Raw genomic sequence first — 54,529 nt, 5'->3', positions numbered from 1 at the left:
AACACGGTAGTTAAGCTTCTCTGCGCCGATGGTAGTTGGGGGCTTCCCCCTGTGAGAGTAGGTCGCTGCCGGGCAATTTGGAAGCACTTGGAATTATTTTCCAAGTGCTTTTTGTTTGTAAACTTATCTGGGGCGTGGAGCTTGCTAGAAGGGGCATTTTTCGTGTATAATTAAAGTCAATTATAGTCAAAGTCAATTTGGATGGCTGGGAAGGAGTATTCGGATGAGAAATATTTCTGATATTATTGAGGCCTATTTAAAACAAGTTTTGGAATCGAATGAAGCTGTAGAAATTAAGCGGAGCGAGATTGCGAGTAAGTTTGAATGTGTTCCTTCGCAAATTAATTATGTCATAAATACTCGTTTTACAATGGAACGTGGATATATTGTGGAAAGTAAACGCGGTGGGGGCGGATATATTCGGATTATTAAGGTTCGGATGAATGATAAGGTGCAGCTTTTGGATGCGATTATTGGAATGCTTCGGGATAAGAAGGTATCGCAAGCTTTTGCGGAGGATGTCATTTTGCGGCTTTTGGAAGAGGATGTTGTGACGAAAAAAGAAGCGCGTATGATGGTTGCTGCTCTTGATCGTGAAGTTTTAATCATCCCACTGCCAGATCGGGATATTTTACGGAGTCGTATTTTGGAGGCAATGTTAGTAGCGTTAAAATACGATTGATTGGGGTGGATGTTGAATGCTTTGTGAAAAGTGTGGGAAGAATGAGGCGGTTACGCGTATTCAGGAGTTGCATGCTGATGGGACAATGAGTCTTTATTATTTGTGTGAGGACTGTGCGATTGAGAGTGAAATGGGGCAGTTAGATGCAATTAATGGTCTTGCGTTAGAGTTTTTATCCTTATTGGAAGAAGTTTCTTCAAAAAATAATTTGCGTTGTGCGCATTGTGGTTTGGAGTATGTGACTTTTCAGAAGACACAGCGGCTTGGATGTGCGGAATGTTATGTGAGCTTTTTGGAGCAATTAGGACCAACTTTGAAGCGGGTACAAAATGGGCATGTGCGGCATATTGGAAAGGTTCCGAAGGCTTTTCAGGAGAAAATGGACACGGAGCTTGTGCTGTCTGACCTTTCTTTACAGCTAAAAAAGATGGTTGAGATGGAACGTTTTGAGGAGGCTGCTAGGCTCAGGGATCAAATTCGAGATTTGAAGTCTGGAAGGGAGAATTTGGATGGGGAAAGCGAATAAGTTGTTTTTGCCGGTTCTTTCTTCGTGGCTTGACTTGGATGGGGATGATTCGGATGTTGTGATAAGTTCAAGAATTAGGATTGCTCGCAATTTGGCGGAAGAGAAATTTCCTGCTGCTTTTGAGAGCGAGGCGCTTATTGGGCAGGTTGTTGATGTTCTGGATGATAGCTATATGCTATTGAAAATGGTAGACTTGTCGCTATTAGAACGTGCGCTACTTGTTGAGAAACATTTGATTAGTCCATATTTGATGAATAAGAGCAAACTGGGCGCTGTTTTAATAAATGAAGCGGAAAATACAAGTGTGATGATAAACGAAGAAGATCATTTGCGGATTCAATGTATGGAACCTGGGCTTAGGCTTTTTGATGCTCTTGAACGGGCTATGGAGATTGAATCCAAAGTGGAGAATGTGGTGCCCTTTGCATTTAACCCGGAACTTGGATTTTTAACCAGTTGTGTGACGAATGTTGGGACTGGGCTTCGTGCTTCGGTTATGGTGCATTTGCCAGGGCTTGTTCTTACGAAGCGGTTTTTGAAGATGGCGGAAGCGATTAGAAGTGTTGGTTTTGTGGTAAGAGGTATATACGGGGAGAATAGTGGTTCCCTAGGGCATATTTTTCAGATTTCGAATCAGGTAACACTTGGTAAAACGGAAGAAGAAATTGTGATGGATTTGACGCAGATGATGGAGCAGGTGATTATGCAGGAGCGTGTAAGCCGAACGCATTTGAAGCAGAAATTTCATATTACACTGGAAGACCGTATTTTTAGATCTTTCGGGTTGCTGAAAAATGCGCGTATACTTACGATGCTTGAGAGTTCGAGTGCCATTTCTGATCTTCATTTAGGTATGGAGTTAGGAATTTTTGAGCATATTACTCGCCAAAAGATAAATGAATTGATACTATTTTCAAAACCAGCGTTCTTACGGAGGGCTGCAGGGCAAGATATGTTAGAGTTAGAAGAAAAAGTTATCCGTGCTTCTGTTATTCGCGATATTTTGCAAGACGTATAGCGGGAAGTGCCTTAAGGAGGAAAACGATATGATGTTTGGCCGGTTTACACAAAGAGCGCAAAAAGTACTTGCTTTATCACAAGAAGAAGCTATGCGTCTAAATCATAACAATTTAGGCACTGAGCATATTTTGCTTGGGCTTGTTCGTGAAGGTGAAGGAATTGCTGCTAAAGCGTTATATGAACTAGGAATTAGTGCTGAAAAGGTGCAACAAGAGGTAGAAGGTTTAATTGGTCAAGGTGAAAAAACGGTGACGACTATTCAATATACACCACGTGCTAAAAAGGTTATTGAATTATCGATGGATGAAGCCCGTAAACTGGGACATACTTATGTAGGAACTGAACACATTTTGCTAGGTTTAATTCGCGAAGGTGAAGGTGTGGCGGCACGTGTACTTAGCAATTTAGGTGTAAGTTTAAACAAAGCACGTCAACAAGTGTTGCAACTTTTAGGCGGCGGGGATAGTGCGGCATCTGGGCGGCAGACGAATACGCAGGCGACGCCAACGCTTGATAGTTTAGCACGTGATTTAACTGTGATTGCTAGAGAGGAAAACTTGGACCCGGTTATTGGTCGGGCGAAGGAAATTCAACGTGTGATTGAAGTATTATCAAGACGGACAAAGAATAACCCCGTTTTAATTGGAGAGCCAGGGGTTGGTAAAACGGCGATTGCGGAAGGCTTGGCGCAGCAAATTGTGCGTAATGAAGTTCCGGAAACACTTCGCGGAAAGCGTGTTATGACGCTTGATATGGGGACTGTTGTTGCGGGGACGAAATATCGCGGTGAGTTTGAGGATCGTTTAAAAAAAGTAATGGATGAGATTCGTCAAGCTGGAAATGTCATTTTATTTATTGATGAACTGCACACATTAATTGGTGCTGGGGGCGCAGAAGGTGCGATTGATGCTTCAAATATTTTGAAACCACCACTTGCTCGCGGCGAGCTCCAATGTATTGGTGCAACAACGCTTGATGAGTATCGTAAATATATTGAGAAGGATGCAGCGCTTGAAAGACGTTTCCAACCTATTAAAGTGGATGAGCCAAGTGTCGAAGAATCGATTCAAATTTTACACGGGTTGCGTGATCGCTATGAGGCGCATCATCGCGTGGCCATAACTGATGAAGCACTTGATGCGGCGGTTCGCTTGTCAGATCGCTATATTTCCGATCGTTTCTTACCAGATAAGGCGATTGATGTGATTGATGAAGCAGGCTCGAAAGTGCGTTTAAAAGCGTATACGACACCTTCTGATTTAAAAGAGATGGAACTTGAACTTTCTGAGCTGAAGAAAGAGAAGGACGCCGCTGTCCAAGGGCAGGAATTTGAAAAGGCAGCTTCATTCCGCGACCGCGAGCATAAACTTCGAAAAGCTTTGGAAGAAGAAAAGCTTACGTGGAAGGAAAAGCAAGGCCGAGACAATAGTCAAGTAACAGAAGATGTTGTGGCGGAAGTTGTTGCGAGCTGGACTGGAATTCCGGTCATGAAATTAGCGGAAACAGAAACGGATAAGTTATTAAACATGGAAAAACTATTACATGAACGTGTGATTGGGCAGGATGAAGCGGTGAAAGCTGTATCACTTGCGGTTAGGCGTGCTCGTGCAGGATTAAAAGATCCAAAACGCCCAATTGGCTCATTCATTTTCTTAGGTCCAACTGGGGTTGGGAAGACAGAGTTGGCTCGTGCGCTTGCTGAATCGATGTTTGGCGATGAGGATGCAATGATTCGCGTAGATATGTCGGAATACATGGAGAAATTTTCAACAGCAAGACTAGTTGGGGCGCCTCCGGGGTATGTTGGCTATGAAGAAGGCGGTCAATTGACTGAAAAAGTTCGGCAAAAACCATATTCTGTCGTTCTTTTAGATGAAATTGAAAAGGCGCATCCGGATGTGTTCAATATGCTACTGCAAGTTTTAGATGATGGGCGTTTAACGGATTCGAAAGGTCGCGTTGTTGATTTCCGTAACACGGTTATTATTATGACTTCAAATATTGGGGCGCAAGAAATGAAAGACGATAAATCGATGGGCTTTAATGTGACAGATGTGACGAAGGATCATAAGGCGATGAGGCACAGGGTCTTGCAGGAACTAAAAAAGGCTTTCCGTCCAGAGTTTATTAACCGAATTGATGAAACCATTGTATTCCATTCGCTCACTGAGAAAGAGCTAAAACAAATTGTGACGCTTTTGACTGGGCAGCTTACAAGACGGTTAGCGGAGCGTGATATCCATGTGAAACTAACGGACGGTGCAAAGTCTAAAATTGCGAAGGAAGGCTATGATCCGGAGTACGGAGCGAGGCCGTTAAAACGTGCGATTCAAAAAAATATTGAGGACCGTCTGTCGGAAGAACTTTTACGAGGAAATGTTCAAGTTGGTGACACAATTGAGATTGGCGTGAAAGATGGCGAATTTGAGGTTCGTAAAAAGGCTGCTAAACAGAAGAAGGTAGTAGCTAAAAAGGCGAAGGCAAAATAAGGCGTGAAGGCTTTTTTCGCGGAAAACCCGTGAGAAAAGCCTTTTTTCGAGGTGTCGAAAAACTTAGAAATGCTTTTTTTACCAAAAAGAATATGTGTTCGCTTGTTCTGTGTTACAATGGATTAGGTGGAGGGTGAGAATTATGGCAAAAGCGAAACGAACAACTAAATTTGTCTGTGGCTCTTGTGGCTATGAGTCACCAAAGTGGATGGGGAAATGCCCAAACTGCGGTGAGTGGAACCAAATGGTGGAGGCGCTCGAGCCGTCTAAGAAAGCAACGAGGCAGACGTTTACACATACGGGTGAGGCGTCTAAAGCGACTAAAATTACAGATGTTGTAAGTGAACTTGAAAAACGTGTCCAAACCAATATGCCAGAGCTAAATCGTGTACTTGGTGGCGGGGTCGTTGTTGGTTCAATGGTTTTAGTTGGTGGAGATCCTGGGATTGGGAAATCTACGCTTCTTTTACAAGTTTCTGCAGCACTAACTTTGGCTGGAAAACGCGTGCTTTATATTTCCGGGGAGGAGTCAGTTAAGCAGACGAAGCTCCGTGCAGAGCGGCTCCATGTTTCAGGCGACAATTTATATTTATACGCGGAAACGAACCTAGAGGCAATTCAAGAAACGATTCACTTTATTAAGCCGGATTTTGTTATTATTGATTCGATTCAAACGGTGTATCATCCTGATGTGACGAGTGCGGCGGGTAGTGTGTCGCAAGTAAGGGAATCAACTGCTACGCTAATGCGCATTGCGAAATTGCAAAATATTACGGTGTTTATTGTGGGGCATGTTACGAAAGAAGGGGCAATTGCGGGACCTAGACTTCTTGAACATATGGTGGATACGGTACTTTATTTTGAAGGTGAACGTCATCATGCTTACCGGATTTTACGTGCGGTTAAAAATCGCTTTGGTTCAACGAATGAAATTGGAATTTTTGAGATGCGAGATGTGGGGCTTGTTGAAGTTCAGAATCCTTCTGAAGTATTTTTGGAGGAACGTCTTGAAAATGCATCAGGTTCAACGGTTGTAGCATCTATGGAAGGAACGCGACCTGTTCTTGTGGAAATTCAAGCGCTTGTGTCACCGACAATGTTTGGGAATGCAAAGCGAATGGCAACGGGGCTTGATTACAATAAAGTATCATTAATTATGGCAGTTCTTGAAAAGCGAGTGGGCTTACTTTTACAAAATCAAGATGCCTATTTAAAAGCAGCAGGTGGTGTTAAACTTGATGAGCCAGCCGTGGATTTAGCTATTGCGGTAAGTATTGCCTCAAGTTACCATGACCGTCCAACAAATAGCACGGATTGTTTTATTGGAGAACTAGGTCTTACGGGAGAAGTGCGCCGTGTTGCGCGAATTGAGGAACGTGTGAAGGAAGCGGCAAAGCTTGGATTTAAACGTATTTTTGTGCCAGCAAACAATCGGCTGGAAATTAAAATGCCGAGCGGGGTATCGATTATTGCGGTCGAAACAATTGCCGAGGCACTAAAGAAGGCCCTACCGAAATCTTAAGCTTTTCTTTTAGGGAGAAAATTTGCGGGTTGTCTGTTTCATAGTGTAAAATGGAAGAGTACGAAGCAATTTATAAATATAAAATGAAGGGAGGAAAAGAGATGCTGAAATGGGTAATTAGAGCTTGTTTTATTTTACTTGGTGGTACAGCGGGTGTATTTATTTTGCCGGCCATTTATTTAAAGATGGGTTTGGCAGACCACTTATGGCTTAATAATCCTTATGCCAATGCTTTTGTTGGTGCAATTATATTTTATCTTATTACTTTCTGGGCGGTGAAATATATAGAAGCCGCACTCAATTGGCTTGAGGAAAAATTAACGAAAATTTCAAGCGTAACCATTGTTTACGGGGGGCTAGGCCTAATTATTGGGCTAGTCATTGCATTTTTTGCGGGCAATGCGTTCAGCCAAACAAGAATTCCAATTATCAATTCGGTTGTACCGATAGTTTTGACGCTTGTCTTAGGGTATCTCGGGTTTCGTGTGGGTATTAGTCGACGGAATGAGCTTGGATCGCTTTTTTCTGGGAAAAATATACGTAAAAAAGCTGCAGATTCAACTGGTCGAGAGGCTCAAAATAGCGGCTCAATGGACTATAAAATTTTAGATACGAGTGTTATAATTGATGGACGTATTGCGGATATTTTAATGACGGGGTTTTTAAATGGTGTCATTGTGATACCGCTGTTTGTTTTGGCAGAGCTGCAACATATTGCCGATTCATCAGATACTTTAAAACGGACGCGTGGTCGCCGCGGATTAGATATTTTAAATCGTATTCAAAAAGAAGAGAAGATTAAAGTTGAAATGTATGAAGGTGACTTTGAAGATATTCCGGAAGTCGATAGTAAGCTTGTTAAGCTAGCTAAAATAATGGGTGGCACGGTTGTAACAAATGATTACAATTTAAATAAGGTTTGCGAGTTTCAAAATGTGCCTGTACTAAATATTAATGATTTAGCGAATGCAGTTAAGCCGGTTGTTTTACCTGGTGAAAAAATGACGGTTTTGGTCGTGAAAGATGGTAAGGAACATAATCAAGGTGTCGCTTATTTAGATGATGGTACGATGATTGTCGTAGAAGACGGTCGTAAATTCATGAATGAAACGATTGAAGTTGAGGTTACAAGTGTACTTCAGACGTCAGCAGGAAGAATGATTTTTGCAAAACCAAACTGATATTTGGAGATTAGGCAGGAGTTAGTGGGAATGAACTATGAACTGATTTTTTTAGCGGCTGGGCAAGGGAAACGGATGAATGCTAAACGTAATAAGATGTGGCTTGAGTTATTCGAAGAACCGATTTTTGTGCATGCTTTAAAGCCTTTTTTGGCTGATAGCCGCTGTAGCCATATTGTCATTGTTTGCCAAGCGGAGGAAATAGCTTTGGTGAATACGGCGCTTCAGAATCTTGAATTAGCTGGTACATTTGTTGAGGTTGTAGTCGGGGGAACTGAGCGGCAGTATAGTGTCAGGAATGGGCTAGCAAAATGTAATGCGGAGGAAATTGTTCTCGTTCATGATGGTGCTAGGCCGTTTGTGACGCTAGATATTGTGGATAGGTTGCTTGGCGCTGTTTCTGAAAAAGAGGCTAGTATTTGTGCGGTAAAGGTAAAAGATACGGTGAAGCGTGTTTCGCTTGGATTAGTTCGCGAGACGGTTGACCGAGAAAACCTTTGGCAGATTCAAACGCCGCAAGCTTTTAAGTTATCGCTTTTAAAAGAGGCGCACAAGAAGGCGTTCGCGGAAGGCTTTCTTGGAACAGATGAAGCAAGTCTTGTTGAGCGTCTTTCTGCCCCGATTAGTGTTGTAGAAGGTAGTTATTACAATATTAAATTGACAACGCCTGAGGATATGCCGCTTGCGAAAGCGATTTTTGGTGAGATGGGAGGGAATGTTAGATGATTCGAATTGGTCAAGGTTATGATGTGCATCAGCTTGTTCAGGGGAGAAAGCTAATTGTTGGTGGCGTGGAGATTCCTTATGAAAAGGGCTTACTTGGGCATAGTGATGCAGATGTATTGCTTCATACTGTGACGGATGCGATTATTGGTGCGGTGGCAAGGCGTGATATTGGGCATTTCTTCCCAGACACGGATATGGCTTTTAAAGATGCCGATTCGGCGGAACTTTTGCTTAAAGTTTGGCAAGAGGTCAAAGAAGAGGGGTATAAATTGTCAAATTTAGATTGTACGATTATTGCGGAGCAGCCCAAAATGGCGCCTTATGTGGACGCTATGAAGAACCGAATTGCGGTGCTTTTAGATGCTTCGCCGTCACAAGTAAATGTGAAAGCGACTACGACAGAAAAATTAGGTTTTACAGGTCGTGGTGAAGGAATAGCGAGTTTAGCAGTTGTGCTGCTTGAAAAGTAAAAGGAGTGAATCGTTTTGGTTGAAAATAAGAAGGTTCGTGTACGATATGCGCCTAGTCCAACGGGTTTTTTACACATTGGAAACGCGCGTACGGCACTTTTTAATTATTTATTTGCAAGACATAATGACGGAGAATTTGTGATTCGTATTGAAGATACGGATTTAAAACGTAACGTTGAAGACGGCGAGGAGAGTCAGCTTAGAAATTTAAAATGGTTAGGAATTGACTGGGATGAAGGAATTGATAAGCCAGGTAAGTACGGACCATATCGCCAGTCGGAACGTAAAGAGATTTATGATCCGCTTTTAGAACAGCTTTTAGAAGAAGGAAAGGCATATAAATGCTACTGTACGGAGGAAGAGCTTGAGGCAGAACGTGAGACTCAAAAAGCGCGCGGAGAAATGCCGCGTTACGGCGGGAAGTGTCGCCATTTGACGGACGCTGAACGTGCTGAAAAAGAGGCTGAGGGATTAAAGCCGAGTATTCGCTTTGCTGTGCCTGAGAACCAGACTATTACATTTAATGATATGGTAAAAGGTGACGTTTCCTTTGATACAAATGGTATTGGTGATTTTGTTATTGGAAAAAAAGATGGTATGCCGACGTATAATTTTGCGGTAGCTGTGGATGATCATTTGATGGAAATGACGCATGTTCTTCGCGGAGATGACCATATTTCTAATACGCCAAAACAAATTATGATTTATGAGGCATTTGGCTGGGAAGCACCAATTTTTGGTCATATGACGCTAATTGTCAATGAAAATAGACGTAAGCTTAGTAAACGTGATGGCTCTATCATTCAGTTCATTGAACAGTACCGCGATTTAGGGTACTTACCAGAGGCCTTATTTAACTTCATCGCTATGCTTGGATGGTCTCCAGAAGGTGAGGAAGAAATTTTCTCTAAGGAAGAATTTATTAAAATTTTCGATCCTAATCGTCTTTCGAAATCACCGGCTCTTTTTGATACGAACAAATTAACGTGGGTAAACAACCAATATGTGAAGAAATTACCACTAAATGATGTTGTCGAACTTTCTTTACCACATTTGAAAAAAGCAGGCGTGGTGCCAGAGCAATTAGATGCCGAAGAACTTCTTTGGGTACACAAACTGGTGTCGCTATATCATGAACAAATGAGTTATGGCGCAGAAATCGTGGGCTTAACAGAAATGTTCTTTGCGGATGCTAGTCAACTAAATTTCGATGAGGAAGAACAAGGTGTGCTAGCGGAGGATACGGTGCCGGTTGTCATTAGCGCTTTTGCAAATGAGGTGGCAAGTTTAGAACCTTTTGTGGCAGATGAAATTAAAGCGGCCATTAAACGTGTGCAAAAAGAAACGGGTGTGAAAGGGAAAGCTCTCTTCATGCCAATTCGTATTGTGACAACTGGCGAGATGCACGGACCTGAATTGCCACTTGCGATTGAAGTTTTGGGCAAGGAAAAGGTTTTAAGTCGTCTAAACGAATGGTCCAAGAAATAAACTGAAAGGACGCTTTGAGGCAGAAATTGCTTCTGCGTTCTTTTTGCTTTAGTCCCAAATAATAATGGTTGCGATTCTCATTTTTGTTGTTATAATAGAAGTACTATAGTGTTCGAAATCAGTGAGGGGAAGAAGTACGGAGTGTGCGACTTACAGAGAGAGCCATATTGCTGCGACTGGCTTAGTTCTACCATTTCAGAAATGCATCCCTGAGTTCTTGCGGGAAATCTAAAGAGTATCGCGAGACGTCAGCAGGCCGTTACCCCTGCATACAAGGTGGGGTTTATTTCTTCAAACCCAATCAGAGTGGAACCGCGCAAGACGTCTCTGTATAGAGGTGTCTTTTTGTTTGGGCACTTACGGGCTATGCCCGTTAGAGCCCAAATATAAGAACGCCCAAAAGGCGTTGTTAATCCAAGGGTTTGCACTTACGGGCTATGCCCGTTAGAGCCCAAATATAAGAACGCCTAAAAGGCGTTGTTAATCCAAGCAGTTAGACTTAAAGGCTCTGCCCACATGAAGCCTAAACGTGCACGAGCGAAAGCGAGTTAGAGCCGCAAAACACTACAAAACCGAATCCAATGGAGGAATAAAAATGGCGAGGAAATTTATCGAGGATTTAGATACTGTCATCAAAAATGACCCAGCAACACAAAACCGAATAGATGCCTTTTTAACAAATGCGGGGGTGCATGCCATCTGGATTTACCGAGTGGCGCACTTTTTCTACCAGCACAATATGATTATATTCTCGAAAATGCTATCGCAATTTGCTCGGTTTATGACGAATATTGAAATTCATCCTGGGGCTGTGCTTGGTAGACGTCTTTTTATCGACCACGGTGCGGGTGTTGTTATTGGCGAGACGGCGGAGCTTGGAACAGATGTGACTATTTTTCACGGGGTTACGCTTGGTGGTACGGGAAAAGATACAGGGAAGCGTCACCCAACAGTACAAAACGGTGTACTTATTTCTGCGGGAGTAAAAATACTTGGGCCTGTTGAAATAGGTATGGAAGCTAAAATTGGAGCTGGGGCTGTTGTTTTAAAGGATGTCCCGCCGCATTCGACAGTAGTCGGCATTCCTGCAAAGGTAGTGCGGCTAAACGGGCGCACAGTGGCGCATACAGAGCCAAATTTGGACACCCTTTTTAAGAGAATTGAACAGTTAGAAGAAAAATTAGCAAAATATGGACGAGGAGCTGATGAATAAATGTCTTTGCAAATTTATAATACGTTAACGCGTGAAAAGGAGATTTTTAAACCGATAAATGATGGGAAAGTAAAAATGTATGTCTGCGGGCCAACGGTGTATAATTACATTCATATTGGCAATGCACGACCGATTATTGTGTTTGATACGGTGCGCAGGTATTTTACGTATCGCGGATATGATGTACAGTTTGTATCGAATTTTACGGATGTGGACGATAAGCTGATTCGTGCGGCAGAAGAGCTCAAACTAACGGTTCCAGAAGTGGCGGACAAATTTATTGGCGCGTATTTTGATGATGTCGACCAATTAAATGTGGCGAAAGCGACGGTCAATCCTCGTGTAACGGAAAATATGGACGAAATTATTGATTTTATTTCTGCGCTTATCGAAAAAGGCTTTGCGTATAAGTCAGGCGGGGATGTTTATTATCGTACGAAAAAATTTGACGGATACGGGAAATTATCGCATCAACCGTTAGCAGATTTACAGATGGGCGCGCGAATTGAGGCAAATGACTTGAAAGAAGACCAACTCGATTTTGTTCTTTGGAAAAGCGCGAAACCAGGCGAGATTTTTTGGGAAAGTCCATTTGGCAAGGGGCGTCCTGGCTGGCATATTGAGTGCTCGACACTCGCACGCAAATATTTAGGGGATACGATTGATATTCATGCGGGCGGTCAAGACTTGATTTTCCCACACCACGAGGATGAAATTGCGCAATCAGAAGCGTTAACGGGTGAGACCTTTGCGAATTACTGGATGCACAACGGATTTTTAAACATTGATGGGGAAAAAATGTCGAAGTCGCTTGGGAATTTTATTACGCTTCACGATGTTCTTAAAGATTATGACCCGAATGTAATTCGTTTCTTCATGCTTTCTGTTCACTACCGTAGACCGATTTCGCTTAGTGATGCTACGCTAAATGATGCGGAGAATGGGCTTATGCGTCTGCGGACGACGTATTACAATTTGGATTACCGGATTCAATCGGTGGAGGATGATTTTAGCGATCCAGAGCATAAGGAAGAATGGCTGGAGCAACTTACGGAGCTTAAAATGCAATTTGAAGATGAGATGGATGATGATTTCAATACGGCCAATGCGATTACGGCTTTCCATGAGCTTGCTAAACGTGCGAATATTTACTTGACACGTGACCACGTTTCGGTGTCTGTTTTACGTGAGTTTTATAGCATGATGCGTTTATTTGCAGAGGTTCTAGGCGTTCGCTTGGAAAGTGCTTCAACAGCCGCGCTTCTTGACACTGAAATTGATGCCCTTATTGAGGAACGATTACAAGCGAGAAATGAGCGAAACTTCGCTCGCGCAGATGAAATTCGTGATTTACTCAAAGAAAAAAATATTGTTTTGGAAGATACAGCACACGGCACGCGCTGGAAACGAGGGTAAGAAATGGCGAAAGTGAAAGATTATAAACAGCTAAACAGCCTTGCGCTCGCGTACATGGGTGATGCGGTTTACGAGCAACATATTCGGCTGCATTTATTAAAAATCGGGAAAACAAAACCTAATCAGTTGCAAAAAAAGGCGACGGAATTTGTTTCAGCGAAAGGGCAGGCCCAAATTTTAAACACGCTTTTAGAGCGCGGCTTTTTAACGGAAGATGAAACGGCTGTTTATAAGCGTGGGCGTAATGCAAAATCCTACTCACAACCTAAAAATACAGATGCTGCAACATACAATTTATCGAGCGCATTTGAGGCGGTTATCGGTTATTTGTATTTGGGTGAGGAAGAAGATCGGCTTTTGGAATGGTTGGATGTGGCCGTTCAAATTATCGAGGAGGGGAATTAAAATGGAAAATAATGAAGAATGGATTGGTGGCAAGAACCCTGTACTCGAAGTGCTACGTTCAGGTCGCGATATCCATAAAATTATGATTTCGGAAGGCTCGCAAAAAGGAGTCATGAAACAAATTATTGGCCTAGCCAAAGAGCGACACGTGGAAGTGCGTTTTGTCCCAAAAGCAAAGGTTGATAAAGTGGTTCCAGGTTCGAATCAAGGGGTGGCGGCGCAAATTGCGGCGTATCGCTATTTTGAGTTAGAGGATTTGTTTCGTGCGGCGGAGCAGAAAAATGAAAAGCCGTTTTTCATTATTTTAGATGAGCTCGAAGATCCGCATAACTTGGGCTCAATTATGCGTACGGCCGATTCTGTTGGGGCGCACGGGATCATTATTCCAAAGCGGCGTTCGGTGAGCTTGACACAAACGGTTGCGAAGGCTTCAACCGGTGCAATTGAGTATGTGCCTGTTGTGCGCGTGACGAATATTACGAAAACTATGGAAGAATTGCAAAAAAGAGGCTTATGGATTTTTGGAACCGATGCGTCTGGCAGTAGCGATTACCGCACGATGGACGCGGATTTGCCGCTTGCGCTTGTCATTGGTAGCGAGGGTCGCGGCATGAGCCGTCTTGTACGAGAAAAATGCGATTTTCTCATTCACTTGCCGATGGTCGGGAAAGTCACGTCTTTAAACGCCTCAGTTGCAGCTAGCATTTTACTTTATGAAGTTTATAGGAAGAGAAACCCGATGAAATGAACCGCGTCTTGCTAGTTGATGGCTATAATGTGATTGGTGCGTGGCCAGAACTTGCCCGTTTAAAAAATCATGATCTTGAAGAGGCGAGAAACACTCTGATTGCATGGATGGCTGAATATAAAAGCTATACAGGCTACCGCGTTGTAATCGTATTTGATGCGCAGTATGTACGAGGAATTCAGCGGAAAATGATGAAAAATAAAGTGGAAATTATTTTTACAAAAGAAGATGAAACTGCGGATGAATATATTGAGCAAAAAGCGATTGAATGGAAAAATGCCAAAACGCAAATTATGGTCGCGACAAGTGATTATACAGAGCAATGGGCAATTTTCGGGCAAGGGGCACTACGAATCTCCTCGCGCGAATTACTTTTTGAAATTCAAGAAATGAGCCGTACAATTGACCGGAAAATGAAACGGATTCGTTCGGAAATGCCAAAATCAAAGCTAGATTTAGATTCTGAAACTATTAAACGTTTAGAAATGTGGCGAAGAGGCGAAAAATAATGGTTGACGGTGTAGAAGATAACTCTGTATAATGAAGCAAAATCTTTAGCAAAGGAGCCAAATCGAATTGACGAATGAACAAAATCAGGAAATGGATTTGCTAACACTTGCTAGGGGTGGGGACACGGAAGCGCTCGAGTATTTTTTTAGTAAATATCAAAGCGTAGTATACTGGAAAGCGACGCAGTATTTTTTGCAGGGTGCTGACCGTGAAGACTTAATACAAGAGGGCATGATTGGGCTTTTTAAAGCAATTCGGGATTACAATCCTGAAAAAGCGGCTTCATTTAAGTCGTTTGCAGAAATTTGTATTAATCGGCAGCTTCTGTCGGCAGTCAAACGTGGTGCACGAAAGAAAAACAATCCACTAAATCAATCGATCTCACTTGATACACCAATGAGTTCAGATGATGAGCTAGACTGGACGCTTATCGATGTTATCTCGGAAAAGCAAGCAGAAACCCCGGAAGATTTTTTAATTAAAAATGAAGATTTTTCAAATGTTGCAAAGAAGTTAGAGGAGCTAACGAGTGAATTTGAGCGAAATGTTTTGAAGCAGTATTTAGAGGGAAAAAGTTATCATGAAATGGCGAAAGCTTTCGAGGTGAAAGAGAAAGCAATTGATAATGCGCTACAACGAATCAAGCGGAAAATGACGAAAGACTTATAGATGGCTATATGTCGGTTTTGTCACAAAATTTCGTTTGACTTGAACTTTATGAAATGATATATTTATGGAGATGCAAAGTCTTCTAATAAGACTACGCAAATGAGAGTAGCGGGGTTGACAGAAGCATATGAAGAAGAAAACATCACTTGCTTGTAGTGAGTGCGGTTCAAGAAATTATTCAATTAGTGCCAGTGGTTCGCATAAACAAGTTCGTTTAGAAGTTAAGAAGTTTTGCCGGCACTGTAATAAACACACTTTACATCGAGAAACAAAATAGATTTAATTTGGAGGTTTAAACATGTCTGCGATTTCAAGATTTTTTAAAAACGTTGCGTCTGAAATGCGAAAAGTAACTTGGCCAACTAGAAAAGAATTGACAAGCTATACAGTAACAGTTGTTATTACGGTTATTTTATTTGCTGTGTTCTTTATGATTTTAGACTTTGGAATTGAACAGCTTATTCAGCTCATCCTGTAATGCTGGGCAATTTTAAAAATTAATGGTATAATACTACTTGTGATGAAACCCGAGTGAATCCGGGTTTTTTGTTTTGGTTAAATCGAAAAACAAAGGAGGATGGTGGCAAAAGGTGTCGCCAACTAACAAATGGAAAAAAATTGGTATGTCGTACACACTTACTCGGGTTATGAAAATAAAGTAAAAGCCAACTTAGAAAAACGTGTTGAATCGATGGGGATGTCGGATAAAATCTTCCGCGTAATTGTTCCTGAAGAAGATGAAACTGAAGTGAAAAATGGGAAGACAAAGACAATCAAGCGTAAAGTATTTCCTGGCTATGTGCTTGTTGAAATCGTGATGACAGATGATTCTTGGTACGTGGTTCGAAATACACCAGGCGTTACAGGATTCGTCGGTTCCGCTGGTTCAGGTTCAAAACCGACAGCGCTTTTACCAGAAGAAGCTGACCGTATTCTAAAAAGTATGGGCATGATGGATAAAATACTTGATGCGGACTTTGAAATTGGGGAAACAGTTATGGTGAAAGAAGGACCATTTGCAGATTACTCTGGTAAAGTTGATGAAATGGATATGGATAAAGGCAAAGCAAAAGTTATGGTCAATATGTTCGGTCGGGAAACTCCGGTTGAAGTAGACTTTAATCAAATTGAGAAGATTTAGTTGGAAAACACAGTTTCGTTTTGGAGCTGTGTTTTTTTTTTTTGGAAAATAGTAGACAGAATTACTAGATAAATATAAAATTGTAATGGATACAAAAATATATAGAGAGGAAGAACTTATATGGGAGATAGAGAAGAAAAAGCATTGAGAAATATTAGAGATAATTACAGAAGAATTGAGCAGTCAATTGTAGAACAGTTATACATGGAAAACAATATTCATGGAACAACGGTTGGAACGATGCGAGAAGAGGTTTGGCAGTCATTTTTTGAAAGTATTATCCCTAAAAAATTCTCAATAGAACGGTCTGTTTTTATTATTGATTCTAATGGTAAGATTTCAAATGAAGTGGACTTAGCAATTTTTGATGAGATATACACACCTTATATATTCAAGTATAGGAATATGAAATTCATGCCAATTGAAGCAGTAGCTGTCGTTGTGGAGTGTAAGAGTAAAAAAGCAAATGATGAAAAGTTGGAAAATTGGGCGAATTCTATAAAGAATTTGCATACGTCAAAAATATCTTATGCGAGAATGGCTACGGGTATAGCAAGTGGAGATATACCGACGCAAGAAAACACACGACCGATTCAAATTTTATGTTGCATGCACTCTCGCGATAATAAAAATTTTGATTTTATTATACAAGCTTTACAACCTGAAAAAAATGAGGCAGAGCTTCATATTAAGTATAATAATCTGGATAAGCGTGACAATCTGGATGAGTGTGACCATCCGGATAATAGTTTGTTAGGATGGCTTGGGGATTTGAATGGGCTTTACAAGGGTTCAGATAAATTTAGTCAACTAAAAAGAAAAAAGGAAGCACAAGAATTGACACAAATATCATTGGAAGCTTATGAAGTACCAAATGTTTCAATTCTCACTTTCAATTTCCAATTAAATCAACTGCTAATGTTAATCAATAATCCAATGCTTTTCCCGCATCAAGCATATGCAAAAATGTTTAGAGATTTGGAGGGATAATCATGTCAATGACAGAACAAGTGGTAGCGGTTTCAATTGATAAAATACAAACTTTCTTATATCGTTCCATTAAGAGTCAAACGAATGAAGCGCAGAGCGAGAAGAATACGCTAAGACAAGTAATCAATGCCTCACGACTCGTTTCAGAAGATTTTCATGGTGGAATTAAAGCAAAGTTTGAAGGAAATGAACGAAAGACTCTATTAAAGTGCTCAGGAGTGTATATTTTTACAGTCCAAGCTTCTAAAGAGGAGATAAGCTCTAAGCTACAAGAAATATTTAAAGATAATTACATAAAAACTGGTGGGGATATATTAACTAGAGGGATTTATTTTGAAAAAGCAAGTGATGAAGGATTAACTTTGATTCAAAAAGCTAAAAAAGAGTTGAAACAAAATCGGGCACTGTCAGAAATGATTGAGGCTAATCAGGATCTTCTTTTCGCACCTCGAAATCCGCGAGTACCACCTCATAAGTCTAATGTGGAGTTGGGGAATTACGTTGTCCGTGAATTAGATGAACTGGCTGATGTTCAGGAAGATAACCCACATTTTCGTCTAGCGATAATTAAAGCTGATTTAGATGGCGTTGGAAAAAAATTTAAAGACATGACAAAGTTTGATAGTTATACTCAATTAAGTAAAATATTAAATAAATATGTTTGTTTTGATGCTTTTAAAAAGATTGTTAATGACAAAAAGGTGAAAACATTTCCATTTTATATTGCAGGGGATGATATTTTCTTTGCGATAAACGCAAAGGATACGCTGAAAGGAATTTCCATATGCGAGGAAATGCTTACGCGCATCAATAATGATATAGCTGAAAAGAAAAAGCCTCTTACAATGTCTGTTAGTGTTGAGTTTGTCTTCAACCGTGAACCACTTCGTTTTTATTATACGGAAGTCGAAGAAAAGTTGAAAAAAGCAAAAAGTGTGACAGTGGAGGGAGAACTAGAAAAATGTGTACCGTTAAAAATTATTATTGGAAATGAAGTTTTTTTAAAAGTAGATCAAGATAAAAAGAAGGAGAGTTTCAAAAATCGGAAAGAAAGAGGCGAATTTAATCGTATATTTAAAGAAGAAGAGTTTAGTAACTGGGATTATTTTGTTTATGATATAAAACTAATTAAAGACTTGCAAGATAATGATAGCGTAATTGGAACAACATCTTTCTTTTATAATTTACTAGTGTTGAGCAAATCAAATGATAATGGTTTAAGCTATATGAATAACATTTTATATAATTTACTACCACAATACACAGATCATTATGATAAAAACAAAAGAGATAATGAAATGATTCTTCTCGAAAGACTGATGTCTAAATTTTTAGTGAAACAAGGAAAGGAATGGAAAATTGACGTCACTGAAATAACTAAGCGTAAATTCATTCATTATTTACAAACGATAGTTCTTTTCTCTGATGAAAGGTTTCCTTTTTCTTTAAAGAAATTTGAACCAAGAGATAATGATACTAAAAGAATCAGTAAGTCAAAAGACAGTATTACTAAAAGAACCAGTAAGAATTTTTATAATAAGATTCGTCATTATTTATATGATTCAATAGACTGGTCAGTTCGGCGTGTATTTATAGAAAAAGATAAGCATCAATATGGCGAAATAAAAGCAGAAATTTATCGTAAATTGAGAATGTCAACTTCACTATTTTATCGGTTGAAAAAAGTTATGGGGACTGATAATTGGGTGAGGAATGCAGCAGAACTAATTCAAAAAGCACAAATACAAACTGAGCAAACAGAGGATGCTGAATCTGATAAAATCTTACCTTTAACGTTTTGCACGAAATACTTTGAGAAAGCAAGTAATCAAATAACTGTTGAATTAGTTGATAGAATTATGCTTTTTTATTTATATGACGAGCTTTCAATCCGTCATAAAGTACAAATGAAGGAGGAAAAATGAGTGAGCCAATCTAGTTTAAACTTTTCAATAAAAACAGAATCCAATTTATTAATCGGTGGAACACCAAGAAGTTTTGAAATTGGAGGTATTGATCAATATACTGTTACAAATTTTGAGGGGGAGCCACTTATTCCGGCATCAACAATAAAAGGTTGCTTCCGTGCAATTGTAAAGGAAGAAAACATGGAGAATGCGATAATTACAAATGCATATCGTCGTTTTTTTGGAAGGCAAAAAGAAGAATTTAATGAATATGTAAAAAGTAATGGTTTTGATGATAAAGAACAAAAAAGGTTATTAAAACGCTTTGATGATGCAATAGAAGAAACATTGCCACTTCATTGTTTTGGTAGTGAAGGATTTAATGCTATGCCAAAATTGATTTTCCGAGATTGTCATATTGCAGAAAAAAGAGAGAATAAAGATTATTTTTCAGTTGATTCCAAGAATACAATTGATACAAAGAATGATGAAATTCATGCGACACCGCGAAAGTATCAGACAGTCAGACCTAACATTGAATTTAGGGGAGCGATTGATTTTTATCAGGTTGAAAAGCTTGGTATTGAGGATAAAATTTGGCAAGAATACATTGAGAGTTTGTTTTTGAAATTGAATTCAGGTATTTATCGAATTGGAAATTCTAAGAGTCGTGGTTATGGCAAAGTGCATTTGCAGGTAATCAAATAGGAGGATGGCGATGATATACTATAAAATTAATCTAAAACTACAAGGTGGTATTACACAGTTGCCGGACTCACAACGGATTTTTGGGTTCTTGATTTCAAAATATGCGGAAAAAACTTCAGCTTCAAATGCAACAGAATTGGTTAGGAAAGTTAAAGAGAAGGAAAGCCAATTTCAGCTTTCCAATATGATGCCGAGTGGGTACTTACCAACGCCGATAGAAGAAATTCTAGCTTTAGACAGTGAGAAAAAGGTTTATAAAGTGATAAAGGAGCGGACTTTTTTAAAGGAAGAAATGATAGAGAGTATCTTAAGCGATGTTTCTGTAGCTAATAGGGCGTTCCCATTTGTGAAGATTAAGGAATTATATCAGCCACATACAGCGATTTCGAGTGGCTATCACCAACTTGTTGATATGCAAAATGAAGTGTATGCTGTTCCTGAGATAGATGTTGTTGAAGTTTCGGGTAAGAATGAGAGTGAGAAAATAATGCGAGATTTTCAAATTTATCTAAGTGTTGAAGACGAGGGTATTTTAAAGCTATTGAAGGAGATGCAAATGAGAAAATCTGTGCTTTATCTTGGGAAACGAGCATCTTTGGGTTACAATAATTTTGTTATAGAAAGTCTGGAAAAATGTGTGGTGCAGCAGAATGGCAATAAATATTTGAATTTAGGCATGTTGCTTCCAGATAAAATCAATTATGAAGAGTCTGCATTGAAACTTTTTACTTCGGAAAGACGTCCTTATGAATCTAAATTTGGGCAAGGTAAAATTGAGGGACGGATTATTAGTTTTATTGATGCGGGAAGCTATATTTTTACAACGGATAATTCAAATCAAGCTGGAAAAAGTATAGAATCACCATTTGATAAAGAACGGGCAATTATTTTCGGAAATTCCTTTTTATATCTAATACGAGAAGGAGGGAAATAAGACCATGAACAAAGGCTTGAAAGAATATCAGTTTACATTAAAAGTGATTTCGCCACTTATCCTGTCACCCAGAAGTAGTGAGCAATTTTATGCTGATGTTGATTATCAAAGTGAGGAAATATCGGGTGCTGGTGATGTAAATATTATTTATCCTTTTTATCGTTATGGTGACTATACAGAATATAAACCGAATGGTATTCAATATTATATTCCGGGTTCGTCAATTAAAGGAACTCTAAAAAGTTTAATTCCGGCAGGGAATAATGAAAATTGGCTAGTAGATGACATTTTAGTTAAGAAAGAGGCTATTATTGTTCGAACTTTGGAAAAATTTCAAAAGACTGGGAGCCAAGAAACCTTAAAATTAAGTCCTTTTTTTCAAAAGATAGGTGTTGAAATGTTGGAAGAGGGACAAGATTATACTGGCGTTCTATTTTGTAGTGAAGATAGGTTGTTTAAGCTGAAGCAAGTGATACAAAAGGGAATGCGGGAGCGGCTGGAAAATAATATTTTGAGGATTAATGGTATCTTAAAAAAGAATAATTGTGAAGAGTTGGAAGGCTTGAGAGATAGGTTAGAAAAGCTGATTGAAGAGGAAAATATTATTTTTCTAGGAGGCTATAAAGGATTAATACATTCACTGGGAAACTATTCAGGAAAAGAAGAGTTAGAAAGTGGCATTTACATCGCTAGGAAAACAAAAATGGAAGATTTCTTAATTCCAGGTATTGTACAGTTAGAATTTAAATAATAGATGTCTGAAACATAACTTTATTTTGGGTTATAGAAATGAGAGTAGGGACCATTTTTTGGAATTCCTGCTCTTTTTTATCATTATAAATTAAGATTTAGTATCATTTTGAGGAGAGAAAGTAATAGTTTTGACGTAACCGTGAAAATTCGTCTGAAAGTTTTCTAAACTGTAGTTTTTTTATCGAAAATTACTTAAAAAAGTTACTCCAATCCGTTGTAAGATTATTAGTGGAAATAGTGAATGAATGAGGAGGGGAAATAATTTAAAAAGAAGTTCACTAAATAATTTTTTGCAATCAGGAGGAGAAAATGAAAAAGAAACAAATTTTAAAAAAAGGTGCTGTGGCGCTCGTTGCTTTTAACGTATTAGCGTCTTCAGCGTTAGCAGTAGTACCAACAACTGTGAGTGCAGCAGAAACAAGTAATCAACAATCGCGTGCAACAATTGTTTCACCCGTGAATATGTTTAAAAACCCTGGATTTACACCGAATGCGCTGGGCTTCGATGATTGGACGCCTGCCTATAATGATCAAGTGATTACAGGTGGAATGAGTAAAGATAGTTCAGGTTCATTTATTTTTGGGGACGGAGCAACTGTAAAACCAGTTACTGGTGGTGCGAGCTTCTGGTCTTTTGGAGCTAAAGGAACACTTACACAAAAAGTTCATGTTATTAAAGGTGAAACTTATCGTTTAAGTGGTATTGCGAAAGATACAGGAGGAATATTTGATGCAGGAGCTGATTTCTACCTTAAAATTGGCGATTCTGAAGTACGTAAAGCAGCAAAAAATATGGGACCATTTAATTTTGATATTGTAGCACCTGTTACTGGAGATGTTAATATCTCAATCGGGATGTTACGAGGCGGGAATGTTGGGACAAACTCTGCTCATATGTCTCTAACAGACTTATCATTTGAGAATACAGATGTTACGCCACCAGCTGCACCAACGATTAATCCAATCTATACAGATGCTAACCTTGCTACTGGTAAAGCAGAACCTAATACAACAGTAATTTTTACAACTGAGGATAATCAAGTTGTAAAAGGTAGCGTAGACGCGGATGGTAACTATTCTGTAGAATTGCCACGTCAAATCATGGGACATGTTGTGACAGTTGCCAACCAAGATATTGCAGGGAATATTAGTGATGTCACGACTTCCTTACCTGTAAGACAAGGTGAATTAAGTAAGCCGGTCATTAATGATGTCACAAATGATAGCACGATTGTAAGTGGGGAAGCAGACTTGGCTGTTAACGTAAATGTTAAAGTTATTAAAGCAGATGGTACTGAAAAACCATACGTAGGAAATACAGATAATAGTGGGCATTATTCAGTTGAAATTGCTAAGCCAGAATATGGTGATAAAGTCCAAGTTGTAACTTCTGGTAATGGTAAAGTAAGTCCTACAGCAGAAACAACTGTTTTAGATGCAATTAAACCAGCGGCGCCTATCGTTGAGGATGTTTATACTGATACGGTTGAGATTAAAGGTCAAGGGACTTCTGGGAATAAAGTAGAAGTAACTTTACCATCAGGAACTCTAGATCCAGTTTCAGTAGCGGCCGATGGTACATTTAAAGTTCAAATTCCAGCACAAGCGGAAGGTGCAAAAATTAGTATTGCTCAAATTAAACCTTCTGGACTAAAAGGTGAACCAACAGTTAAGACTGTACAACCTGGTGACTTACCGCAACCTATCATAAATGAAATTACAGATCAATCTACAAAAATTGAAGGAACAGCGACACCGAATGCAGACTTTAAAATTACTGTAAAAGATAAAGATGGTTCTACTGTTAGAAATCCATATATTGGAACAGTAGATTCAACTGGTAAATTCTCTATTTTAATAGATAAACTATTACCAACCTATACAGTTACGATGACTTTATCAAAAGGAGACCAAGTCAGCAAAGAAAAAGTTGTACAAGTGAAAGATGTGACAGCTCCTATTGCTCCAGTTGTGAAAAATATTTCAGCAGACGATAAAAGTATAACAGGTACTGGGGAAGCTGGAACAATTGCGATTGCGAAAGTGAATAATCAAGAAATCGGTCGTGCAACAGTTTCTGAAAATGGACAATTCCAAATTACTATTCCTCAACAAGCTGAAAATGCGGTTGTAAGTGTTGTGCTTGAGGATGCTTCTAAAAACATTTCAGCGGCAGTAACAAAAACAGTAACACGCTCAACGAAATTAGATTTAACTGTTCCTAGCTCGCTCACTGTTGGAACAAGTTCATTTAGTGGAACATACGGTGCGGGTATCTCTAAAGTACGTCTGTTTGTTAATGGTACCGTAGTTTCTCAAGCTACAACGAACAACGGGACTTACACATTTTCAAATATCGATAAATTTATTGTTTCCGCAACAGATGTAGTTGAAGTAGTTGGTGTGGATAGTAAATATGTTGAGGTTAAAAGAGTCAAAGTAGCGCTAAAAGGGAATTTAATTAAAGTTCTTACACCAGATACGTATAGCTTTGGTGCAAGTCAACTAACTGGTCAATTTGATGATAGTGCTTATAAAATCCGTTTAGTTGTAAATGGTGAAGTTAAAGCGCAAGCAACAACAGATTCTGCAACGCATAAATTTACGTTTAATAATGCGGCAAGCTTAATTATAAGCCCATCAGATACAGTTGAGGTAGTGGCTGTAAACAAACAATATGCGGAAATTTATCGTGCGCCTGTTACAGTAGAAAACTCAACTGCAAATGCACTAACTGTACAGCCTTACGAAATGGGAAGTACTACTTTAACTGGGACACATGGCTCTGGGATTTCAAAAGTACGCTTAGTTGTTGACGGGAAAATTGTTGCCCAAGCTATCAACAGCAACGGCACATACACATTTAATAACGTAGATAAACTTATTACTTCAAATCAAGCGAAAGTAGAAGTAGTGGCTGTTAATGCGCAATACCAAGAGGTTAGTCGTAAAGCTGTTGAATTAAAAGGCGTATTATATACATTAACAAATGATGCTTATAATGCTGGTGATGCAGTACTAAGTGGAACATACGGAGAAGGTATCTTCAAAGTGCGTCTATTTGTGAATGGTGAAGTGAAGACGCAAGCGACTATGGATGAAGCAACACACAAATTTACATTTAACAATGCAGGAAACTTTATTGTTGGTCCAAATGATAAAGTAGAACTAGTGGCTGTCAATTCACAATATGTCGAAGTGAAAAGACTGACAGTTACAGTTGCAAATGCGGCTGAATTAAATCAGCTTACAGTAGATAGTAACTATAAACTAGGTGCGGATTCATTAACTGGCTCATATGGTACTTTAGGATTCAAAGTGCGTTTATTTGTAAATGGTGCCGTCGCGCGCCAAGCAAATTCAGCAGATGGAAAATACACTTTTTCTAATTTAAAAGGGTTAAATATTGCTGCAACTGATAAAGTTGAAATTGCCTTAGTAAATGCATCTTATGTAGAAATTAATCGAATTGCTGTTAATGTAGTCGAATAAAAAATAGGACTTCTTATCCATTTCAATATGGAGAGGAGTCCTATTTTTATTTGGAGATAATTAATAAAACACTAAATGATTTTTCTTCATTAAGGATGCTATAGTTTACGTTTTTATATTTGTGGGTGATTTTTCGGAAAATGTGCAAGCCGCGTCCTTGGTGCCCCCTCTTACTAGACCGACCTTTTTGGAATAATTCGCTTGTTTGAAGTGTGTTTTTGCCAGCCGAGGAGTTTGTAATGTTTACCTCTAACGCTTCAGGTAAGTTAATTAGGCTAATTTTGATTTCTGGTTTTTCAGCATGTTTAGCAGCTTCAATGGCGTTATTAAATAGAATAGAAAGGATGCGAAGAAAATCAATTGTATGAATAACAGTACGTTTAATTTGATAAGGAATAGTTAGTTCGACATGTATATTTTTTTCGCGAGCTAACGAAATATAGTACATGATGGAGCTTTGCAAACTGGGAAGATAGATTTGCTGGATTTCTGTAAATTGTTGATCGGGCATATGGTTTTTAACATACATGTGCAAATTAGTTGTCATTTCTTTTACTTTATCCAGTTCGCCTTTCTCAGCATGAATTTGGATCGTGAGTAAAAGAGCTTCAAAGTCGTGAATAAAATCAAGTGCAAATTCCGTTTTTTTGTGTTGAACTTCGAGGAAAGCCAAATGCTGCGTTAAAAATTGATAATCTCGAGCGGTTTTTGTAAGTTGCATCAAAAAAAGAAGTAGGATGATGAAAAAAATCGAATTGATAAGACCAGAGATGGCAAAAAGGATGCGATTGTCTCCGAAAAAGACAAGCCGAATGGTATTAATGACAAAAAGTGCAGGAATGAAAAGTGCAAAAGAGAGCTGAGTTATACGGTTTTGCTTATTATTTACTAAAATCTCAATCCAATGAAACTTCTTATTTAAATATAAAAGGAGTAAATCGATTGCGGTAACGATGATGATGAAGTTAATACTTAAGAGGAAAAAGAATTTTTCTTCGAATAAACCAGTGAATGATGTAATTCGAACTTGAATAAGATCAAGTGATAGTGAAAAAGAGAGGATAATAGTAAGAAAATTAATGGCAATAATAATGGCGGCTGCAAAAAAATTATTTAAATGGCGGTATGAGAAATAAGTGTGTGGAAGTGTGACTATAAAAGGAACAAGCCACATTGCAGAAAGTGTTACTAAGGTGTGGTTTGAGGCAATGAAAAACATGCCAATAATGAGTAAAAACATTAAGCCGACTAATTTGAACGCATCTCGGTAACTTATAAATAACGGAGCATTAAGTAAAAATAAATTGACAATCAGTCCCAAATAGCCAGCAATTATAATAATGTAATCAGATAAAATAAACATGGAGTTATTCCTCCCTAAGAATTCAAATGTTTGAGAAGTTTATCAATGATTTTTTTACTGGCGTATAGTTCGTAACCATAATCGAAGTGAATAATGCCAAGTTTTCGATCAATAGAGGTTATTTCATTAGTATTAATAATGAATGATTTCAAATTGGTATAAAAATTATTTTCTTCAAATAGCAATTTTAAGGCGCTAATTGGATAACGCACGAAAAGGCTACGATTTTTACAGTTAATCTCGGAATAATTTTTACTACCTTTTAATGTTTGGATAAAAACAATATCTTTTTTTCTTAAAAAAAGTCGTTCCGATCCATTTTTTAAAATAATATCGCCCGTTAAAGCTTTTTTACCTTCTTTTTCTTTGATGGTTTCAAAAACTGTCTGGATTTGTGCTGGGATAGAATCTAAACTATCAGATTTTTTGATGAGATAACCAGATGGGAGGATGTGTCGATTGATAATTTCTACACTTTTATTCTGATAAGATGTGATGAAGTAAAGGTAACAGTGAGGGTTTTTATGACGAATGAATTCTGCGATGTCGATACCAGATGTTGCTTCCTTTAAGTCGATATCAAGAAAATAAATGTCATTGTCCATAATGGGGAGTGTTTCAAGCTGTTCGATGAATGAATTGATATTGGAGATGATATGCATATCGGAAACAATGTCCAGTTTTTGAGTGGAAGTCGAGATGCAATTTTCTATAAATTCTCTGTGCAGAAAATCGTCTTCAACTAGAAAAATATTCATTTTATCCATACTCCTTCCTCCAAAGTGCTAAAAACAGGTCACAAAGGAGTTAAAAAAACTAGTAATTGCTTTATCATTATATTTGTAACACGTTAAATGTTGAAAAACAATAGTTACACCTCAAGTTTAAACCAATTTTAATGAATAAAATATTGTTGAACGAACATTATATAGTATACCTTAAAGACTTGTAAAAGAGTAGACTATTTATTTTGTAACAAAAAATAAAACAAAGTTATAAATTTTTCCCGAAAATTGCTTATTTTTGAATGAAAGGTGGCATTTTTGTGAAATCTTGATTGTATCTGCAACTTTTATTACACTTTGGCCTATTCTTCCTAGAAAAAAATTTAGATACAATAAATTGGGAGAGGAGGGGCGTCATGGACTTTCTAAGTCTGCATGAAAAAATAACTGAGCATCAAAATTTATCGTTATTTCTGTTAAATAAATTCAAGTACAAGAAAATTGAATTGAAGAAAAATATTGAATATCGTGTAAAAGAAAATGAATTTATTATTGTATTAAACGGACTATCGATAAAAAAAATTAGTAACCGAATAACGAAGGATTATCAGTACAGCTTTAATTCAGAGGGCGATTTCATTTTCATGATAGAAGATGATGAGACGTATTATTTAAGCAATATTAGAAAATGTCATATCGCAGTTCTAAATAAAGACGAAATTTTCGATGCACTTGAGAAAGATGGCTTACTTGTTCATTTGTTTTTAGAACAATATTTGAAAGTTGAAGAAGAGATGCATTTTTTAAATTTACAGCTTTTAAATTCAAATAAGCGGATTATTCACTATATATTGCAAATTTCTAGACTTAATCAGCAAGCTTTTAAGTTGCCATACTTATTATTTCCGAAAGAAATCACGGTAACAAGCTTAGCTAAATATTGCAATTGCAACCGAATAACTGCCTCTAGACTGCTGAGTAAGTTAAAAGAAAAAAAGTATATTTTCCCAGAAGAAAAAGGTTTTATGATACCAGAGGAAAATATAGAGGAACTGTTAAATTTATAAGAAGGAGAGATTTTTTATGAGAAAAGTTGGACTTATACTGAGCTTAGCGCTCTTGCTACTTGGTCTAATGGCCTGCGGCAATAAAAATACGGAAACGACAAAATTGAAACAGCAAAAAACGGCATCATGGCAAATTACACCAACAAAAATTGTGCTCCAAGATAGTTCGGAAAAAGGAAAAAAAGAATTGGTCATTTCATACAAAGTAAAAAACATCTCGAAAAAAGAGCAAGGAATTGTGGCGGCTGATTTCTTTTTAACTGATAATGATGAACATTACTTTTATGCAAAAGGTAGTTTGAAAAACATAAATGAAGTTGTAAAACCTGGCGAGGAAAAAGAGGGCAAGGGCTATTACATCATTCCTAAAGATTTGAAAAAAGCAGACTTGAGCTATAGTCCAATTAATACCAAGGAAACAACCACTTGGAAAGATTTAGTTATCCAAAACTAATCATGGAAAAGGATGAAAGGCTATTGAATATTTTATATTTACATCAATATTTTGCAACACTATCTTCTTCAACCTCTATCAGAAGCTTCATTTTTTCGCAAAAACTAGTTGAAAATGGGCATCAGGTGACCGTGTTAACGACAGATGCATTTATGAAACAAGAGGAACCATATAAAACTTTGGATGATGTAAAATATTATCACATCGAAGGAGTGGAAATTTTAGCGGTTCAGAGTGAGTATAGTAATTTTTTAGGAAAAAAAGAGCGGATTAAGGAATTTTTAAAATTCATGCGGAAAGCAGAGCGCATTGGTGGCTCTTTGCCAAATATTGATTTGATTTTTGCAACATCCACCCCCCTTACGATTGGTGTGCCTGCTGTGCGTTTAAGCAAAAAGCTGAATGTACCTTTTGTATTTGAAGTGCGGGATTTATGGCCAGAAGCACCAATTCAAATGGGCTACATAAATTCCAAACCCCTCCAGCATATTTTGCGCCGAATGGAAAAGTGGATTTATAAAAAGTCAGCACATATTATATGTTTATCGCCAGGCATGGCGGACGGTGTGAAACTAAGTGGCGTTTCAGAAAATAAAATTTCGGTTATTCCGAATTTAGCAGATTTAGAACTTTTCAAAGATGAAAATATTAATCAAGCGCTTAGAGAAAAGCTGAGTCAAAAATGGGATTTAGAAAATCAATTTGTTATTTCTCATATTGGTGCGATGGGGGAAGCAAATGGCTTACATTATTTGCTAGATGCGGCGAAACTGATTAGCCAGCAAAATGTGCATGACATTAAATTCCTTATTGTTGGGAATGGAAAAGCGAAACCAGAACTTGTATCTGAATGTGAAAAGCGGAATATTCAAAATGTTATCTTTTCGGATATGATTGAAAAAAAAGATGTCCCTACGTATTTAGATTTGGCGAATATTACAATAACAAGCTTTTTACCTAAACCGATTTTAGCCACAAATTCTCCAAACAAATTTTTTGATGCGCTAGCAGCTGGAAAGCCAATCATTGTCAATTCGAATGGCTGGACGAGAGCAATTGTTGAAAAACATAAAATTGGTTATTACGTTGATGCTAGAAAGCCAGAAGAGCTAGCTGATTTGTTAATAGAACTAAAAGATAAGAAAGAAACTTTATGGTTGAAAGAAGAAATCAAGGCTTTGGCAGAAGCTGAATTTAGTGTAAAACGTGCAGCGAAAGACTTACTTAACATTATAGAGCGAGTTGCGATGAATAGGGGGCGTAAATAATGAATATTGCAATTGTAGGAACAGGATATGTTGGATTAGTAACAGGTGTCGGCTTGGCAGAAATTGGCCATAGTGTCACATGTATTGATATTGATGAAACGAAAATTAAGAAGCTGAAAAATGGGATTTCACCAATTTATGAGCCGGGTATTGAATCGTTAATTTTAAAAAATATTGCGGAAGGGAGATTAAATTTCACGTCTTCGTTTGCAGATGGTGTCTACTTAGCAGAAGCTGTCTATTTAGCGGTTGGCACGCCGACTGGAAGTGATGGTCAAATTGATATGACGTATTTTAATCAAGCAGCGAATGAAATTGCAAAGGCAATTACTAGACCGACTGCTGTAGTCATTAAAAGTACTGTGCCTGTTGGGACAAATGCAGCACTCCAATGTTTGATGGATCAACAAGCGGCTTACAAAGTTACTGTAGTCTCAAATCCAGAATTTTTACGCGAGGGAATGGCGCTTCGTGATATGTTTTATGGCGACCGAATTGTGATTGGCGTAGAGGATGAGGTAGTGGTTCAAATGATGGAAGAGATTAATCGGCCTTTTGAAATACCAATTGTGACAACGACGCCGAAAAGTGCGGAATTAATTAAATATGCGTCGAATGCTTTTTTGGCAACTAAAATTAGTTTTATTAATGAAATTGCGAATTTATGTGACCGAGTTGGTGCTGATATACAGGAAGTTAGTTTTGGAATGGGGCTTGATAAACGAATTGGTGAGAAGTTTTTACAAGCAGGTATTGGTTACGGGGGCTCATGTTTTCCGAAAGATACACTTGGTTTGTTGCAAATTGCGCGCGAAACGGGTATGGCATTTCCGTTACTTCAGGAGGTTATTCAGACGAATGCCGAGCAGCAGCGAGTGCTTGTAAGTAAGTTGCTTGAAAAGATGGGTTCAATTCGGGGTAGGAAAATCGCGATTCTAGGAATCGCTTTTAAACCAAATACAGATGATATTCGCGAAGCGCCAGCGCTTAGGATTATGGATGAGCTGGCGAATTACGGGGCGATTGTTTATGCGTATGACCCGGTTGTGAAGGCGGAAGATGTGACGTTGCCTAAGAACGCGGTTATTTCTAGTACGATTCAGGAGGCGCTGATTCAAGCGGATGCGGCACTTATTGTGACGGAATGGGATGAAATTAAAGCGATTCAAGCGGAGGAGTTTAAAGCATGGATGAGTCAGGCGCATGTGTTTGATGGTCGGAATTGTTTTGAACCAGATGAAATGTCTGCAATTGGCGTTTACTATGAAGCGATTGGTCGCGGAGGAGAAATTAAAGAATTGGTTGCAAAATAAAGGAGGAGAGCTTCATGAAAGGCAGGGGTTATCTACGGCTAAAGGCGCTACTCGATGGTTTGATGGCAACAGTTGCTTTATTAATAGTAGTCATTCCCTTTGCAATGCTTACTTTATTTTTAGCTTGCTATTATAGGGGAAATCCATTTTATATTTGTGAGCGCGCTGGGCTTTACGGACGACCATTTAAGCAATATAAATTTAAATCAATGTTTGATGAGACAACGGGAATAGAAACGGGTGAACAAAATCGGATTAGTCCGGTAGGAAAGTTTTTACGAGAGTGGAGTATTGATGAAATTCCGCAACTTATCAATATTTTAAAAGGTGATATTAGTTTTATTGGTCCGCGCCCGCTTACTTGTGAGTATATCGTTTTTTATAATGAAGATGAAAAAAGGCGTCTCAATGTTAAACCTGGTTTAACAGGGCTTGCGCAGGTGAATGGTCGAAATACTATTAGTTGGACAGAAAAATTCAAGTTGGATGTGGAGTATGTCGACCGATTTTCCTTAAAACTTGATATGAGGATTTTACTTCGAACCGTTCGAGTTGTTCTGACACGAGAGGGGGTCAATCAAAATGAATCCATTACAGCAGAACGTTTTAAAAGATGAACAGCCACTCGTGATTATTGGAAGTGGCTCACAGGGGCGTATGCTAAGAAATATTGTTCAGCAAAACAATTTAGGCTATAAATTTATCGGCTTTTTAGATGACCGAGTGGTGGAATTTAGAGAAATAAATGGCGGGTTTGAAGCGCCTGTTAGTTATAGTGATTCGCTCCTATGCGAAGATGTATGTTTCATTTTAGCGATTGGGAACGTGGATGATCGCTATGAAGTGGCTAAACGATTAACACATATTCCAGAAAGCCGCTATGCCACTATCATTCATCCACATGCATATGTGGATCATACCGCTAAAATTGGTTTTGGAACCTACATCTCTGCGAGTGCTGCAATTATGCACGGGGTGACAGTGGGCAACCATACGAGCATTTTGACGGGTAGCGTCATTGAATACGAGTCGCGAATCGGTTCTTTTGTAAACATCTCACCAAATGCCACTCTATGCGGAAATGTTTGTGTCCATGACATCTCTTTTGTAGGTGCTGGGGCAGCGATTATTCAAGGCATTACTCTTGGAAAAAGAAATCTAGTTGGCGCTGGTGCTACAGTGATTCATGATGTTGCAAGAGACTCCCTTGCCCTCGGTACCCCTGCGGTAGTGAGGCCGCGTAAAAAAGAAATGACATTAACGAATGTATGGATGTAAATGAGGGAGATGTGAATTTAATTGATGAGAAATAAACTAACGAATGTATTTTATGGCGTCATTATTTTCACGATGAGTATTCAGATTTTATCGATGCTTAGAACGGCATTATTAGCGAAACAATTTGGTGTTTCAAGTGAAATGGATGCTTTTAATTTGGCGAATTTAATGATGGTTGCCATTGTGAATATTGGCGGGGCTGCGATACCCACAGTTGTGATTCCTTTTTTAACGACAATGCCAGAAAAACAGACGGAAAGTGCAAGGCGAATATTAAATTCCTATGTGGTCACAATTATGTCAGCGAGTTTATTTTTTCTCATCGTTGTTTACATCGCAGGGTTTGTTGGAATGGAGAACTTCCACTGGCAGACAGAGCGCCCTTTTTACTACATGACCTATTTGCTCACTTTTATCATGGGGGCTGGTCAGCTGTTTAGAATGTATTCTTGGCTACAAACGTCCTATTTAGAAGTAGAGGGCAAGTTTATTTGGATAAAAATGGCAGGTCTTGTGGCGGCGCTTTTAAATTTCATCTTCCTTCTGTTTTTTATTACGCACCTAACGATTTATCAGGTGGCGCTTTCGGTAGCGATTTCCTTTCTTATTGAAACTTTAGTGCTGGCTTTCTTTAATCGGAAATGGTCATTTCGTTTTTCTTTTGACTTTCATTCGCCCGATTACTTGCGTTTAGTTCGGCTCACAATCCCGTCTCTTTTAGGGGCTATCATTTATCAAGTGACAATTTTACTTCCGGGTATGCTTGGCAGTTATTTTGGGACTGGTTACATTTCAATGATGACGTATGCGAATCAAATTGTAAGCATTTTTCAGGTGTTGCTCATTACGAATTTGCTTTCCATGTTATATCCCAATTTAAGCAGAAGCTTTCATGAATCTATGCAAACGGGACGCGCAAAATTTGTGAAGTATTTGAAAGTGCTTTTTATCGTAGTGATACCGGTTGTCGCGGGAATGATTGTGCTCGGGCGCGAGGTAATTTCGTTATTGTTTGAGCGCGGGAATTTCGATAGTGCTTCTAGCAATCAAGTTTTCATCTTCCTGTTATTTTTACTGCTGGCACTCCCCTTTACGGTGTTTAAAGAGCTCACATTCAAAATTTTTTATAGTATTGGTGACACGGTAACACCAGTTGTGAACAGTTCCTTAAGTATCGCGTTTCAAGTTTTATTTTTAATCATAGGTGTTTTTCAGTTAGGGGTTGTCACGCTCATGATTTCGCCGCTCGTTGTCGCGCTATTTGCCGCCATATTAGCCATTTTTGTTTTAATGAAAAAGTTGAATTTCAAACGCGAATTTATTCCCGTCACGAAAGAACTAGCCAAAGCAGTAATAAATGCGGCTTTAATGGCTTGTGTAGTGTATTTCGAAAAAATAACGATTGCGACCTCTTCTGAAATAATCAATTTAATGCTTTACGTTATAACAGGTATTGTGGTGTATGGCTTACTGACGGTCGCAACTGATTACCATTTTGCGCGCAGTTTCTTGCCAAGTAAAAGAAGAAAAGAAAAGGAGGCTAAATGATGTCAATTAGAAGGTGGATTCCACCGCAGTTTAGTAAGTATGTTGCCTTGCAAAAAGTGCGGCGGAAATTTCCAAATAACCGCATCATGTCTGGCTCGGTATCTCTAGAAATGGAATTAGGGCGCGGCTGTTGGATTAATTATGACGTCCACGTTGGTAAAGGTGTGAAACTAGGCGACTATTCCTATGTAAATAAAGGCGCGATGATTGCTTCAGGCGAAATTGGCCGCTATTGTTCCATAGGCGCGTATAGCTTTATCGGCTTAGATGAACATCCGCTTGACCATTTTTCAACCTCTCCTTTTACGTACCAAAAAGAGGGAATGCTTGGCACAAATCAGTTGTGGAATTCATTTTCAGCACCACCAATTATTGGGCATGACGTTTGGATTGGCAGCACAGCCGTCATTTTGCAAGGCGTTAAAGTTGGAACGGGCGCTGTAGTTGGAGCGGGAGCAATTGTGACAAAAGATGTTCCGCCATACGCTATTGTGGGCGGGAATCCAGCGAAAATTATTCGCTACCGGTTTCCTGAGCATGTTCGTGAGAAACTTTTAGAACAAGAGTGGTGGAACATGCCACCAGAGGAGATACCTGCTTTTATCCAAAAAATGGAGGGAGATGAAGCATGAAAGTATTATTTTTTATTTCGAGTTTTCCAAAACTGTCGGAAACCTTTATTTTGAATCAAATTACAGGACTGATTGACCGAGGTGTGGATGTTGAAATTCTTGCTTGGAATCGTGCAGTGAACGCGGCGGATCACCAGGCGGTTGCGAAATATAATTTGCTTTCGAAAACGACCTTTATGCACATTCCAAGTAATAAATTCAAGCGGTTTTTGAAAGGCATTTTCTTATTTGGTAAATTGTTTAGGCAAAACAGGCAAGTCGCTCTTGAAACAATGAAGTGGCGCAAATATGGCCAGATGTCGTCCTCGCTGCGGTTGCTCTACAGCGCCCCTTACTTTTTAACAAGAGAGGGTGCGGATGCGGTCGTCGTTCATTACGGGCCAAACGGGAATATCGCGAACTTTTACAAAAATTTAGGGCTCCTGCCTGAGCGCACGATGGTGTTTTTCCACGGTCAAGATATCACTTCTTTTGTAGGGAAATGGGGGAGTGGCGTTTATCGCGATTTATTTGCAAGTGAAATCAGTTTATTGCCAATTAGCAATTACTTTGCTACAAAGTTGGTTGAATACGGGGCAAATGAAGAGCGTGTTTCCGTTCATCATATGGGAATTGATACGAAGGAATTTAGTTGCCAGCCGTCGAAAAAGAGCTCGGTCATTCGCTTCCTAACAATTGGACGGCTGACAGAGAAAAAGGGAATTGAAACGGCTATCGAAACGATGGCGATTTTAAAATCTCATTTAGACACCCCCTTTCATTTAGATATATTAGGAGATGGTGAGAGGCGAGAGACGCTTTTAGAGCTCATTACGAGTTTGAATGTTCAAGATGTCGTCACGCTTCACGGGGCTAAAACGCAGGAGGAAGTAAAGCAAGCTGTAAAGAAAGCGACAATAATTATTCAGTTAAGCAAGACCGCTCTAAATGGTGATATGGAAGGTATCCCGGTGGTTTTAATGGAAGCCATGTCACGAGGTAAAATAGTTGTCTCAACCTATCATAGCGGAATCCCAGAACTCATTGAAAATGGCAGAAATGGCTTTCTCGTGCAAGAAAATTGCCCCATACAGGCAGCTGAGATTATTGAAACAATATTGAAAAACAGACTGATTTCTTGGCCAAGAATTTCTGCATCAGCCCGTGAGACGATTACGCGTGATTTCTGTTTAAATACATGGAACGATACGTTAGTAAAACGCTGTAAAGGAGAAAAAATGTGAAGAAAAGAGACCCGAATAAAATTTTTATGTGTAGCTCTGTGCATGTTTGGTCGGATACGAGAATTTATTTTAAAGAAGCAAAATCGCTTGCTGCTGAGGGGTTCCAAGTTGAGTTTTTTGCACTGAACTTTGGCGGAGAGAAAGAAAAAGTGCCCAATTTAACGATGCATTATCTCCCTGTTTTGTCTCGCAAAAAGCGCTTTCGACACATGCAAACTTTGCTGGAAGCTTTCGCAGAATCAGACGCAAGAAATTTTCATTTCCATGACCCAGAGCTCCTTTTTCTAGCAAAAAAAATCAAGAAAAAATACGGCGATGATGTAAAAGTTATTTATGATATGCACGAGCATTTGCCAGCTGCCATTTTGACAAAGCAGTGGATTCCAAGCTTTAATCGTTCGCTAGTTTCAAAAGCAGTGACGGCACTTGAAAAGTATTTTTTAAGGTGGGTGGATGCGGTTATCTTTGCGGAAATTTCGTATAAAGAAAACTACCGCGATGTGAATGTGAAAACGGTTGATGTTTTAAACTATCCAATTATGCCGCCTGAAAGAAACGAAACGGTTTCAAAAGTATTTACACTTATTTATGTGGGCGTGCTAACAGAACAGCGTGGCTTGTTTAATATGTTGGAGCTTGCTAGAGAGTTGCGTAAGAAAGGCTGTAGTGACTTCAAACTAAAACTAATTGGTCCTGTTTTTACAAATGAAGAAGCCTTTACGGAATTTATTATCCAAAATCAGCTTGAGAATCATGTGGAACATTTAGATAGGATGCAGTACAAAGATATTTGGCGACACTATTATCAGAGTCATGTTGGCCTCTGCTTACTCCATCCAACGCCAAATAATTTAAATTCGCATTCGACCAAGCTATTTGAATACATGGCAGCAAAATTGCCAGTGTTGGCCTCTGATTTCCCAGATTTCAAGCAAATTATTTCAGAAGCTGTTTGCGGCTACACGGTCGATCCATTTGACTACGAGGAAATGGCTAATGTAGTTATCAATCTAAAAGAGAACCGCGATGAAAATTGGAAGCTAGGGCAAAATGGCTTTGAAGCTTTTCAAAAATTATATAGTTGGCAGAATGAAGCGGAAAAGTTACTAACATTATACGAAAGTTTCGGGAAATCGAAAAATTGAGGTTAGGAATTTATGAATATAAAAAATATAACGGTACGTAGTTTGCTCCAAACGGTCAAAAAAAATATGCTTTGGATAGCGCTCATTATTTTTATTGCTCAAATTGGTGTTTGGACTTACCAGAATTACATTCATAATCGTGAATACCAAGCAAACACATCACTTTTAATTAACGTAGAACAAAAAGATAACAATCTTTATACGCAAGATGGCATTCGAAATAGCATTCAATTGATTACAACGTATTCCTCTGTTTTAAAAAGTAGTAAGATTATGGATTTAGTCAGTGCAGAGGAGAAAATAGGTGGAAAAAACAGCAAAATGCTTGCCAATCAATTGGCGATTAGTTCAGATCAAAATTCATTAGTTTTTCATGTTTCCTACACGGATCAAAATAAAAAACAGGCGGAACGTGTGAGTCAGGCATATGTTGAAACTGTCGAACAAGAAATTCCAAAATTATTTAAAGGTAGTACGGTAATCGTTTTAGAACAGCCAACCGTTCAGCTTGTCACACAAGATTTATCCATGAACTTGATTGCACTTTTTGTGAGCCTCCTTTTAGTTGCTATATTCATCATGCTAATGGCATTTTCCGATAGGACGATCAAAACAAAAGAGCAGATTATGAATTTAAATATTACCTACTTAGGGGATGTCCCCATTATGAAGGAGTAAGGAGCTACTTTATAGATGGAAAAGAATGTAAACGAGAACCAAATGTCCATGAATCGAATTATTCAAGAAAAATTTTCAGCCATCCAAACGAATATTCAATATATGCATAGACAAGATGATGCCTTTCAAACGATTGCCATTACTTCATCTAATAAAGGGGAAGGGAAGACCTTTTTTAGTATGAATTTTGCCAAGACATATGCAGGTTTCAAGCAAAAGGTATTACTTATTGATGCAGACTTTTATTCGCCAAGCTTGACTAAGCAGTGCCGGTTGAAAGGACAAAATGGTCTGTCCAATGTTTTAACAGGACGTGCTAATTTACAAGATGCCATTTACCATTTTACGGACAACTTAGATATTTTAGCAGTGGGCGCTATCCCGCCAAACCCACTTGAATTACTTCGCGTTCAAGGTTTAGAAGGACTAATTGATGAAGCTATCACGCTTGGTTATACCTACATCATTTTTGACTGCCCGCCCATTAATTTATTTACAGATTCGCGAATTATCGCATCTGCATGTGACTTAGGAATATTAGTTGTTAATAATAACAAAACGAAAGAAGATGAACTCGCTTTTGCTAAAAATTTATTAGACAATTCGGGTGTAAAAGCAGTCGGAGCGGTGTTAAACAATGTTAAATATAATAAAAAGAAATACGATTACTATGGCTATTAAAAAACCTTTTTTAGGCGCACTTTTTGCTTTAATTAGCTTTGCTGCGGCTATCTACCCGCTCATCATTATCCCCGTTTTAGTCATCAGCGCGTGCATCTTACTTATGGATATTCCGCTTAGGCGGTTAGCAAAATTTTTATTTTATATCATTTTAGTTAGCGCGATACTAGGCCCTTACTTGAGCATTCCCGGGCTTGGCGGCTTGTTTTTATTCCGTATCGCGTTACTACTCCATTTTTTTCTCTTTTTATTTGAAAAAAAAGATTGGTCCAAATTTTCCTTGCTAAAAATCCCGCTTTTAGGTTTTGCTTTGTGGATTTTAGTAGCCATTCTGACGCTTATTTGGAGTCAAGATATCCGTTTAAGTTTACGTGCCATCTATTTTCAATTGGAAAGCTTTTACGTTATTTTCCTTTGCGTGTACTATATTCAAAGCACTGCGGACGTTAGGAAAATGTTCATGTGGATTATGCCACCGTTTATTTTGTCCGTTAGTGTTGGCGCCTATGAAATGATAACAGGTAAACATTTATGGTATTCCAGTCTAAAGGAAAGTGGTTATTTAGATTATCGACCAACCGGTTTTCTAACCAATACAAACGATTTCAGTTCTTATTTATCCATTTATTTCCCACTGTTTATTTACCTACTACTTCAAAAAAAGACAATTGGGCGAACTTTAATTGCTTTAAGTAGCACCGCCGTTTTACTTCTACTTGTTATCGCAACGGAATCAAGAACAGGTTTACTCGCTTTTGTGATTACAATCATTTTGATGATTTGGAAACTTTATTCTAAACCAGTAGCAAGTTGTATAAGTTTTATAGGGGTGTGTCTAGGCGGTATATATTTCCTTATAATGAAGCTTCTTATAGCGCAGGAATTTAGTTATTTTATTGGCAAACAAACATCAACAGATCAGCGCCTATTCATTTACGAAACCGTTTTGCACGTAGCAAAAGAAAGCCATTTTTTAGGCGTTGGCATCGGCGTCGTTCCAAAATTTGTATTTGAAGCGCTGTACGGAACCGTCAATATCCCAACCGATTTACAACAAACAATGAGCGCACATAATTTTTGGCTTGCCACTTTAGCCGATGTGGGCATCATTGGCTTAGGCTGTTTCGCACTCTTTTTCGGCTGGCTTTCTTTTCAAGCCATCAAGCTGTTTTTGGAGGAAAAAGGGATGTTAGGAGGACTTCCGTTATGTATTATCATCGCTTTTATCGCGATTTCAATTGGGAGCAGTAGCATTTTTGAAATGCGTGTTGTTTGGCTAGGCATCGGCCTAGCACTTGCAATCATCCATTTAAATTTAAAGAAAAAGGAGGCGAATGTATGAAAAAAAAGCTAGTTGGCCTTTACTTTAAAATGATAAGCAAAACATTCAAATCGAGCGCTGGAACCGTTTGTTACGCGTATAAAAAAAAGCGCAAAGAGGACACGCTGGTCATCGTGTTTAGCGCGTTTTCCCGACCAGGAATTCCCGCAACCTACAATTATATGGCGACAACAAAAGAGACAAAGGCAGATCGGCTCTTCATTTTAGACGATTTTGGATATAACAAACAGGGCGGCTACTATTTATTTCACGAGGGATCAAGATTCCCCGAGCAAGTTGTCACCGAACTAATTGAGTCCATCACGGAACAAAAAAAATATCGCCAAATTGTCTGTGTTGGAACAAGTAAGGGTGGTTATGCAGCGCTATATTACGGCTTGAAATTAAAGGCAAATGCGGTCGTTGCTGGGGCGCCGCAATATTTCTTAGGCAACTATTTAACAGATATTCCCGAAAAAAAACCTACATTTGAAGGAATGGTTGGAAAAAAAGGAGAGTATCCTGTCACCTATTTAAATAGCTTATTGTCAGATAAAATTAAGGAAGAACCTAAATTTCCTACCCATTTTTATGTTCATTATTCGGTAAAAGAGCACACGTATGAGGAACATATCGCTTCTTTAATTGAGGATTTAAAAGCGGGTGGCTATAAGCTTACTTTAGATGAACAAAAGTATTTAAAACACCAAGAAGTAGCGTATTATTTCCCCCCATTTTTACAAAAAACACTAAATGAAATTGTAAAGGAGTGAAGCTTTGTGGTGCAAAAAATTGGCGTATTAGGGACTTGTTTTAGTCGCAATTTCTTAAATTCGAGTGCGTATTTTAATCCAGATTACAAGTCACATTATGAAGTCGCATTTACTCAGTTTCACTCCTCGCTCATCGCGCTAATGACGGAACCTTTTTCTTTCCCTATTGCAGAATATGAAGATATTCCTGTTGAAAAAAAGCAATTTGTGAAGACGGACTTTGAAAAGACTTTTTTTCAGGCGTTAAAAAGAGAACGTCCCGATTTTTTAATGATAGATTTATATGCGGATGCGCTAAAAGAAACGGCTTTTGTTAGTCAAAATCAAGCAATTACAATATCTCCAATCATTGAGCAAAGCCGAATTAGGTATGACTTGCCGATTACTAAAATTGTCAGCCAAACCAATTGGGCCCTTTTTTTAGATCAGTGGACGAATGCTGTTTGGCGTTTTAAGGACGCCATTTCGCCGTATTTAAGTGAGGAACAACTGATTTTAAATCGCTGTCAGCTAACGACACGTTATTTGGATGAAAAAAGGGTACTTCGGTGTTATGAAAATGTGTCAAAACTTGAACAGTACAATGGGGTTTGGCGCGAGCTAGATCGCTGTTTTTTAGCTATTTTTCCAAAAGCAAAGGTTGTGAATATGTTGGAAGAAAATTATGTCGGGGATGTGCGCTATCCGTTCGGGCATTCTGTTTCGCATTATGAGTCGGGTTATTATAAGAAGTTATATGCTAAATTTAAAGAAGTGACAGAGGTGGGCGAACAATGAGGTCAGTTTTATGTGTGGGGGCAACGTTTCCAGGAGCCAATAGTTTATCTTTATTTCAAGGTTTCAAGTCACTTGGATTTCAAGTCATGACGGTCAAAACGGATATTCCGTTTTACCAGTACTCGCTTTTGGAACGAGCGTATATGCGTTTAGTGGGAAAGCCATATCCGTATAAATATGAGCAGTTTAATGCTGAAATTATGCGGCTTTTAAAAACAAAAACACCAGAAATTTTATTTGTTGTAAAAGGCCTATGGGTCAGCGCTGAAACAATTGCATATGCAAAAAAACTTGGTGTGAAAACCATTCACTTTCATCCCGATTTTTTATTTGATGACCGTTACCATACTTCAAAAGTGTTAAATAATGCGATTACTGCGTATGATGTAGTGGTCACGCCGAAAGTGACAGAAGTTTCAAAGTACCAGGAGCTAGGTTGTGCGCAGGTTTTGCAAATTCAATATGCGTTTGATCCAGCCATTCATCGCCCAGTGCCAATTAGTGAGGCGGATAAAATGCGCTACGGAGCAAATTTGACTTTTGTTGGTCGCATGGAAGAACAGCGCGCTTTCTGGCTAAACGAAATTGCTAAGCAAAATGCTGATTTGAAAGTGTGGGGAACAAATTGGCAGAAACTTCCTTCCAATATGGAGCTAAGAAATTACTGTACCTTCCAAGGAGTCTACACAGAAGATATGGCTAAAGTATTCGGCGCAAGTGATGTGGCGCTAGGTTTTTTGACGCATCTATCAAATGAGCAGCATACGGCGCGGACGTTTGAAATTCCAGCCTGCCGCGGTTTTTTGCTAACGGAGCGAACGGAAGAACAAAAAGCTTTATTTATAGAAGGAGAAGAGGCCGATTTTTTTTCAACTACGGAAGAACTATTAGAAAAAGTTGCATTTTATCGTGCCAAGCCAGAACTTAGGGAATCAATTAGGCAGAAAGGATATGAAAAGGTGCTACTGCTAGACGCAACTTATACGCGCCGTGTAAAGGAAATCTTAGCTTTTAACTAAAAGAAATGGTCTTGCAATTGTGTTTTTAAAGTGGTATTATATATAAGTACGTTTTTGCGTATGTTTCACGTGGGAGGGGAAATCTTAATCCCCATTTAACCACAGCACGGACTTAAGGAGGTATGTCTCGTGGCTAAAAAAGTTATTAAAGAAGTTAAGCTTCAAATTCCAGCAGGGAAAGCAAATCCTGCACCTCCAGTTGGACCTGCACTAGGTCAAGCTGGTGTTAATATCATGGGATTCTGTAAAGAGTTTAACGCTCGTACAGCCGATCAAGCTGGTCTTATCATTCCTGTTGTTATCAGTGTATTTGAAGACCGTTCGTTTACGTTCATCACGAAAACTCCACCAGCTGCAGTATTGCTTAAAAAAGCTGCTAAAGTGGAAAAAGGTTCTGGTGAGCCTAACCGTAACAAAGTTGCAACTGTAACTCGTGCTCAAGTACAAGAAATTGCTGAGCTTAAAATGCCTGACCTAAATGCTGCAAACGTTGAGTCTGCAATGCGTATGGTTGAAGGTACAGCTCGTTCTATGGGATTCGTAGTAGAAGACTAAGAAAAAGGCAATTTGAACAATAAGGAGGAAAAGAAATGGCTAAGAAAGGTAAAAAGTATCAAGATGCTTTGAAAAAAGTAGATACAACAAAAGCGTATTCTGTTGAAGAAGCAGTAGCGCTTGCTAAAGAAATTGATTTCGCCGGTTTCGATGCAACTGTTGAAGTAGCATTTCGTCTTGGCGTAGACCCTAAAAAAGCGGATCAACAAATCCGTGGTGCCGTAGTATTACCGAATGGTACTGGTAAAACAGAGCGCGTTTTAGTTTTCGCTAAAGGAGAAAAAGCAAAAGAAGCTGAAGCTGCTGGCGCTGACTTCGTTGGAGATGCTGAATTCGTTGAAAAAATCAACCAAGGTTGGTTTGACTTTGATGTTATCGTAGCTACACCTGATATGATGGGTGAAGTTGGTAAATTAGGTCGTGTCTTAGGACCAAAAGGCTTAATGCCAAACCCTAAAACGGGTACAGTTACAATGGACGTTACAAAAGCAGTAAATGAAATTAAAGCTGGTAAAGTGGAATACCGTGTTGATAAAGCTGGTAATATTCACACTGCTATTGGTAAAGTTTCATTTGATACTGATAAATTAATTGAAAACTTCCGTACTATAAATGATGTATTACAAAAAGCGAAACCAGCTGCTGCAAAAGGTACTTACGTGAAAAACTTAAGCGTAACAACTACTTTTGGACCTGGTATCCAAGTAGATCCATCTTCTTTATAAAACGGGCTTGACGACCTAAAGAATCTTTGATAAGATATGATAGGCTTAAAAAGTGAATATCCTTACCGTAGACAGCAGGTACGCATTTGCGTTTAAAAATGCCCGCCGAGGATTTTAGATGAACAGGACAGTTTTGTCTTGTGGTTTAACCCTTGCTGTTACGGTAGCAAGGGTTTTATTATGTAGCCATTTTGGCGTTTAGACTATGGACGGAGGTGTAAAAATGAGTAAAATTTTAGAAGCTAAACAAAGTGCAGTTGATGAAATTTCAGCTAAACTTACTGATAGCGTATCTACAGTTATCGTGGACTACCGTGGATTAAATGTATCTGAGATTACTGAATTACGTAAACAATTACGTGAAGCAGGCGTTGAATTTAAAGTGTACAAAAACACATTAGTACGTCGCGCTGTAGAAGCTAAAGGCTTTGCAGGACTTGAAGAAGTTCTTACTGGCCCAAACGCTATTGCTTTCAGTAATGAAGACGTTGTTCTTCCGGCTAAAATTTTGAATGACTTCGCGAAAGACCACGAAGCGCTTGAAATTAAAGCAGGTATCATTGAAGGGAATGTTTCTTCTCTTGATGAAATCAAAGCTCTTGCAACACTTCCATCACGCGAAGGCTTGCTATCTATGCTTTGCAACGTATTACAAGCTCCTGTTCGTAACCTCGCTCTTGCTACAAAAGCAGTTGCGGATCAAAAAGCGGAACAAGAAGCTTAATAACTGGGTTTTAACTCAATAAAAAAATTAAAACAATAATGGAGGAATTTTAAAATGGCTTTAAACATTGAAGAAATCATTGCTTCTGTTAAAGAAGCGTCTGTATTAGAACTTAACGATTTAGTAAAAGCAATCGAAGAAGAATTTGGCGTAACTGCTGCTGCTCCTGTAGCTGTAGCTGCAGCTGGTGCTGCTGGTGGCGCTGCTGAACAAACTGAATTTACAGTTGAACTAGCTTCTGCTGGCGATTCAAAAATCAAAGTTATCAAAGTGGTTCGTGAAATCACTGGTCTTGGCTTAAAAGAAGCTAAAGAATTAGTTGATAACGCTCCTAAAGCAATCAAAGAAGGCGCTTCTAAAGAAGAAGCTGAAGAAATCAAAGCTAAACTTGAAGAAGTTGGCGCAAGCGTAGAATTTAAATAATTACTAGTTACAAAAATTAGTCTAAAATAGAAGAAGTGAAAACCAAGCAACGTTTAGCGGCTTGATTTTCACTTCTTTTTTTTATGAAAAAAACTAGGATTTTGTGCTGTTAAAACATACTCAAGTTTGCTTTTTGTTTGACGCTAGGTATAAAATAGAACAAAAATTTGTTGGGAATGAGAAAAAAGTTGTTAATTTAGACAAATTTATTGTCGTTTTATAGATAAAGAGGAACAATTCGTGTTAGCGTTTTCATTTATAATGAACGTATGGAAGTTAGCTAGTTTCGCTTATAGGTAGGAACGTTAACAATTTGGACAAACATTTTAAAGGAAACAGGTTAAAAGCAACCTGAAAAAAATGTTTGAATTTTATATCATTAAATTATGAAAAGGAAAGGGGCATGAGAATATGTACACAGAATTGAAAGAACTTTACAAGAATGAAGCAATTTTAGAAGAATTTAGTGATACAAAATTATTAACATCTCTCCTTTTAGACCGGCAACTTTCGAAAAAGGAAGTAAGTGTCAAAAAATTTGATGTCCTTGACCCGCAACAAACGAGGGGAACTATATACTTTGTTATGAGTGGCGGACTTATTGAGGTCACCGAAAATAAATTTACGTATCTTGTTAGCGAAGGTGAATTTATTAATTTAAATGACGGAATTATGAAGAAAAATGCTGGTATTCAATTAAATGTTATTGAAAGCGCTAAACTTTTGACTTTTGAACGGAGTGAAGTATTAAATCATCTGCTAAATATTCAAGAAGGATGGATGTTTTTACTAGTTCAAGAACGTAGAAAAACAGATCTCATTTTGAAGGGCTGTAGGATTCTTCAGGAAAAGGGAGTTAGGCGTTTGGAGCTAGCGCTAAACTATTTAGCTAAATCAAATGGGAGTTTTCAAAATGCGGGTTATTTATTGCCAAAGAGTATTACAATTGATTTTTTAACAAGATATGCAAACTTAAGTCATAGTTCGGTGAAATATTTTATTGGTCTTCTAAAAGATGAGGGGAAGTTGAAAGTAATTGATAGGCAGTTTCTAATCTGTAAAAAATGATGGGATACTCAAATTTTTAAAATAAATACACTTAGTAATCGGAAAATTGCGACAAAAACACTAAAATTTTAAAGGAAATAAATTTGGGCTGAAAGTTTTATTTATAATTGAAAGAAGGGATTCATTATGTACGAAGACTTTATGGAACATTATAATGACGAAACGATTATGAAGAAATTTAATGATATGAATTTATTGTCAATTTTTCTTGCTAATAAATCAGAGGCAATAAAAAAGGATAAGCAGATTCAAACAAATGAATTTCAAGATAAAATTTATTTTTTGCAAAAAGGGATAGTTGAAGTCACAGAAGTGGATAATATGATTTATCTCGTTGGACCGGGTAATTTTATCAATTTAAATGGTGCAATTCTTGCAGATAATGGGGCGGATACGAGTGTTAGGGTGATAGAAAAGGCAGAGCTTTTGGTGTTTGATCGTTATGAAGCTTTATATCATTTGCTCGGCATGCAAGAAGGTTATATTTATCTTTTTTATCAGGAACGAAAAAAGAATGAATGTTTGAAAAAGAATTGTTTAATATTAAAACGAAAAGGCATTGAACGACTAAGCGGAATGCTAGAATTGTTGGCACAAAATTTCGGTGAATTGCAATGCGATGGCTACCTATTGCCTCGAGGAATTACACTTAGGTTTTTAGAAGCGTATACACATTTAAGCCGAAGTTCAGTGAAAAAATTTATGGGCCAGTTAAAACTAGAAGGAAAAGTTAGTGTGTTAGAAAATCGGTTGCTGATTAAGAATTGATTTTTATCGCAGTCACAAAATGTACAAAAATAGAATTGGGATAGAGGCTTTTTCTGACTGAATACCGCAAAAAAAGTGTGCTATTCTGAGGATAGTTCTTAATGAAAGAAGGAAAAAAGATGATAGAGTTACAACAGTTTTTACTAGCAACAATTGATTGGTCAGCGATGTTTCCAGTAGCTCGTTTAGCAATTGTGCTAAGTTTACCCATTTTTTTAGCCATTAAATATGTGAAATATAAGCGTTTGAAGAAAAAACAAAATACTGAGCATGAAAAATTAGATAACTATGAACAAGATGAAAACGGCTTGTATCCTTGGGAAAAAGGATTTCAAGATAAGAGTGATAACCTATAGGAGGAATTAGCATGGAAGTAACAGAAATTGGCGGAGTTAAGTTTCCAATTAAAGACTTGAACGCAACGCAAAGTCATCAAAAATCAGATTTTATTATGGATGCAAATTGGGAAGCGTTTTTCCAAGAAAAGCATATATTTACAACAACGACAACGAAGCAACGAATTGCAAAAGGACAACCATTTTATATTGGAAATGATGCGGTCATTGAGCCGTACAGTGCCTATTTAAGTGGACCATATTTCTGTACAATGGGCGCTTTCTCTTCTTGTACGAGTACAATGCCAATTAATACAGTCATTGGTAGATATAGTTCGCTAGGCATGGGGATTCAAAGACTTGGTGGAAATCATCCAACTGATCGCTTCACAAGTTCGCAAATTACCTACAATAAAATGTTTGGCCCGTATCAGGACTATTTTAATACAAATGAAGGTTCAGATTTTGAGATTAAAGGTATGCAAAGCACGAATGGCTCGCCTGTTGTTATTGGACATGACGTCTGGGTGGGACAGGAAGTACGTTTTGTTTCAACTGGTATAACAGTTGGAAATGGGGCTATCATTGCAGCAGGAGCGATGGTGACAAAAGATGTGCCGCCGTATGCAGTTGTCGGCGGTGTTCCGGCAAAAGTGATTCGGTACCGGTTTTCAGATGAAGTTATTCAAGAATTGGAGCGGCTTCAGTGGTGGAATTACGCCTATCCCGACTTTGCTAACGTTAAAGGGGATGAACCAATTGAAAGCTTTATCGAGAAAGTATCACGTCTTATTGACAATAAAAAAATTGAACCATTTATGCCAAAACAACTTCGAGTAGCAGATTTTGACAACAACAGAGAATAGCGAGGAAAGAGTGAACTAAAATGACAATTTATCATATAAACAAAGGAATTGGTTATGCCTCCTCAGGTGTTGAATACGCACAGAAATACCGTAGTGATGCGATTTGTAAGGTGGGTCTGAAACAGCGCTTTGTGTTTTTGGATTACTTGGGCACAAACTTAATCCACTTTACTAAGTTGCTCGGGCTAAAAACGGCGGACATCATTGGGATTTACGCTTTTATGGCGGGGCAAAAAAACCATGAATCGAAGTACCCAATTGCGAAATTTGAGGCGGAGATTACTAGTGATTTTAAGAAAATTGAAAATGAAACTCATATTTTATATGAGCACAGAGATAGCCCTTTAAAATATAAAGTTTGGACGCTAAAGCAAAAGTATGTGGACCGGGTGGATGTTTTAAATAAGGGGCAGCTGATTTCTGCCAATCATTATTCGGATCGTTTGACGAATACCGAGTATTATACGAATGGTCAACTCATTTCAAGAACTTTTTTTACAGAAGATGGTGAGGTGGCTTACCGGCAGTATTATGAGAAACGTGAAATTACCATTACCGTACTAGACGATTTAATTTTAATTGGACGAAGTGCTTTTTATCAAGAGTTTTTTAAGCGCTTAAAATGGACAGCGCGTGACACGGTTTTAGTGGATCGTAGTTTAGGCGTGATGGATGCTGTTCTTCCGCAAATAGGGAAGGCGAAAGTTGGCGTTGTGATTCATGCAGAGCATTATCATTTGGGGCGTGCTAGTGATGAACGGATTTTATGGAACAATCATTATGAGTACGTTCTTGAAAATGAACAGCTTATAGATTGGTTCATTGTGGCAACAAAAGAGCAGGCACGTATTTTGAAGGAGCAATTTAAACAATTGAAAAGAGACGCTTCGAAAGTTGTCGTCATTCCAGTTGGTTGTGTGGAAGAAGTTCAAAACCCGCATGCAGAAGATAAACGCTGCAAATTAATAACTGCTTCTAGGCTGGCAAGTGAAAAGCACATTGATACATTAATTTATGCCGTTGTAAAAGCAAAAACAGCCTATCCCAACCTTACTTTTTCCATTTACGGAGAAGGGGGAGAGCGAAAAAAATTAGAAGAGCTCATCCAAAAACTTGGGGCAGAGAGCTACATTATGCTTAAAGGCCATCACCCCAATATGGCGGAGGTTTATGGGGAATACGGGGTTTACGTGACAGCTTCTCACTCGGAAGGCTTTGGTTTAACTTTACTTGAAGCACTTAACTTTGGCCTCCCTATGGTCGGCTTGAACGTACCATATGGCAATACCGAGTTTATTGAAGAAGGGATCAACGGTTTTCTCATTGAAAAAGGGACAGAGGCGGAAATCGTAACAGGTCTTACAAAAGGGATTGAAGCCATTCAAAATCCTAGTTTTGATTTAAAGGAGGCGAAGCGATTTGCAAATGAAAAGGTGAAGGGTTATACAACCCTGACAGTTGGAAAAAAATGGAAAAAACTTTTTGCAAACGAAGAGACAGCGAAGAAAGTAGGTGCAAAATGAAACTCTTACTTGCAGATTATTGGCACGCTAGTACAATGCGGCTTAATAACAGTTTAAAATTAGCCGAAATGAATCATCAAACGATTGTCATGCAATATGACGGGCGATTACCTGAAGAAATTTATAATCCATTTACGTATTACACAGGTTGGCACAATAAAAAGGGAAATGGGCGCTATTTTAATGAGCTCGAGTTGCCACCTTTCTATGAAGTTCGGCATAAAAACAATTTGGAAGCGACGATTTATTCAGGGGACTTTGAGGCGGGGCGCATCATTTATTTTGAAAATAGTGATCGTCTAGTGAAACAGGTCGACTGGCTGGACCGAAAAGGACGTAAATTGATGAGTGACGTTTATGCGATTCAAGGACATAAATACGGTATTTTTCAATACGATGCGGAGGGAAAGATTGTCAAACGCTTGTATTTGAACAAAGAAGGCCAGGAGGTCATCGTATGGGATGTCGCAACGGGGCATATCAACTTGTCGCTAGATGAAAAACGTCAAGCCTTTCAGGGGTTGGTGGACTTTACTGTCTGCTTTATCCAAAATTTAAGAAAAAAACGCCCCATTGAGGAACTTTATATTAATAGTTTATCGTTCCCGCTTTTTGTTTCGAATCGTTTAGAATCAACGAAAGCAGTCCTATTTTGGCAAGAAAAAATTGGTGAGGTGCTTCCGGGCAATATGCTCACTCTTTTAAAGGAAAAGAAAGCGGTTCAAAAAATTGTGTTCGAATCCATGTCTGAGCTTAAGAAAGTAACTTCTTTATACAGAGATCAAACTTATGTCGAGCTGTTATATCTATCTCCGCTCGAGACTTTCAAGCGACCTCATTCATGTTCACATAAAGCGCTTATGGTAACAACCAGCGACGAGCTTCATTATGTGCGCGAAATCGCGACGGCTTTGCCAAATCTCTCGCTAACAATTGCAGCCCCAACGGAAATGAGTACGAAATTACAGGAGTTAAACAACGAATTTTCAAATATTTCCTTAGTTCCGGCGGCAAATAAAACGAGGATTTCTGAACTTCTTTTAAGTCATGATATTTATTTAAATCTTCATGCTGGTAGTGAGGTTCAAGACATCATTTTTAGAGCATATCAACAAAATTATTTCATTTTAGGACTTTCGCGGCTTGCTAAAAATGAGCGCTACGAATGGCTTGTGAAGGAAGAAGCAGAGATAATTAAGATTTTAACTAGCATTATGCAAGACAAACAACAAGAAGAAGCATGGCTTACTCGGCTACATCAAAAAAATGGACCACGCTCTACAGTGGTTGATTATAGGAGTGCGCTATAAATTAGCATCTTGTTTAGATTGTACACATTTTGAAAGGAAGTGTTTTGATTGAGATTTAGGAAAAAAGATACAACGCAGAAAAACTGGCGAAGTTGGAAAAAAGGGAAACAATGGGTATGCGGCGCATTACTTTTCTTTGCAATTGGTATGAGCTCCCCGGGGATTGTGCTTGCTGTAGAGAGTGGAAATAGCGAGGGCGACCCGGCTACAACCGAGCAAGCGCAGGAAGGTGCAGCTACTACTGAAGTGACCACGGATGAAAATGTTGCCGAGGGTACGAATGAAGCAAATGCACCTGTAGAAAATGAAACAACGGAAACGGCGGTTCCTGAAAGTGGCGCTGTAGAAAGCGGCACAACAGAGCCAAAACCAGCTGAAACGACAACGACAACAGAACCACCAAAGCGTCCGGGGTTGAAGGCGACAGTTGGTTATGCCGACCCAATAACAAAGTTTAACTATAGATTGGATACGGTCACTGAAACTGCTGAACTTTATGGGTGGACAGGAACAGCTCCAGATGGAAAGCTAGTAATTCCAGAGTATGTTATCGCAAATGGGGTTGCATATGATGTTACAAGTATAGGAGATAGGACATTTTTCAACAATGCAAATATTAAAGAAGTTGAACTTCCGAACAGTTTAATTAAGATAGGGAATGCGGCTTTTTCTTGGACAACAAATTTACAAAATGTTGTCATACCTGACTCAGTAACTAGTATAGGGGAGTCGGCATTTAGTGCTAGCGGTATACAAAGCGTAATTCTTCCAAACTCTGAAGTTACTATACAGCCGTGGGCCTTTTCGAATACTAAATTAACTCATGTAACTATACCAAGTTCAGTGAAAAGTGTGGGGAACCAAGCATTTGCAGAGAACAAATATTTGACTTCTGTTGATTGGCAATCAAGTGCTCCAGTACCCGATCAAGCATTTAACAATAACTCAAGTCTTAAAGATGTTACTCTTGAAAAGACTACTGAAATTGGCAGATATGCATTTTATGGGTCTGGATTAGAATATATTACAATACCTGCAACGGTCAATCGTATAGCGGATGGTATATTTTCTAATTCTAAATCATTAAAAGAAATTCATTTTGAGGGCGATACATTGCCTCTCATGGAAAACGCGGCAAATCTTATTATTAATTCCAATACAGTTAATGTTTATGTGCCAAAGGGGAGTCTTGCCAATTATAGCGCGCCTGCATCAATGATAAATATTTTATCTTCTTCTCAGGCGGCATATTTAATGGAGGAAGGAGCTTCAACTCCAGTATATGATTTTTCTAGCCGAAGTTTTCGTTATAAGCAAGGTGATTCAGCTTCTTTCAGTGTGAGTGGAAGTGGTGAAAGATATAAACTTAATTCTGGGCGGTGGGCGTTAGACATCCCAACAGTAGATTGGTATAAAGACGGATTACCAAAAGTGAAAAAGGGATCAGGTAGCATATTTACGTTAGATAATCTAACTGCCGATGATTTTGGAACGTATTATGCGGTTGGATACACATCGACAGGAACTCGAGTTACATTAGAAACTTTTGAAATTTCAGAAAGTCAAAAAATTGTTCCAACAGACCGAGATGGTGGAGTAATTCCGAATCTTCCGCCTGTGTATGTTCCAGACGGGACTCAAGCGGGAGATAAGATTACGTTACCGGACAACTTAACAGATGGAACAAAAACATTTACTCCAGATCAAACTTTGGATATTGACCCAAGTACACCAGGTGTTCAAATTATTGTAGCCGATACAACAACAGATATCCCTGTTTTTTATATCGATGTACAAGTGAGTGAAAGTGAATCAACATCTGAATCGCTAACAAGTGACTCCGAGTCAACTTCGATTAGCGACTCCGAATCTGATTCGATTGCAAGCGAATCACTTTCTATAAGTGACTCCGAGTCGGCAAGTGATTCTGAGTCGGCATCAGATTCTGTGAGCGATTCTGCATCTATTTCTGATTCCGATTCTGCGAGTGATTCCGAGTCTATTGCTAGCGAATCCGATTCTATAAGTGATTCTGTAAGTGTTAGTGGGTCTGAGTCTGCAAGCGATTCTAACTCGATTTCTGATTCTGCAAGCGCAAGTGAGTCTGAATCAGTAAGCCAATCTGAATCCGTATCTGAGTCTGCAAGTGACTCTGAATCCGTATCGGATTCCGTAAGTGCAAGCGAATCAGAGTCTGTGGCAAGTGAATCTGCATCAGATTCCGAATCGACAAGTGTAAGTGACTCCGACTCAGCAAGCGATTCTGAATCCGTATCAGATTCTGCAAGTGCAAGCGAATCAGAGTCTATGGCAAGCGACTCCGCATCCGCATCAGAATCTGAATCGACAAGTGTAAGTGATTCTGACTCTGTGAGTGACTCTGAATCCGATTCAGCATCCACAAGTGGGAGCGACTCCGAGTCTATGGCAAGTGAATCTGCATCAGATTCCGAATCAACAAGTGTAAGTGAATCTGACTCAGTAAGCGACTCTGAATCCGTATCAGATTCCGCAAGTGCAAGTGAATCAGAGTCTATGGCAAGTGAATCTGCATCAGTATCTGATTCCGAGTCGACAAGTGTAAGTGATTCAGAATCAGTAAGCGACTCCGCATCTGATTCAGAAAGTGCAAGTGAATCCGAGTCTATGACAAGTGACTCCGCATCAGAATCTGAATCGACAAGTGTGAGTGAATCTGACTCAGTAAGCGACTCTGAATCCGTATCGGATTCCGCAAGTGCGAGTGAATCCGAGTCCATGGCAAGTGAATCTGCATCAGTATCTGATTCCGAGTCGACAAGTGTAAGTGATTCAGAATCAGTAAGCGACTCTGACTCCGCATCTGATTCAGAAAGTGCGAGTGAATCAGAGTCTATGGCAAGCGACTCCGCATCGGCATCAGAATCTGAATCGACAAGTGTAAGTGAATCTGACTCAGTAAGCGACTCTGAATCTGTATCTGATTCCGCAAGTGCAAGTGAATCAGAGTCTATGGCAAGCGACTCCGCATCGGCATCAGAATCTGAATCGACAAGTGTGAGTGAATCTGACTCTGTGAGTGACTCTGAATCCGATTCAGCATCCGCAAGTGGGAGCGACTCCGAGTCTATGGCAAGTGAATCTGCATCAGATTCCGAATCAACAAGTGTAAGTGAATCTGACTCAGCAAGTGACTCTGAATCCGTATCGGAATCCGCAAGTGCAAGTGAATCAGAGTCTATGGCAAGCGACTCTGCATCAGATTCTGAATCGACAAGTGTAAGTGAATCTGACTCAGTAAGCGACTCTGAATCCGTATCGGATTCTGCAAGTGCAAGTGAATCCGAGTCTATGGCGAGCGACTCTGCATCAGAATCTGAATCGACAAGTGTAAGTGATTCCGACTCAGCAAGTGACTCTGAATCCGTATCGGAATCCGCAAGTGCAAGTGAATCCGAGTCTATGGCAAGCGACTCTGCATCAGAATCTGAATCGACAAGTGTAAGTGAATCTGACTCGGTAAGCGACTCTGAATCCGTATCGGATTCTGCAAGTGCAAGTGAATCCGAGTCTATGGCGAGCGACTCTGCATCAGAATCTGAATCGACAAGTGTAAGTGATTCCGACTCAGCAAGTGACTCTGAATCTGTATCGGATTCCGCAAGTGCAAGTGAATCCGAGTCTATGGCGAGCGACTCTGCATCAGATTCTGAATCGACAAGTGTAAGTGATTCCGACTCAGCAAGTGACTCTGAATCTGTATCGGATTCTGCAAGTGCAAGCGAATCCGAGTCTATGGCAAGCGACTCTGCATCAGAATCTGAATCGACAAGTGTAAGTGATTCCGACTCAGCAAGTGACTCTGAATCCGTATCGGATTCTGCAAGTGCAAGTGAATCCGAGTCTATGGCGAGCGACTCTGCATCAGATTCTGAATCGACAAGTGTAAGTGATTCCGACTCAGCAAGTGACTCTGAATCTGTATCGGATTCTGCAAG

General features: G+C 38.9%; 53 protein-coding genes, 1 rRNA gene and 2 other annotated features. Of the genes, 52 read left to right on the top strand and 2 right to left on the bottom strand.

Features of this window, described 5'->3' with window-relative positions:
• The 25 genes from rrf to R8923_RS13155 form a co-directional block, all read left to right on the top strand.
• Positions 1 to 74, top strand: a 5S ribosomal RNA gene (gene rrf / locus R8923_RS13275); the annotation flags it as partial.
• A 149-nt stretch (positions 75 to 223) separates the two neighbouring features.
• Positions 224 to 682: a CtsR family transcriptional regulator gene (locus R8923_RS13270; protein WP_485873238.1), complete on the top strand. Its 459-nt coding sequence runs from the start codon at positions 224 to 226 to the stop codon at positions 680 to 682.
• A 16-nt stretch (positions 683 to 698) separates the two neighbouring features.
• On the top strand, positions 699 to 1,208 hold the full coding sequence (locus tag R8923_RS13265) for a UvrB/UvrC motif-containing protein (RefSeq protein ID WP_485873237.1): 510 nt from the start codon (positions 699 to 701) through the stop codon (positions 1,206 to 1,208).
• Positions 1,192 to 2,226, top strand: coding sequence for an ATP--guanido phosphotransferase (locus tag R8923_RS13260; protein WP_485873236.1), 1,035 nt, complete (start codon positions 1,192 to 1,194; stop codon positions 2,224 to 2,226). Before R8923_RS13265 ends, R8923_RS13260 begins: the two co-directional genes overlap by 17 nt.
• A 28-nt stretch (positions 2,227 to 2,254) precedes the next feature.
• Positions 2,255 to 4,717 (top strand): ATP-dependent Clp protease ATP-binding subunit, encoded by a 2,463-nt coding sequence (locus R8923_RS13255; protein ID WP_485873235.1) that lies wholly within the window; start codon positions 2,255 to 2,257, stop codon positions 4,715 to 4,717.
• Between the two features lie 142 nt (positions 4,718 to 4,859).
• Positions 4,860 to 6,239 carry a DNA repair protein RadA gene (radA, locus tag R8923_RS13250; protein WP_485873234.1) on the top strand — a complete coding sequence of 460 codons (1,380 nt, stop codon included), beginning with the start codon at positions 4,860 to 4,862 and terminating at the stop codon, positions 6,237 to 6,239.
• Positions 6,240 to 6,340: 101 nt separating this feature from the next.
• Positions 6,341 to 7,420: a PIN/TRAM domain-containing protein gene (locus R8923_RS13245; RefSeq protein ID WP_485873233.1), complete on the top strand. Its 1,080-nt coding sequence runs from the start codon at positions 6,341 to 6,343 to the stop codon at positions 7,418 to 7,420.
• 30 nt (positions 7,421 to 7,450) lie between these two features.
• Complete coding sequence (ispD, locus tag R8923_RS13240; protein WP_485873232.1) at positions 7,451 to 8,146, top strand: 2-C-methyl-D-erythritol 4-phosphate cytidylyltransferase; 696 nt, start codon at positions 7,451 to 7,453, stop codon at positions 8,144 to 8,146.
• On the top strand, positions 8,143 to 8,616 hold the full coding sequence (ispF, locus tag R8923_RS13235) for a 2-C-methyl-D-erythritol 2,4-cyclodiphosphate synthase (protein ID WP_485873231.1): 474 nt from the start codon (positions 8,143 to 8,145) through the stop codon (positions 8,614 to 8,616). The genes ispD and ispF overlap by 4 nt, the downstream gene beginning before the upstream one ends.
• A gap of 15 nt (positions 8,617 to 8,631) precedes the next feature.
• Positions 8,632 to 10,104: a glutamate--tRNA ligase gene (gene gltX / locus R8923_RS13230; RefSeq protein ID WP_485873230.1), complete on the top strand. Its 1,473-nt coding sequence runs from the start codon at positions 8,632 to 8,634 to the stop codon at positions 10,102 to 10,104.
• 112 nt (positions 10,105 to 10,216) lie between these two features.
• Positions 10,217 to 10,436: a binding site (T-box leader), on the top strand.
• Positions 10,437 to 10,699: 263 nt separating this feature from the next.
• The gene (epsC, locus tag R8923_RS13225) at positions 10,700 to 11,317 is read left to right on the top strand and encodes a serine O-acetyltransferase EpsC (RefSeq protein WP_485873229.1); all 618 of its coding nucleotides are present in this window, start codon (positions 10,700 to 10,702) and stop codon (positions 11,315 to 11,317) included.
• Positions 11,318 to 12,733: a cysteine--tRNA ligase gene (gene cysS, locus R8923_RS13220; RefSeq protein WP_485873228.1), complete on the top strand. Its 1,416-nt coding sequence runs from the start codon at positions 11,318 to 11,320 to the stop codon at positions 12,731 to 12,733.
• A 3-nt stretch (positions 12,734 to 12,736) separates the two neighbouring features.
• Positions 12,737 to 13,138 (top strand): Mini-ribonuclease 3, encoded by a 402-nt coding sequence (locus R8923_RS13215; RefSeq protein ID WP_485873227.1) that lies wholly within the window; start codon positions 12,737 to 12,739, stop codon positions 13,136 to 13,138.
• Between the two features lies 1 nt (position 13,139).
• On the top strand, positions 13,140 to 13,886 hold the full coding sequence (rlmB, locus tag R8923_RS13210) for a 23S rRNA (guanosine(2251)-2'-O)-methyltransferase RlmB (protein WP_485873226.1): 747 nt from the start codon (positions 13,140 to 13,142) through the stop codon (positions 13,884 to 13,886).
• Complete coding sequence (locus tag R8923_RS13205) at positions 13,883 to 14,395, top strand: NYN domain-containing protein (RefSeq protein ID WP_485873225.1); 513 nt, start codon at positions 13,883 to 13,885, stop codon at positions 14,393 to 14,395. The genes rlmB and R8923_RS13205 overlap by 4 nt, the downstream gene beginning before the upstream one ends.
• A gap of 67 nt (positions 14,396 to 14,462) precedes the next feature.
• Positions 14,463 to 15,065, top strand: coding sequence for an RNA polymerase factor sigma-70 (locus tag R8923_RS13200; protein ID WP_485873224.1), 603 nt, complete (start codon positions 14,463 to 14,465; stop codon positions 15,063 to 15,065).
• A gap of 127 nt (positions 15,066 to 15,192) precedes the next feature.
• Positions 15,193 to 15,342 (top strand): 50S ribosomal protein L33, encoded by a 150-nt coding sequence (gene rpmG, locus R8923_RS13195; RefSeq protein ID WP_007471971.1) that lies wholly within the window; start codon positions 15,193 to 15,195, stop codon positions 15,340 to 15,342.
• Positions 15,343 to 15,363: 21 nt separating this feature from the next.
• Positions 15,364 to 15,543, top strand: a complete 180-nt coding sequence (gene secE, locus R8923_RS13190) for a preprotein translocase subunit SecE (RefSeq protein ID WP_485873223.1) — start codon at positions 15,364 to 15,366, stop codon at positions 15,541 to 15,543.
• Between the two features lie 129 nt (positions 15,544 to 15,672).
• Positions 15,673 to 16,206, top strand: coding sequence for a transcription termination/antitermination protein NusG (gene nusG, locus R8923_RS13185; RefSeq protein WP_485873222.1), 534 nt, complete (start codon positions 15,673 to 15,675; stop codon positions 16,204 to 16,206).
• Positions 16,207 to 16,326: 120 nt separating this feature from the next.
• On the top strand, positions 16,327 to 17,196 hold the full coding sequence (locus R8923_RS13180; RefSeq protein WP_485873221.1) for a DUF6602 domain-containing protein: 870 nt from the start codon (positions 16,327 to 16,329) through the stop codon (positions 17,194 to 17,196).
• Between the two features lie 2 nt (positions 17,197 to 17,198).
• Positions 17,199 to 19,121, top strand: coding sequence for a Cas10/Cmr2 second palm domain-containing protein (locus R8923_RS13175; protein WP_485873220.1), 1,923 nt, complete (start codon positions 17,199 to 17,201; stop codon positions 19,119 to 19,121).
• Entirely contained in the window at positions 19,122 to 19,811 is a 690-nt protein-coding gene (locus R8923_RS13170) for an RAMP superfamily CRISPR-associated protein (RefSeq protein WP_485873219.1), read from the top strand.
• 10 nt (positions 19,812 to 19,821) lie between these two features.
• A complete protein-coding gene (locus R8923_RS13165) occupies positions 19,822 to 20,745 on the top strand; it encodes a hypothetical protein (protein WP_485873218.1) in 924 nt (307 codons plus the stop codon).
• A gap of 4 nt (positions 20,746 to 20,749) precedes the next feature.
• The gene (locus tag R8923_RS13160) at positions 20,750 to 21,496 is read left to right on the top strand and encodes a hypothetical protein (RefSeq protein ID WP_485873217.1); all 747 of its coding nucleotides are present in this window, start codon (positions 20,750 to 20,752) and stop codon (positions 21,494 to 21,496) included.
• Between the two features lie 311 nt (positions 21,497 to 21,807).
• Positions 21,808 to 24,990, top strand: a complete 3,183-nt coding sequence (locus tag R8923_RS13155; RefSeq protein WP_485873216.1) for an Ig-like domain-containing protein — start codon at positions 21,808 to 21,810, stop codon at positions 24,988 to 24,990.
• A gap of 46 nt (positions 24,991 to 25,036) precedes the next feature.
• Here the strand turns inward: R8923_RS13155 and R8923_RS13150 are convergent, their stop codons facing one another.
• Both R8923_RS13150 and R8923_RS13145 read right to left on the bottom strand, forming a co-directional pair.
• Positions 25,037 to 26,353 (bottom strand): GHKL domain-containing protein, encoded by a 1,317-nt coding sequence (locus R8923_RS13150; RefSeq protein WP_485873215.1) that lies wholly within the window; start codon positions 26,351 to 26,353, stop codon positions 25,037 to 25,039.
• A gap of 14 nt (positions 26,354 to 26,367) precedes the next feature.
• Positions 26,368 to 27,120, bottom strand: a complete 753-nt coding sequence (locus tag R8923_RS13145) for a LytR/AlgR family response regulator transcription factor (protein WP_485873214.1) — start codon at positions 27,118 to 27,120, stop codon at positions 26,368 to 26,370.
• A 374-nt stretch (positions 27,121 to 27,494) separates the two neighbouring features.
• On the opposite strand from R8923_RS13145, the gene R8923_RS13140 reads away from it, so the two are divergent.
• From R8923_RS13140 to R8923_RS13010, 27 genes are all read left to right on the top strand, one after another.
• Positions 27,495 to 28,145 (top strand): cyclic nucleotide-binding domain-containing protein, encoded by a 651-nt coding sequence (locus tag R8923_RS13140; RefSeq protein WP_485873213.1) that lies wholly within the window; start codon positions 27,495 to 27,497, stop codon positions 28,143 to 28,145.
• Between the two features lie 16 nt (positions 28,146 to 28,161).
• Complete coding sequence (locus tag R8923_RS13135) at positions 28,162 to 28,599, top strand: DUF4352 domain-containing protein (protein ID WP_485873212.1); 438 nt, start codon at positions 28,162 to 28,164, stop codon at positions 28,597 to 28,599.
• A gap of 23 nt (positions 28,600 to 28,622) precedes the next feature.
• Positions 28,623 to 29,867, top strand: coding sequence for a glycosyltransferase family 4 protein (locus R8923_RS13130; protein WP_485873211.1), 1,245 nt, complete (start codon positions 28,623 to 28,625; stop codon positions 29,865 to 29,867).
• Entirely contained in the window at positions 29,867 to 31,180 is a 1,314-nt protein-coding gene (locus R8923_RS13125) for a UDP-glucose dehydrogenase family protein (RefSeq protein WP_485873210.1), read from the top strand. Before R8923_RS13130 ends, R8923_RS13125 begins: the two co-directional genes overlap by 1 nt.
• Before the next feature lie 14 nt (positions 31,181 to 31,194).
• The gene (locus tag R8923_RS13120) at positions 31,195 to 31,797 is read left to right on the top strand and encodes a sugar transferase (protein ID WP_485873209.1); all 603 of its coding nucleotides are present in this window, start codon (positions 31,195 to 31,197) and stop codon (positions 31,795 to 31,797) included.
• Positions 31,763 to 32,458, top strand: a complete 696-nt coding sequence (locus R8923_RS13115) for a NeuD/PglB/VioB family sugar acetyltransferase (RefSeq protein WP_485873208.1) — start codon at positions 31,763 to 31,765, stop codon at positions 32,456 to 32,458. Before R8923_RS13120 ends, R8923_RS13115 begins: the two co-directional genes overlap by 35 nt.
• Positions 32,459 to 32,482: 24 nt before the next feature.
• Positions 32,483 to 34,006, top strand: coding sequence for a murein biosynthesis integral membrane protein MurJ (gene murJ, locus R8923_RS13110; protein WP_485873207.1), 1,524 nt, complete (start codon positions 32,483 to 32,485; stop codon positions 34,004 to 34,006).
• Complete coding sequence (locus R8923_RS13105; RefSeq protein ID WP_485873206.1) at positions 34,006 to 34,638, top strand: CatB-related O-acetyltransferase; 633 nt, start codon at positions 34,006 to 34,008, stop codon at positions 34,636 to 34,638. Before murJ ends, R8923_RS13105 begins: the two co-directional genes overlap by 1 nt.
• Positions 34,635 to 35,861 carry a glycosyltransferase gene (locus R8923_RS13100; RefSeq protein ID WP_485873205.1) on the top strand — a complete coding sequence of 409 codons (1,227 nt, stop codon included), beginning with the start codon at positions 34,635 to 34,637 and terminating at the stop codon, positions 35,859 to 35,861. Before R8923_RS13105 ends, R8923_RS13100 begins: the two co-directional genes overlap by 4 nt.
• Complete coding sequence (locus R8923_RS13095; RefSeq protein WP_485873204.1) at positions 35,858 to 37,006, top strand: glycosyltransferase family 4 protein; 1,149 nt, start codon at positions 35,858 to 35,860, stop codon at positions 37,004 to 37,006. Before R8923_RS13100 ends, R8923_RS13095 begins: the two co-directional genes overlap by 4 nt.
• A gap of 12 nt (positions 37,007 to 37,018) precedes the next feature.
• Positions 37,019 to 37,684, top strand: a complete 666-nt coding sequence (locus R8923_RS13090; RefSeq protein WP_485873203.1) for a YveK family protein — start codon at positions 37,019 to 37,021, stop codon at positions 37,682 to 37,684.
• Between the two features lie 15 nt (positions 37,685 to 37,699).
• Positions 37,700 to 38,365, top strand: coding sequence for a CpsD/CapB family tyrosine-protein kinase (locus R8923_RS13085; protein ID WP_485873202.1), 666 nt, complete (start codon positions 37,700 to 37,702; stop codon positions 38,363 to 38,365).
• The gene (locus R8923_RS13080; RefSeq protein ID WP_485873201.1) at positions 38,322 to 39,707 is read left to right on the top strand and encodes an O-antigen ligase family protein; all 1,386 of its coding nucleotides are present in this window, start codon (positions 38,322 to 38,324) and stop codon (positions 39,705 to 39,707) included. Before R8923_RS13085 ends, R8923_RS13080 begins: the two co-directional genes overlap by 44 nt.
• Complete coding sequence (locus R8923_RS13075) at positions 39,704 to 40,459, top strand: Two component regulator three Y domain-containing protein (RefSeq protein ID WP_485873200.1); 756 nt, start codon at positions 39,704 to 39,706, stop codon at positions 40,457 to 40,459. Before R8923_RS13080 ends, R8923_RS13075 begins: the two co-directional genes overlap by 4 nt.
• A gap of 6 nt (positions 40,460 to 40,465) precedes the next feature.
• Positions 40,466 to 41,236 (top strand): DUF6270 domain-containing protein, encoded by a 771-nt coding sequence (locus R8923_RS13070; protein WP_485873199.1) that lies wholly within the window; start codon positions 40,466 to 40,468, stop codon positions 41,234 to 41,236.
• Positions 41,233 to 42,255 carry a CgeB family protein gene (locus R8923_RS13065; RefSeq protein ID WP_485873198.1) on the top strand — a complete coding sequence of 341 codons (1,023 nt, stop codon included), beginning with the start codon at positions 41,233 to 41,235 and terminating at the stop codon, positions 42,253 to 42,255. The genes R8923_RS13070 and R8923_RS13065 overlap by 4 nt, the downstream gene beginning before the upstream one ends.
• Positions 42,256 to 42,384: 129 nt before the next feature.
• A complete protein-coding gene (gene rplK / locus R8923_RS13060; protein WP_007471922.1) occupies positions 42,385 to 42,810 on the top strand; it encodes a 50S ribosomal protein L11 in 426 nt (141 codons plus the stop codon).
• A 35-nt stretch (positions 42,811 to 42,845) separates the two neighbouring features.
• Positions 42,846 to 43,535 carry a 50S ribosomal protein L1 gene (gene rplA / locus R8923_RS13055; protein ID WP_007471919.1) on the top strand — a complete coding sequence of 230 codons (690 nt, stop codon included), beginning with the start codon at positions 42,846 to 42,848 and terminating at the stop codon, positions 43,533 to 43,535.
• 47 nt (positions 43,536 to 43,582) lie between these two features.
• Positions 43,583 to 43,723 (top strand) — a sequence feature (ribosomal protein L10 leader region).
• Between the two features lie 35 nt (positions 43,724 to 43,758).
• Positions 43,759 to 44,259 carry a 50S ribosomal protein L10 gene (gene rplJ / locus R8923_RS13050; RefSeq protein WP_485873197.1) on the top strand — a complete coding sequence of 167 codons (501 nt, stop codon included), beginning with the start codon at positions 43,759 to 43,761 and terminating at the stop codon, positions 44,257 to 44,259.
• Between the two features lie 54 nt (positions 44,260 to 44,313).
• Positions 44,314 to 44,682 carry a 50S ribosomal protein L7/L12 gene (gene rplL, locus R8923_RS13045; protein WP_485873196.1) on the top strand — a complete coding sequence of 123 codons (369 nt, stop codon included), beginning with the start codon at positions 44,314 to 44,316 and terminating at the stop codon, positions 44,680 to 44,682.
• 411 nt (positions 44,683 to 45,093) lie between these two features.
• Positions 45,094 to 45,750 (top strand): hypothetical protein, encoded by a 657-nt coding sequence (locus R8923_RS13040; protein WP_485873195.1) that lies wholly within the window; start codon positions 45,094 to 45,096, stop codon positions 45,748 to 45,750.
• A gap of 126 nt (positions 45,751 to 45,876) precedes the next feature.
• Positions 45,877 to 46,518 (top strand): cyclic nucleotide-binding domain-containing protein, encoded by a 642-nt coding sequence (locus R8923_RS13035; protein ID WP_485873194.1) that lies wholly within the window; start codon positions 45,877 to 45,879, stop codon positions 46,516 to 46,518.
• Between the two features lie 119 nt (positions 46,519 to 46,637).
• On the top strand, positions 46,638 to 46,874 hold the full coding sequence (locus R8923_RS13030) for a hypothetical protein (protein ID WP_485873193.1): 237 nt from the start codon (positions 46,638 to 46,640) through the stop codon (positions 46,872 to 46,874).
• Between the two features lie 11 nt (positions 46,875 to 46,885).
• Positions 46,886 to 47,719, top strand: a complete 834-nt coding sequence (locus tag R8923_RS13025; protein WP_485873192.1) for a CatB-related O-acetyltransferase — start codon at positions 46,886 to 46,888, stop codon at positions 47,717 to 47,719.
• Positions 47,720 to 47,739: 20 nt separating this feature from the next.
• Complete coding sequence (locus R8923_RS13020; protein WP_485873191.1) at positions 47,740 to 49,242, top strand: glycosyltransferase; 1,503 nt, start codon at positions 47,740 to 47,742, stop codon at positions 49,240 to 49,242.
• Positions 49,239 to 50,552, top strand: coding sequence for a glycosyltransferase family protein (locus tag R8923_RS13015; RefSeq protein WP_485873190.1), 1,314 nt, complete (start codon positions 49,239 to 49,241; stop codon positions 50,550 to 50,552). The genes R8923_RS13020 and R8923_RS13015 overlap by 4 nt, the downstream gene beginning before the upstream one ends.
• A 48-nt stretch (positions 50,553 to 50,600) precedes the next feature.
• Positions 50,601 to 54,529, top strand: a 3,929-nt coding sequence (locus R8923_RS13010; RefSeq protein WP_485873189.1) for a leucine-rich repeat protein, incomplete at its 3' end; no start/stop codon positions are given.

Origin of the sequence: Listeria tempestatis (genome assembly GCF_963575625.1) — a bacterium.
Lineage (GTDB): Bacteria > Bacillota > Bacilli > Lactobacillales > Listeriaceae > Listeria > Listeria tempestatis.
The sequence above is the reverse complement of the archived record's forward strand: the minus strand, read 5'-3'. Positions and strand labels throughout refer to the sequence as shown.

What these genes read in the sequence shown, in the direction of transcription:
- R8923_RS13030 (WP_485873193.1), top strand. Translation starts at nt 46,638, where the DNA reads ATGATAGAGTTACAACAGTTTTTACTAGCAACAATTGATTGGTCAGCG.
- R8923_RS13160 (WP_485873217.1), top strand. Translation starts at nt 20,750, where the DNA reads ATGAACAAAGGCTTGAAAGAATATCAGTTTACATTAAAAGTGATTTCG.
- ispD (WP_485873232.1), top strand. Translation starts at nt 7,451, where the DNA reads ATGAACTATGAACTGATTTTTTTAGCGGCTGGGCAAGGGAAACGGATG.
- R8923_RS13150 (WP_485873215.1), bottom strand. Translation starts at nt 26,353, where the DNA reads ATGTTTATTTTATCTGATTACATTATTATAATTGCTGGCTATTTGGGA.
- R8923_RS13145 (WP_485873214.1), bottom strand. Translation starts at nt 27,120, where the DNA reads ATGGATAAAATGAATATTTTTCTAGTTGAAGACGATTTTCTGCACAGA.
- R8923_RS13075 (WP_485873200.1), top strand. Translation starts at nt 39,704, where the DNA reads ATGAAAAAAAAGCTAGTTGGCCTTTACTTTAAAATGATAAGCAAAACA.
- murJ (WP_485873207.1), top strand. Translation starts at nt 32,483, where the DNA reads ATGAGAAATAAACTAACGAATGTATTTTATGGCGTCATTATTTTCACG.
- rplL (WP_485873196.1), top strand. Translation starts at nt 44,314, where the DNA reads ATGGCTTTAAACATTGAAGAAATCATTGCTTCTGTTAAAGAAGCGTCT.
- R8923_RS13105 (WP_485873206.1), top strand. Translation starts at nt 34,006, where the DNA reads ATGTCAATTAGAAGGTGGATTCCACCGCAGTTTAGTAAGTATGTTGCC.
- R8923_RS13120 (WP_485873209.1), top strand. Translation starts at nt 31,195, where the DNA reads ATGAAAGGCAGGGGTTATCTACGGCTAAAGGCGCTACTCGATGGTTTG.
- R8923_RS13085 (WP_485873202.1), top strand. Translation starts at nt 37,700, where the DNA reads ATGGAAAAGAATGTAAACGAGAACCAAATGTCCATGAATCGAATTATT.
- R8923_RS13115 (WP_485873208.1), top strand. Translation starts at nt 31,763, where the DNA reads ATGAATCCATTACAGCAGAACGTTTTAAAAGATGAACAGCCACTCGTG.
- R8923_RS13020 (WP_485873191.1), top strand. Translation starts at nt 47,740, where the DNA reads ATGACAATTTATCATATAAACAAAGGAATTGGTTATGCCTCCTCAGGT.
- nusG (WP_485873222.1), top strand. Translation starts at nt 15,673, where the DNA reads ATGGAAAAAAATTGGTATGTCGTACACACTTACTCGGGTTATGAAAAT.
- R8923_RS13015 (WP_485873190.1), top strand. Translation starts at nt 49,239, where the DNA reads ATGAAACTCTTACTTGCAGATTATTGGCACGCTAGTACAATGCGGCTT.
- R8923_RS13260 (WP_485873236.1), top strand. Translation starts at nt 1,192, where the DNA reads ATGGGGAAAGCGAATAAGTTGTTTTTGCCGGTTCTTTCTTCGTGGCTT.
- epsC (WP_485873229.1), top strand. Translation starts at nt 10,700, where the DNA reads ATGGCGAGGAAATTTATCGAGGATTTAGATACTGTCATCAAAAATGAC.
- R8923_RS13140 (WP_485873213.1), top strand. Translation starts at nt 27,495, where the DNA reads ATGGACTTTCTAAGTCTGCATGAAAAAATAACTGAGCATCAAAATTTA.
- R8923_RS13215 (WP_485873227.1), top strand. Translation starts at nt 12,737, where the DNA reads ATGGCGAAAGTGAAAGATTATAAACAGCTAAACAGCCTTGCGCTCGCG.
- radA (WP_485873234.1), top strand. Translation starts at nt 4,860, where the DNA reads ATGGCAAAAGCGAAACGAACAACTAAATTTGTCTGTGGCTCTTGTGGC.
- R8923_RS13080 (WP_485873201.1), top strand. Translation starts at nt 38,322, where the DNA reads ATGTTAAATATAATAAAAAGAAATACGATTACTATGGCTATTAAAAAA.
- R8923_RS13255 (WP_485873235.1), top strand. Translation starts at nt 2,255, where the DNA reads ATGATGTTTGGCCGGTTTACACAAAGAGCGCAAAAAGTACTTGCTTTA.
- R8923_RS13165 (WP_485873218.1), top strand. Translation starts at nt 19,822, where the DNA reads ATGATATACTATAAAATTAATCTAAAACTACAAGGTGGTATTACACAG.
- rlmB (WP_485873226.1), top strand. Translation starts at nt 13,140, where the DNA reads ATGGAAAATAATGAAGAATGGATTGGTGGCAAGAACCCTGTACTCGAA.
- R8923_RS13065 (WP_485873198.1), top strand. Translation starts at nt 41,233, where the DNA reads ATGAGGTCAGTTTTATGTGTGGGGGCAACGTTTCCAGGAGCCAATAGT.
- R8923_RS13205 (WP_485873225.1), top strand. Translation starts at nt 13,883, where the DNA reads ATGAACCGCGTCTTGCTAGTTGATGGCTATAATGTGATTGGTGCGTGG.
- R8923_RS13265 (WP_485873237.1), top strand. Translation starts at nt 699, where the DNA reads ATGCTTTGTGAAAAGTGTGGGAAGAATGAGGCGGTTACGCGTATTCAG.
- R8923_RS13245 (WP_485873233.1), top strand. Translation starts at nt 6,341, where the DNA reads ATGCTGAAATGGGTAATTAGAGCTTGTTTTATTTTACTTGGTGGTACA.
- R8923_RS13175 (WP_485873220.1), top strand. Translation starts at nt 17,199, where the DNA reads ATGTCAATGACAGAACAAGTGGTAGCGGTTTCAATTGATAAAATACAA.
- secE (WP_485873223.1), top strand. Translation starts at nt 15,364, where the DNA reads ATGTCTGCGATTTCAAGATTTTTTAAAAACGTTGCGTCTGAAATGCGA.
- R8923_RS13180 (WP_485873221.1), top strand. Translation starts at nt 16,327, where the DNA reads ATGGGAGATAGAGAAGAAAAAGCATTGAGAAATATTAGAGATAATTAC.
- R8923_RS13090 (WP_485873203.1), top strand. Translation starts at nt 37,019, where the DNA reads ATGAATATAAAAAATATAACGGTACGTAGTTTGCTCCAAACGGTCAAA.
- R8923_RS13125 (WP_485873210.1), top strand. Translation starts at nt 29,867, where the DNA reads ATGAATATTGCAATTGTAGGAACAGGATATGTTGGATTAGTAACAGGT.
- R8923_RS13270 (WP_485873238.1), top strand. Translation starts at nt 224, where the DNA reads ATGAGAAATATTTCTGATATTATTGAGGCCTATTTAAAACAAGTTTTG.
- R8923_RS13135 (WP_485873212.1), top strand. Translation starts at nt 28,162, where the DNA reads ATGAGAAAAGTTGGACTTATACTGAGCTTAGCGCTCTTGCTACTTGGT.
- R8923_RS13100 (WP_485873205.1), top strand. Translation starts at nt 34,635, where the DNA reads ATGAAAGTATTATTTTTTATTTCGAGTTTTCCAAAACTGTCGGAAACC.
- rplJ (WP_485873197.1), top strand. Translation starts at nt 43,759, where the DNA reads ATGAGTAAAATTTTAGAAGCTAAACAAAGTGCAGTTGATGAAATTTCA.
- rplA (WP_007471919.1), top strand. Translation starts at nt 42,846, where the DNA reads ATGGCTAAGAAAGGTAAAAAGTATCAAGATGCTTTGAAAAAAGTAGAT.
- rpmG (WP_007471971.1), top strand. Translation starts at nt 15,193, where the DNA reads ATGAAGAAGAAAACATCACTTGCTTGTAGTGAGTGCGGTTCAAGAAAT.
- R8923_RS13155 (WP_485873216.1), top strand. Translation starts at nt 21,808, where the DNA reads ATGAAAAAGAAACAAATTTTAAAAAAAGGTGCTGTGGCGCTCGTTGCT.
- R8923_RS13040 (WP_485873195.1), top strand. Translation starts at nt 45,094, where the DNA reads ATGTACACAGAATTGAAAGAACTTTACAAGAATGAAGCAATTTTAGAA.
- R8923_RS13035 (WP_485873194.1), top strand. Translation starts at nt 45,877, where the DNA reads ATGTACGAAGACTTTATGGAACATTATAATGACGAAACGATTATGAAG.
- cysS (WP_485873228.1), top strand. Translation starts at nt 11,318, where the DNA reads ATGTCTTTGCAAATTTATAATACGTTAACGCGTGAAAAGGAGATTTTT.
- ispF (WP_485873231.1), top strand. Translation starts at nt 8,143, where the DNA reads ATGATTCGAATTGGTCAAGGTTATGATGTGCATCAGCTTGTTCAGGGG.
- R8923_RS13025 (WP_485873192.1), top strand. Translation starts at nt 46,886, where the DNA reads ATGGAAGTAACAGAAATTGGCGGAGTTAAGTTTCCAATTAAAGACTTG.